General features: G+C 56.5%; 55 protein-coding genes and 2 pseudogenes (2 of these 57 only partly in view). 36 read left to right on the top strand and 21 right to left on the bottom strand.

Translation table 11 applies throughout. The features are described 5' to 3' along the window. A protein-coding gene (locus N5J69_RS00830; protein WP_279767438.1) for a GNAT family N-acetyltransferase crosses the window boundary here: on the top strand, nt 1-362 show its 3' portion. Its footprint begins 106 nt before the window's first position; only the last 362 of its 468 coding nucleotides appear in the window; the start codon falls outside the window, past its left edge; the stop codon is at nt 360-362. A 43-nt stretch (nt 363-405) separates the two neighbouring features. Here N5J69_RS00830 and yjfF read toward each other — a convergent pair whose 3' ends face one another. From yjfF to ytfQ, 4 genes are all read right to left on the bottom strand, one after another. After that, complete coding sequence (gene yjfF, locus N5J69_RS00825; protein WP_279767435.1) at nt 406-1,392, bottom strand: galactofuranose ABC transporter, permease protein YjfF; 987 nt, start codon at nt 1,390-1,392, stop codon at nt 406-408. Next, nucleotides 1,389-2,405, bottom strand: coding sequence for a galactofuranose ABC transporter, ATP-binding protein YtfT (gene ytfT, locus N5J69_RS00820; protein ID WP_279767433.1), 1,017 nt, complete (start codon nt 2,403-2,405; stop codon nt 1,389-1,391). The genes yjfF and ytfT overlap by 4 nt, the downstream gene beginning before the upstream one ends. Then, nucleotides 2,398-3,918: a sugar ABC transporter ATP-binding protein gene (locus tag N5J69_RS00815; protein ID WP_279767431.1), complete on the bottom strand. Its 1,521-nt coding sequence runs from the start codon at nt 3,916-3,918 to the stop codon at nt 2,398-2,400. The genes ytfT and N5J69_RS00815 overlap by 8 nt, the downstream gene beginning before the upstream one ends. A 76-nt stretch (nt 3,919-3,994) precedes the next feature. Beyond that, nucleotides 3,995-4,951 (bottom strand): galactofuranose ABC transporter, galactofuranose-binding protein YtfQ, encoded by a 957-nt coding sequence (gene ytfQ, locus N5J69_RS00810; RefSeq protein ID WP_279767429.1) that lies wholly within the window; start codon nt 4,949-4,951, stop codon nt 3,995-3,997. Between the two features lie 684 nt (nt 4,952-5,635). Between ytfQ and ydgT the strand changes: the two genes are divergently transcribed. The 12 genes and pseudogenes from ydgT (at nt 5,636) to N5J69_RS00745 (ending at nt 17,291) form a co-directional block, all read left to right on the top strand. Beyond that, a complete protein-coding gene (gene ydgT, locus N5J69_RS00805; RefSeq protein ID WP_033782999.1) occupies nt 5,636-5,851 on the top strand; it encodes a transcription modulator YdgT in 216 nt (71 codons plus the stop codon). Between the two features lie 107 nt (nt 5,852-5,958). Next, nucleotides 5,959-6,402 carry a DUF2569 domain-containing protein gene (locus N5J69_RS00800; protein WP_279767422.1) on the top strand — a complete coding sequence of 148 codons (444 nt, stop codon included), beginning with the start codon at nt 5,959-5,961 and terminating at the stop codon, nt 6,400-6,402. A gap of 123 nt (nt 6,403-6,525) precedes the next feature. Continuing rightward, nucleotides 6,526-7,107, top strand: a complete 582-nt coding sequence (gene rsxA, locus N5J69_RS00795) for an electron transport complex subunit RsxA (protein ID WP_150009952.1) — start codon at nt 6,526-6,528, stop codon at nt 7,105-7,107. Next, complete coding sequence (gene rsxB / locus N5J69_RS00790) at nt 7,107-7,685, top strand: electron transport complex subunit RsxB (RefSeq protein ID WP_010245386.1); 579 nt, start codon at nt 7,107-7,109, stop codon at nt 7,683-7,685. The genes rsxA and rsxB overlap by 1 nt, the downstream gene beginning before the upstream one ends. Beyond that, on the top strand, nt 7,678-10,446 hold the full coding sequence (gene rsxC / locus N5J69_RS00785; protein ID WP_279767417.1) for an electron transport complex subunit RsxC: 2,769 nt from the start codon (nt 7,678-7,680) through the stop codon (nt 10,444-10,446). Before rsxB ends, rsxC begins: the two co-directional genes overlap by 8 nt. Next, complete coding sequence (gene rsxD / locus N5J69_RS00780) at nt 10,447-11,505, top strand: electron transport complex subunit RsxD (protein ID WP_279767416.1); 1,059 nt, start codon at nt 10,447-10,449, stop codon at nt 11,503-11,505. 3 nt (nt 11,506-11,508) lie between these two features. Further along, the gene (gene rsxG, locus N5J69_RS00775; protein ID WP_279767414.1) at nt 11,509-12,141 is read left to right on the top strand and encodes an electron transport complex subunit RsxG; all 633 of its coding nucleotides are present in this window, start codon (nt 11,509-11,511) and stop codon (nt 12,139-12,141) included. Further along, on the top strand, nt 12,134-12,838 hold the full coding sequence (locus N5J69_RS00770) for an electron transport complex subunit E (protein ID WP_279767413.1): 705 nt from the start codon (nt 12,134-12,136) through the stop codon (nt 12,836-12,838). The genes rsxG and N5J69_RS00770 overlap by 8 nt, the downstream gene beginning before the upstream one ends. Further along, nucleotides 12,835-13,467: an endonuclease III gene (nth, locus tag N5J69_RS00765; RefSeq protein ID WP_279767411.1), complete on the top strand. Its 633-nt coding sequence runs from the start codon at nt 12,835-12,837 to the stop codon at nt 13,465-13,467. The genes N5J69_RS00770 and nth overlap by 4 nt, the downstream gene beginning before the upstream one ends. 197 nt (nt 13,468-13,664) lie before the next feature. After that, nucleotides 13,665-14,384 (top strand): HPP family protein, encoded by a 720-nt coding sequence (locus tag N5J69_RS00760; RefSeq protein WP_279767409.1) that lies wholly within the window; start codon nt 13,665-13,667, stop codon nt 14,382-14,384. Nucleotides 14,385-14,627: 243 nt separating this feature from the next. Then, nucleotides 14,628-15,970: pseudogene (locus N5J69_RS00755) on the top strand (MFS transporter). Next, nucleotides 15,948-17,291, top strand: a complete 1,344-nt coding sequence (locus N5J69_RS00745) for an enolase C-terminal domain-like protein (protein WP_279767401.1) — start codon at nt 15,948-15,950, stop codon at nt 17,289-17,291. The pseudogene N5J69_RS00755 and the gene N5J69_RS00745 overlap by 23 nt, the downstream one beginning before the upstream one ends. A 39-nt stretch (nt 17,292-17,330) precedes the next feature. Here N5J69_RS00745 and N5J69_RS00740 read toward each other — a convergent pair whose 3' ends face one another. Continuing rightward, nucleotides 17,331-18,026, bottom strand: coding sequence for a CTP synthase (locus N5J69_RS00740; RefSeq protein ID WP_279767400.1), 696 nt, complete (start codon nt 18,024-18,026; stop codon nt 17,331-17,333). A 690-nt stretch (nt 18,027-18,716) separates the two neighbouring features. Between N5J69_RS00740 and dtpA the strand changes: the two genes are divergently transcribed. Together dtpA and gstA are read left to right on the top strand one after the other, a co-directional pair. Next, nucleotides 18,717-20,198, top strand: coding sequence for a dipeptide/tripeptide permease DtpA (dtpA, locus tag N5J69_RS00735; protein WP_279767398.1), 1,482 nt, complete (start codon nt 18,717-18,719; stop codon nt 20,196-20,198). A gap of 160 nt (nt 20,199-20,358) precedes the next feature. Further along, nucleotides 20,359-20,964, top strand: a complete 606-nt coding sequence (gene gstA, locus N5J69_RS00730) for a glutathione transferase GstA (RefSeq protein WP_279767396.1) — start codon at nt 20,359-20,361, stop codon at nt 20,962-20,964. Between the two features lie 32 nt (nt 20,965-20,996). On the opposite strand, the gene pdxY is transcribed toward gstA, so the two are convergent. The 4 genes from pdxY to N5J69_RS00710 form a co-directional block, all read right to left on the bottom strand. After that, entirely contained in the window at nt 20,997-21,857 is an 861-nt protein-coding gene (gene pdxY / locus N5J69_RS00725; RefSeq protein ID WP_279767394.1) for a pyridoxal kinase PdxY, read from the bottom strand. Between the two features lie 56 nt (nt 21,858-21,913). After that, a complete protein-coding gene (gene tyrS / locus N5J69_RS00720; protein ID WP_279767392.1) occupies nt 21,914-23,188 on the bottom strand; it encodes a tyrosine--tRNA ligase in 1,275 nt (424 codons plus the stop codon). A 140-nt stretch (nt 23,189-23,328) separates the two neighbouring features. Further along, nucleotides 23,329-23,985, bottom strand: a complete 657-nt coding sequence (pdxH, locus tag N5J69_RS00715; protein WP_279767390.1) for a pyridoxamine 5'-phosphate oxidase — start codon at nt 23,983-23,985, stop codon at nt 23,329-23,331. Nucleotides 23,986-24,010: 25 nt separating this feature from the next. After that, entirely contained in the window at nt 24,011-24,325 is a 315-nt protein-coding gene (locus N5J69_RS00710; RefSeq protein WP_279767388.1) for an MliC family protein, read from the bottom strand. A gap of 189 nt (nt 24,326-24,514) precedes the next feature. Here N5J69_RS00710 and N5J69_RS00705 point away from each other — a divergent pair, with 189 nt between their 5' ends. From N5J69_RS00705 to N5J69_RS00690, 4 genes are all read left to right on the top strand, one after another. Further along, nucleotides 24,515-24,718 (top strand): hypothetical protein, encoded by a 204-nt coding sequence (locus N5J69_RS00705; protein ID WP_013357757.1) that lies wholly within the window; start codon nt 24,515-24,517, stop codon nt 24,716-24,718. A gap of 368 nt (nt 24,719-25,086) precedes the next feature. After that, on the top strand, nt 25,087-25,320 hold the full coding sequence (locus N5J69_RS00700) for a YgdI/YgdR family lipoprotein (protein WP_010245442.1): 234 nt from the start codon (nt 25,087-25,089) through the stop codon (nt 25,318-25,320). 15 nt (nt 25,321-25,335) lie between these two features. Beyond that, complete coding sequence (locus N5J69_RS00695) at nt 25,336-25,566, top strand: YgdI/YgdR family lipoprotein (RefSeq protein WP_010245445.1); 231 nt, start codon at nt 25,336-25,338, stop codon at nt 25,564-25,566. A gap of 415 nt (nt 25,567-25,981) precedes the next feature. Further along, nucleotides 25,982-26,254, top strand: coding sequence for a hypothetical protein (locus tag N5J69_RS00690; protein WP_279767382.1), 273 nt, complete (start codon nt 25,982-25,984; stop codon nt 26,252-26,254). A 295-nt stretch (nt 26,255-26,549) separates the two neighbouring features. Here N5J69_RS00690 and N5J69_RS00685 read toward each other — a convergent pair whose 3' ends face one another. The 4 genes and pseudogenes from N5J69_RS00685 to umuD form a co-directional block, all read right to left on the bottom strand. Continuing rightward, nucleotides 26,550-27,164 (bottom strand): TetR/AcrR family transcriptional regulator, encoded by a 615-nt coding sequence (locus N5J69_RS00685; protein WP_279767379.1) that lies wholly within the window; start codon nt 27,162-27,164, stop codon nt 26,550-26,552. Between the two features lie 199 nt (nt 27,165-27,363). Then, complete coding sequence (locus N5J69_RS00680; protein WP_279767378.1) at nt 27,364-27,615, bottom strand: hypothetical protein; 252 nt, start codon at nt 27,613-27,615, stop codon at nt 27,364-27,366. Between the two features lie 150 nt (nt 27,616-27,765). Continuing rightward, nucleotides 27,766-29,034, bottom strand: a pseudogene (umuC, locus tag N5J69_RS00675) (translesion error-prone DNA polymerase V subunit UmuC). A gap of 2 nt (nt 29,035-29,036) precedes the next feature. Next, nucleotides 29,037-29,456, bottom strand: a complete 420-nt coding sequence (gene umuD / locus N5J69_RS00670) for a translesion error-prone DNA polymerase V autoproteolytic subunit (RefSeq protein WP_279767376.1) — start codon at nt 29,454-29,456, stop codon at nt 29,037-29,039. A 336-nt stretch (nt 29,457-29,792) separates the two neighbouring features. On the opposite strand from umuD, the gene N5J69_RS00665 reads away from it, so the two are divergent. Then, nucleotides 29,793-30,044: a hypothetical protein gene (locus N5J69_RS00665; RefSeq protein ID WP_279767375.1), complete on the top strand. Its 252-nt coding sequence runs from the start codon at nt 29,793-29,795 to the stop codon at nt 30,042-30,044. A gap of 109 nt (nt 30,045-30,153) precedes the next feature. Here the strand turns inward: N5J69_RS00665 and N5J69_RS00660 are convergent, their stop codons facing one another. Then, the gene (locus N5J69_RS00660) at nt 30,154-30,378 is read right to left on the bottom strand and encodes a hypothetical protein (RefSeq protein WP_033732545.1); all 225 of its coding nucleotides are present in this window, start codon (nt 30,376-30,378) and stop codon (nt 30,154-30,156) included. Nucleotides 30,379-30,928: 550 nt separating this feature from the next. On the opposite strand from N5J69_RS00660, the gene N5J69_RS00655 reads away from it, so the two are divergent. The 3 genes from N5J69_RS00655 (at nt 30,929) to N5J69_RS00645 (ending at nt 33,247) form a co-directional block, all read left to right on the top strand. After that, nucleotides 30,929-31,186 carry a biofilm development regulator YmgB/AriR family protein gene (locus N5J69_RS00655; RefSeq protein WP_279767373.1) on the top strand — a complete coding sequence of 86 codons (258 nt, stop codon included), beginning with the start codon at nt 30,929-30,931 and terminating at the stop codon, nt 31,184-31,186. 286 nt (nt 31,187-31,472) lie between these two features. Continuing rightward, entirely contained in the window at nt 31,473-32,321 is an 849-nt protein-coding gene (locus N5J69_RS00650; RefSeq protein WP_279767371.1) for a manganese catalase family protein, read from the top strand. A 62-nt stretch (nt 32,322-32,383) separates the two neighbouring features. Continuing rightward, complete coding sequence (locus N5J69_RS00645; protein ID WP_279767369.1) at nt 32,384-33,247, top strand: glucose 1-dehydrogenase; 864 nt, start codon at nt 32,384-32,386, stop codon at nt 33,245-33,247. Here N5J69_RS00645 and N5J69_RS00640 read toward each other — a convergent pair. Then, on the bottom strand, nt 33,240-34,250 hold the full coding sequence (locus N5J69_RS00640; RefSeq protein ID WP_279767367.1) for a UV damage endonuclease UvsE: 1,011 nt from the start codon (nt 34,248-34,250) through the stop codon (nt 33,240-33,242). The two genes, N5J69_RS00645 and N5J69_RS00640, sit on opposite strands and share 8 nt — an antisense overlap. 101 nt (nt 34,251-34,351) lie before the next feature. Here N5J69_RS00640 and N5J69_RS00635 point away from each other — a divergent pair, with 101 nt between their 5' ends. After that, nucleotides 34,352-34,717 carry an MmcQ/YjbR family DNA-binding protein gene (locus N5J69_RS00635; protein ID WP_279767365.1) on the top strand — a complete coding sequence of 122 codons (366 nt, stop codon included), beginning with the start codon at nt 34,352-34,354 and terminating at the stop codon, nt 34,715-34,717. Nucleotides 34,718-34,802: 85 nt separating this feature from the next. Here the strand turns inward: N5J69_RS00635 and zinT are convergent, their stop codons facing one another. Continuing rightward, a complete protein-coding gene (gene zinT, locus N5J69_RS00630) occupies nt 34,803-35,450 on the bottom strand; it encodes a metal-binding protein ZinT (protein ID WP_279768085.1) in 648 nt (215 codons plus the stop codon). A 391-nt stretch (nt 35,451-35,841) separates the two neighbouring features. On the opposite strand from zinT, the gene katE reads away from it, so the two are divergent. Then, nucleotides 35,842-38,106 (top strand): catalase HPII, encoded by a 2,265-nt coding sequence (gene katE / locus N5J69_RS00625; RefSeq protein ID WP_279767363.1) that lies wholly within the window; start codon nt 35,842-35,844, stop codon nt 38,104-38,106. Between the two features lie 114 nt (nt 38,107-38,220). On the opposite strand, the gene N5J69_RS00620 is transcribed toward katE, so the two are convergent. Next, on the bottom strand, nt 38,221-39,879 hold the full coding sequence (locus tag N5J69_RS00620) for a methyl-accepting chemotaxis protein (protein WP_279767360.1): 1,659 nt from the start codon (nt 39,877-39,879) through the stop codon (nt 38,221-38,223). A 224-nt stretch (nt 39,880-40,103) separates the two neighbouring features. Between N5J69_RS00620 and N5J69_RS00615 the strand changes: the two genes are divergently transcribed. Continuing rightward, a complete protein-coding gene (locus tag N5J69_RS00615; RefSeq protein WP_279767358.1) occupies nt 40,104-41,357 on the top strand; it encodes a mechanosensitive ion channel domain-containing protein in 1,254 nt (417 codons plus the stop codon). Between the two features lie 63 nt (nt 41,358-41,420). On the opposite strand, the gene N5J69_RS00610 is transcribed toward N5J69_RS00615, so the two are convergent. Continuing rightward, nucleotides 41,421-41,717 carry a hypothetical protein gene (locus tag N5J69_RS00610; protein ID WP_279767357.1) on the bottom strand — a complete coding sequence of 99 codons (297 nt, stop codon included), beginning with the start codon at nt 41,715-41,717 and terminating at the stop codon, nt 41,421-41,423. A 427-nt stretch (nt 41,718-42,144) separates the two neighbouring features. Between N5J69_RS00610 and treZ the strand changes: the two genes are divergently transcribed. From treZ to N5J69_RS00590, 4 genes are all read left to right on the top strand, one after another. After that, nucleotides 42,145-43,929 (top strand): malto-oligosyltrehalose trehalohydrolase, encoded by a 1,785-nt coding sequence (gene treZ, locus N5J69_RS00605; RefSeq protein WP_279767356.1) that lies wholly within the window; start codon nt 42,145-42,147, stop codon nt 43,927-43,929. Next, nucleotides 43,926-46,454 (top strand): malto-oligosyltrehalose synthase, encoded by a 2,529-nt coding sequence (gene treY / locus N5J69_RS00600; RefSeq protein WP_279767355.1) that lies wholly within the window; start codon nt 43,926-43,928, stop codon nt 46,452-46,454. The genes treZ and treY overlap by 4 nt, the downstream gene beginning before the upstream one ends. 57 nt (nt 46,455-46,511) lie before the next feature. Further along, entirely contained in the window at nt 46,512-48,587 is a 2,076-nt protein-coding gene (glgX, locus tag N5J69_RS00595) for a glycogen debranching protein GlgX (RefSeq protein ID WP_279767353.1), read from the top strand. A 120-nt stretch (nt 48,588-48,707) separates the two neighbouring features. After that, nucleotides 48,708-49,472 (top strand): SDR family oxidoreductase, encoded by a 765-nt coding sequence (locus tag N5J69_RS00590; protein WP_279767352.1) that lies wholly within the window; start codon nt 48,708-48,710, stop codon nt 49,470-49,472. Between the two features lie 100 nt (nt 49,473-49,572). Here N5J69_RS00590 and N5J69_RS00585 read toward each other — a convergent pair whose 3' ends face one another. Beyond that, nucleotides 49,573-49,848 (bottom strand): hypothetical protein, encoded by a 276-nt coding sequence (locus N5J69_RS00585; protein ID WP_279768084.1) that lies wholly within the window; start codon nt 49,846-49,848, stop codon nt 49,573-49,575. A gap of 533 nt (nt 49,849-50,381) precedes the next feature. Between N5J69_RS00585 and N5J69_RS00580 the strand changes: the two genes are divergently transcribed. Together N5J69_RS00580 and N5J69_RS00575 are read left to right on the top strand one after the other, a co-directional pair. After that, nucleotides 50,382-50,921 (top strand): TetR/AcrR family transcriptional regulator, encoded by a 540-nt coding sequence (locus N5J69_RS00580; RefSeq protein ID WP_279767350.1) that lies wholly within the window; start codon nt 50,382-50,384, stop codon nt 50,919-50,921. Further along, nucleotides 50,918-52,066 carry an MFS transporter gene (locus N5J69_RS00575; protein WP_279767348.1) on the top strand — a complete coding sequence of 383 codons (1,149 nt, stop codon included), beginning with the start codon at nt 50,918-50,920 and terminating at the stop codon, nt 52,064-52,066. The genes N5J69_RS00580 and N5J69_RS00575 overlap by 4 nt, the downstream gene beginning before the upstream one ends. A 153-nt stretch (nt 52,067-52,219) precedes the next feature. Here the strand turns inward: N5J69_RS00575 and N5J69_RS00570 are convergent, their stop codons facing one another. Then, entirely contained in the window at nt 52,220-52,456 is a 237-nt protein-coding gene (locus tag N5J69_RS00570; RefSeq protein ID WP_279767347.1) for a hypothetical protein, read from the bottom strand. Between the two features lie 285 nt (nt 52,457-52,741). Between N5J69_RS00570 and N5J69_RS00565 the strand changes: the two genes are divergently transcribed. From N5J69_RS00565 to N5J69_RS00555, 3 genes are all read left to right on the top strand, one after another. Then, nucleotides 52,742-53,263, top strand: coding sequence for a GNAT family N-acetyltransferase (locus N5J69_RS00565; RefSeq protein ID WP_279768083.1), 522 nt, complete (start codon nt 52,742-52,744; stop codon nt 53,261-53,263). Between the two features lie 100 nt (nt 53,264-53,363). Further along, the gene (locus tag N5J69_RS00560; RefSeq protein WP_279767346.1) at nt 53,364-54,575 is read left to right on the top strand and encodes a diguanylate phosphodiesterase; all 1,212 of its coding nucleotides are present in this window, start codon (nt 53,364-53,366) and stop codon (nt 54,573-54,575) included. A gap of 228 nt (nt 54,576-54,803) precedes the next feature. After that, entirely contained in the window at nt 54,804-55,037 is a 234-nt protein-coding gene (locus tag N5J69_RS00555) for a DUF4060 family protein (protein WP_013357724.1), read from the top strand. Between the two features lie 45 nt (nt 55,038-55,082). Here the strand turns inward: N5J69_RS00555 and anmK are convergent, their stop codons facing one another. Then, nucleotides 55,083-56,204, bottom strand: a complete 1,122-nt coding sequence (anmK, locus tag N5J69_RS00550) for an anhydro-N-acetylmuramic acid kinase (protein WP_279768082.1) — start codon at nt 56,202-56,204, stop codon at nt 55,083-55,085. Nucleotides 56,205-56,486: 282 nt separating this feature from the next. Between anmK and slyB the strand changes: the two genes are divergently transcribed. Continuing rightward, nucleotides 56,487-56,702 carry the start of an outer membrane lipoprotein SlyB gene (gene slyB, locus N5J69_RS00545; protein ID WP_279767343.1) on the top strand. It continues 252 nt past the right edge of the window, so only the first 216 of its 468 coding nucleotides appear in the window; the start codon lies at nt 56,487-56,489; the stop codon falls past the right edge of the window.

Raw genomic sequence — 56,702 nt, 5'->3', positions numbered from 1 at the left:
TCCTCAATCGCTTAACACAGCGTAACAAGCCTGCCTCGGCAGAATTTACCCTTATCGCCTCGCCGGATGGCGAAACGGTGGTCGCTACCTGCAGCGTTATTCGTTATGAACTGGATGACATTGCGGCAAGGGAATACTGGTTAGGTGAAGTGGTAACGGATAAAAAATTCCGGGGTCAGGGCGTGGCAAACGCCCTGATTCAGCAGGCGATCCGCCAGGCGAAACAGCAGCAGATTAACGCACTCTGGCTCTACACCCCCGACAAGCAGGCGTACTATCAGCGTGCAGGATGGCAGGCGGCAGAACAGCGGCACATAGCGGGGGAAGACGTCACGGTGATGGTGCTGCATCTGGCGCAGTAAAAGGCGGCCCCTCAGCGCCGCCTTTGACCAGGACATTCACGACTCAGCCAGGGATTCGCTTAACCGGCGCGTTCTGCTGACGATCCCAGATCACCGTCAGTAACCGCTGCAGCGCGATAAACGCAAACAGCAGAATGCCGATGGCGATCTTGGTCCACCACGAACTCAGCGTGCCGTCGAAATTAATCCAGGTCTGGATCAGCCCCTGAATCAGCACACCAAACAGGGTGCCCAACACCGTACCGACACCTCCCGACAACAGCGTGCCGCCAATCACCACCGATGCAATCGCATCCAGCTCCACACCCAGCCCGGCCAGCGCATAACCTGCCGAGGTATAGATTGAAAAAACAATGCCAGCCAGCGTCGCCAGCGTTGTGGAAAGCATATAAATCTTAATGGTGGTCGCACGGGTTGAAACGCCCATCAGCTGCGCGGAGGTCAGATTGCCACCGATGGCGTAAACCTGGTTACCGAAGCGCGTGCGGTGCGCCAGAATAATCCCGCCCAGCACTACCACCAGCATAATCACCGCCAGCAGGCTAAGACGCCCTCCGCCCGGCACTTTCCACGCCAGGCTGGACAGCAGGGTATAAAACGGATGATCGATTGGGATTGAGTTCTCCGACACCAGATAACTGCAGCCGCGCAGGAAAAACATCCCTGCCAGCGTAATAATAAATGCCGGGATCTTCAGTGCATCAATCAGCCAGCCCATCATGGCACCGAACAACGCACCCAGTGACAGAATCAGCGCAAACGCCAGCAGCGGATCGACATGGAAATCACCAATCGCCCGCGCCAGGAACACACCGGTAAAGGCGATTACCGCGCCAACCGAAAGATCGATACCGCCCGATAAAATCACAAAAGTCATGCCGACGGCGATAATCCCGAGGAACGCGTTATCGGTCAGAATATTGCAGATCACCCGGGTAGAGGCGAAGCCCGGAAACTGACTCAGACAAAACAGGTAACCCGCCACAAACACCAGTAAGGTGATCATCAGCGGAAGATGACGTTTAATCATGTCGGGCGTCTCCGTTTTAACATCGCAATAAACCGCGGTGACTGCAGCAACAGCACGCACATCACCACCACCGCTTTCACAACCTGATTCAGCTCAGGCGGGAAGCCAGAAAGCAGAATCCCGGTATTCATCGACTGAATAATCAGCGCGCCAATCAGCGACAACACCAGATTAAAGCGGCCTCCCATCAGCGATGCCCCTCCGATCACCACGGCGAGAATCGCATCCAGCTCCAGCCATAAACCGGCGTTATTGGCGTCCGCGCCGCGAATATCCGCCGCGACGATCAGGCCCGCCACGGCGGCACAGACGCCACTGATCGCGTAGGTGGACATCACCACCAGCCAGCCGGTGACACCCGCATTGCGGGCCGCCCGCAGATTAATGCCCACCGCTTCGATAAACAGACCCAACGCGGTCTTGCGCGTCAGCAGCCAGACCGCCAGCGCAACCACCAGCGTGATCCAGACCGGAACCGGCAACATCCACAGCGAACCGTTACCAAACCAGCCAAGACTGTCACTGTCGAACGTCACAATCTGGCCCTGCGTAATCAGCTGAGCGATACCGCGCCCGGCGACCATCAGAATCAGCGTGGCAACAAACGGCTGAATACGCAGCAGCGCCACCAGCACCCCATTCCACACCCCACAGGCTAAACCGGTTCCCAGTGTGGCGAGAATAATAAACGGCACACCGTGTCCGGCGACGGTCAGCGTGGCCGCGGTCGCCCCGGCTATCGCCATCACTGCACCGACGGACAGATCGATGCCGCCGGTGGCGATCACCAGCGTCATCCCAATCGCCAGCAGCGCAACCGGGGCCGCACGGTTAAGAATATCGATCGGGCTGCCGAACAGACGGCCATCCTGCAAATGCACGGCAAAAAAATTACTGGCTACCAGACTGTCAATCAACAGCACCAGCAGCAGCGCAGCGATTTGCGGCATGCCTGGCGGAAACTTCAGCTTACGCCGTGGCGGTTTTTCAGATGTCATAGGCGACTCAAGCATGTTTTGCCCCTCCGTCTGCGATAGCATTCACGATCGACGCCACCGAAAGCTGCTCCAGTGGAATTTCTGCCACCTGCTTCAGATCGCGCATGATCAACACCCGATCGGCATAACCGACCAGCTCTTCGAGTTCAGAGGAGATCACCAGCAGCGCCAGACCATCGGCGCACAGGGATTCAATTAAACGGATAATCTCGGCGTGCGCGCCCACATCAATACCGCGCGTCGGTTCGTCGAGGATTAAAAACTGCGGTTTCGTGACCAGCCAGCGCGACAGCAGCACCTTCTGCTGGTTGCCGCCCGATAACAGCTCCACCGGCTGCTCAGCGTGCGGCGTGCGGATGCCGAGACGCTTAATAAAACGATCGGCAATGGCCTGCTGCTCGCGCTTTTTAATCGGCCGTAACCAGCCGCGCTGTGCCTGCAACGCCAGAATAATATTTTCCCGAACGGAGGCGGCACCGATAATGCCGTCAGTCTTGCGATCTTCCGGGCAAAATCCCATGCCCAGCTGTGAGGCTTTCGCCGGATTGGTAATCCGCTGCACTTTGCCTTTGATCTTCGCGGTCCCGCGATCGGCGCGGCGAATACCAAACAAAACCTCGGCGGTTTCGGTGCGCCCCGACCCCAGCAGACCGGCCAGTCCCACCACTTCGCCGGGCCGTACCGCCAGGTTAAAGGGTTCTATCGTGCCCTTCCTGCCGTAATCTTCAAACGACACCACCGGCTGATGACTGCGCAGCGTACTGCCCTGCCGCTGCAACGCCGTCTCCAGCAGTTCGCGACCCAGCATCAGCTTAATCAGCTCAATCTGCGGCAGCGTGGCAGTATCTCGGGTAGCGATAAACTGTCCGTTTCGCAGCACGGTGATGCGATCGGTAATGCGGTACACCTGGTCAAGAAAGTGGGTCACGAAAATCAGGCTCATCCCTTTGGCTTTTAACTGCGCCATCAGGGTAAACAGCATCTCAACTTCGCTGGCATCCAGACTGGCTGTCGGCTCATCGAGGATCAGCACCTGCGCTGAAAGATCCACCGCGCGGCAGATGGCAATAATCTGCTGCATCGCCACCGAGTAGTGGCCCAGCGGGCGTGTCACATCAAGCGAAAAACCGTAGTTACGCATCAGCGCATCGGCATCACGCACCATCCGGCGGCGATCGATCATGCCAAAGCGGCGCGGCTCACGGCCAATGTAGAGGTTATCCGCCACCGACATGTTCGGCAGCATATTCACTTCCTGATAGACGGTGCCGATGCCCATCTCCTGCGCCTGGGCGGTATTATGCGGTGTAATCGGCGCACCATTCAGAGTAATGGTGCCTGCGTCACGGCTGTAAACCCCGGTCAGCACCTTGATCAGCGTCGATTTCCCGGCACCGTTCTCCCCCAGCAGCGCCATGATCTCCCCTTTACGGATATCAAAGGAAACGTCGCTCAGCGCTTTGACGCCGGGAAAACCTTTGCTGACGCCGCTGATGGATAACAGCGGTGATTCAATTTGCGTGGTCATTCTGCTCACTCCGCCTTACGTCATGAAAAACCGCCCCGTAGGGCGGTCTGCGGCTGGTCTGTGGCGGGTCAGTGAATCAGTAACCCATACCATTTTTCTTATCCAGCTCCTTCTGCGCGTCGGCAGGCAGGAACAGCTTCGACTCGGTCTTGATCACTTTTGGCGGCAGCGTGCCATCTTTTTTGAATTTCTCCAGCGCATCAAACGCCGGGCCAGCCATGTTCGGCGTCAGCTCCACGTTGGCGTTAGCCTCACCTGCCAGCATCGCTTTGTAGATATCCGGTACGCCATCAATCGACCCCGTCAGAATGTCCTTGCCCGGTTTGAGACCGGCTTCTTTGATCGCCTGAATGGCACCGATGGCCATATCATCGTTGTGCGCGTAAACCATGCAGATGTTTTTGCCGTTGTTCTCTGCCTTGATAAAGCTCTCCATCACCTCTTTACCCTTACTGCGGGTAAAGTCACCGGACTGCGAACGGATCACTTTAATGTTTGGATGATTGCTAATCGCCTCAGCAAAGCCTTTCTTACGATCGATTGCGACGCTGGCACCGACCGTGCCCTGCAGTTCCACCACGTTACACTGCTTGTCGCCCACGGTTTTCACCAGCCAGTCGCCAATCAGCTTGCCTTCCAGAACGTTGTCAGCCGTCACCACCGCCTGATAAAGCGATTTGTCTTTCACCACGATGGCACGGTCCAGCAGGTAACCCGGGATTTTGGCCTCTTTCGCTTCTTCCAGAACAGGCTCCCAGCCGGTCTGCACGACTGGCGCGATGAAAATGGCATCAACGCCCTGAGCAATAAACGAACGGACCGCTTTGATCTGATTCTCCTGCTTCTGCTGTCCGTCGGCGATTTTCAGGGTGATGCCGCGTTTTTTGGCTTCGCTTTTCGCGACGTTGGTTTCCGCCGAACGCCAGCCAGATTCCGAACCTACCTGCGAGAAGCCAACCGTCATATCTGCAGCGAGCACCGGGCCGGTTAACGCGGCGCTGACCAGCGTGGTCAGAAGTAAACGTTTCCACATAGTTTTTAATCCTCTGAAAGGCGTTTGCTGTTTAGGGTAGAGAGCCTGCTTAGACTGGACTAAAAAAGCGTGCATAATGGCGACACACTTCACAAAACAGAGCAATTTAAAGGGGTTACGTGCGGCGTGGCGGGTTTTCCGGGCAGCGTGTTATGGATAAAACAGCTGAAAAATAAAACAATGACCGTTAAATAATTGTAATAAACAGAATCGCTTATGCTTAATGCCACTGGAAACGATTACAGGCAGGCGTACAAAACGGGTTATCCGGTTTGCGAAGAACAAAAAATGGGATTTGTGATTGCCCGCACAGTCGTTTGCGGCGGCCATTCTTTCGCGAAACGTTTCTCTGAGCGGGGTCGTTAAAGAGACATTTTATCCGGGCTGAAAATGCCAGAAAGAAGGCACTGACTCACCGGCTGGCCTGAAGGGATGATAAATAATATTTTAGATGCCTGTTTAACGCGCTGTTCCGGCTTGGGCGTCAATGGGTTAGCGTGCCATTTACGTTCATTTCATCCGCAGGCTGTCGCAAACAGCAATTAAAGTAGCACATTTGGACTTTTAATGGCTGGTAGGGTGTTTTAGTCTGATTTTCGCCTTTTTTAATCCGCCCGATCTGGACAGCCCTGGCTTGCACCCTATACTGAGCACTCCTTTGTACTTCTATCTGTTATGGCAATGATGACTGCGCACGATTACCTGCTTAAATTCCGCAAAGTAAATAATTCAGACAGTCTGGAAAAGCTTTTCGACCACCTTAACTACTCCCTTACGAATGATATGGAAATCATCAATATGTATCGGGCTGCCGATCACCGCCGTGCTGAACTGGTTTCTGGCGGACGGTTATATGATCTTGGCTGTGTCCCAAAAACGGTGTGGCGCTACGTGGTGTGATTTCCGGCTGAATAATGGCGTTTACCTCTGATCTTGTCCGGATGGGCGTGCCCCTCTGGACATGTTATTCTGCTGCGCTTCAACTCCCTGAGACAGGAATAACCACGATGAATGAACAGGTTGCTGCGCCGCGTATTGGTGGCTGGCTTTTGCTGCCGCTGGCCTGGCTGATAATGACCCTGTTAACCACCGTTCTGGTGCTGGCGATGTATCTGACCCCTCTCTTTAATGCAGAATGGCGTGTGGCGCTGTTTTCACACGGCAGCACTCTCCTCTCTTACTGGGCCATTTCGCTGCTTACCGCCGTGGCGGTCTGGGCCTACAGCCTCTGGATCAGCTGGCTTTTCTTCAAGCGCTCCCGTCGCTTACCGCGCCACTATCTGCTCTGGCTGCTGATAACTGTGCTGCTGGCGCTGAAAACCTTTGCTTTTACGCCGGTTGCCGACAGCCGTGCCCTTCAGACGTTACTGTTGTCGCTGCTGGCCGCTGCGGTGTTTGCGCCCTATTTCAAACGCTCAAAGCGGGTAAAATCGACCTTTATCGCGCCGTAATGCTGTGAGTGATGTCAGGAATTTAATTCTGAGTGCGGTCTGCCGCTCTGCGGCAGGTGCGGGTGTTGAGATACGCCGCGCTATCAATGATAATAAGCCGCTTTCTGGCTCCCAGGCGAAAAAATGACCGATTATCTCCTTCTCTTTATTGGCACCGTGCTGGTGAACAACTTCGTATTAGTGAAGTTTCTCGGCCTGTGTCCTTTTATGGGCGTTTCCAAAAAACTGGAAACGGCGATTGGCATGGGCCTTGCCACGACATTCGTGATTACGCTGGCCTCTATCTGCGCGTGGCTGGTCAACCATCTTATTCTGCTGCCGCTGGATCTGGTCTATCTGCGTACGATGGCCTATATCCTGGTGATCGCTGTCGTCGTGCAGTTCACCGAAATGGTGGTGCGTAAAACCAGCCCGTCGCTCTATCGCCTGCTGGGGATATTCCTGCCGCTGATCACCACCAACTGTGCGGTGCTGGGCGTGCCTCTGCTGAGCGTTAACCTCAACCACACCTTTATGCAGGCCGCTCTGTATGGTTTCAGCGCGTCTATCGGCTTCTCCCTGGTCATGGTGCTGTTCGCTGGCATGCGTGAGCGGCTGGTGCTGGCCAACGTGCCTGCCCCGTTTAAAGGCAATTCCATCGCCCTGATTACGGCGGGCCTGATGGCGCTGGCTTTTATGGGCTTCAGCGGTCTGGTGAAATTCTGATGACCGCGATCTGGATTGCTGTTGCCGTTTTAAGTGCACTGAGCCTGGTGTTCGGTGCCCTGCTGGGTTACGCCTCGCGCCGCTTTGAGGTCGAAGAAGACCCTATCGTTGAGCAGATAGATGCCATTCTGCCGCAGAGTCAGTGCGGGCAGTGCGGCTACCCTGGCTGCCGTCCCTACGCCGATGCGGTCGGCAACAACGGTGAAGCGATCAATAAATGCGCGCCGGGCGGTGAACAGACCATGCTCAAGCTGGCTGCGCTGCTTAACGTTGAACCGCAGCCGATTGATGGCGATGAAACGGCAAAAGAGCCGGTGCGCACCGTGGCGTTTATCGATGAGGCCAACTGCATTGGCTGCACCAAATGTATTCAGGCCTGTCCGGTGGATGCGATTGTCGGGGCCACCCGCGCCATGCACACCGTGCTGAGCGATGTCTGCACCGGCTGCGATCTCTGTGTCGCGCCCTGCCCGACTGACTGTATTGAAATGCGTCCGGTCGCGACCACGCCAGCTAACTGGAAGTGGGATTTGAATACCATTCCTGTACGGGTGATCCCGGTAGAAACTCATGCTTAATCTGTTTAACTTCCTGAAAAAAGAGAAGGTCTGGGATTTTCAGGGCGGCATTCATCCGCCGGAAATGAAAACCCAGTCTAACGGCACGCCGCTCAGCGAACTGCCGTTGCCGCACCGTTTTGTTATCCCGCTGAAACAGCATATCGGACACGAAGGCGAGATCTGCGTTGCGCCCGGCGACAGGGTGCTGCGCGGTCAGCCCCTGACCTTTGGCACGGGCCGGATGTTACCGGTGCATGCGCCCACCTCCGGTGTCATTGAGGATATCGGTCAGCATATGACCGCGCACCCTTCAGGTCTGTCAGAGCTTTGCCTCTTTCTGACGCCCGATGGCGATGACCGCTGGATGCCGCTCGATCCCCTGCCAGACTATCGTCAGCACCCACGCGCCGACATCGTGCAGCGCATTCACGATGCGGGCATCGCGGGTCTGGGCGGCGCGGGCTTCCCTACCGCCACCAAGCTGAAAGGCGGGTTGCGCGGGGTTAAAACCCTGATTATCAATGCAGCGGAGTGTGAACCTTACATCACCGCTGACGATCGCCTGATGCAGGATTACGCCGCCGAAGTGCTGGAAGGGAGCCGCATTCTCGCCTGGGTGCTCCAGGCAGAGCAGGTGTTGATTGGCATTGAAGATAATAAACCTGCCGCAATTGCCGCACTGAAACAGGCGCTGGGTAGCGAGCGCGATCTGCACATCCGGGTGATCCCCACCAAGTATCCCTCAGGGGGTGCCAAACAGCTGACCCGTATTCTGACCGGCATGGAAGTGCCACATGGCGGGCGTTCGACCGATATTGGCGTGCTGATGCAGAACGTCGGCACCGCCTGGGCGGTTAAACGGGCGATTATCAATGGTGAACCGATCACCGAACGCGTGGTGACGCTGACCGGCGAGGCGATTGCCCAGCCGCGTAATGTCTGGAGCCGCCTTGGTACGCCAATCAGCCATCTGCTGCATCACGTCGGTTTTACGCCTGCGCCGCGCCAGATGGTGATCATGGGCGGGCCGCTGATGGGCTTTACGCTGCCATCGCTGGATGTGCCGGTGGTGAAGATCACCAACTGTATTCTTGCGCCGTCTGCCAGTGAGATGGGCAACAACGACGAAGAGCAATCCTGCATTCGCTGTTCCGCCTGTGCCGATGCCTGTCCCGCCAAACTGCTGCCGCAGCAGCTTTTCTGGTACAGCCAGGGCGGCGATCACGATAAAGCGCGTGCCCATCATATTGATGACTGCATCGAATGCGGTGCCTGCGCCTATGTCTGCCCGAGTAATATCCCGCTGGTGCAATATTACCGCCAGGAAAAAGCGGAACTGCGTGCCATCGATCTGGAAGCGAAACGCACGCTGGAAGCCAAAGCCCGCTTTGAAGCGCGTCAGGCGCGACTGGAGCGTGAAAAGCAGGCGCGTGAAGCGCGTCATGAAGAGGCGAAACAGCGTGTAGCCCTGACGGATACCAGTGAGCTGGCGGCAGCCAAAGCGCGGGTGAAAACCCGTCAGGCCGCTGAGCCGGATGCGGCGACCCTTGAAGCCCAGCGTGAAGCCCGCCATGCGCAGGCGCGTCTGCGTCAGGCCGAAGCGCAGGCTGAAACGCAGCCGGTGACGCGTCAGTCAGTCGATCCCCGTAAAGCGGCGGTTGAAGCGGCCATTGCCCGCGCAAAAGCAAAGAAAGTCTCACCGGCTGAGGCGCCAGCAGACGCTGATGCAGCAACACCGGCCGCGCCGGAAAGCACTGCCGCCGCTGCGCCCGATGCTGCCGCAGAAACCGATCCGCGTAAAGCTGCGGTGCAGGCCGCTATCGCCCGCGCTAAAGCGAAAAAAGCCGCCCAGGCTGATGGTGCTGATACAGCAACACCGGCCGCACCGGAGAGCACAGCCACCGCTGCGCCCGACGCCGCTCCTGAAACCGACCCGCGTAAAGCTGCGGTGCAGGCGGCTATCGCCCGCGCCAAAGCGAAGAAAGCCGCCCAGGCTGACGGCGCTGACGCAGCAGTACAGGCCGCACCGGAAAGCACTGCCGACGTTGCGCCCGACGCCGCCGCAGAAACCGACCCGCGTAAAGCCGCGGTGCAGGCGGCTATCGCCCGCGCCAAAGCGAAAAAAGCCGCCCAGGCTGATGGCGCTGATGCAGCAACACCGGCCGCACCGGAGAGCACTGCCGACGTTGCGCCTGACGCTGCCGCTGAAACCGATCCGCGTAAAGCCGCAGTGCAGGCGGCTATCGCCCGCGCCAAAGCGAAGAAAGCCGCACCGGAAAGCACTGCCGCCGCTGCGCCCGACGCCGCCGCAGAAACCGACCCGCGTAAAGCTGCCGTGCAGGCGGCTATCGCCCGCGCCAAAGCGAAAAAAGCCGCCCAGGCTGACGGCGCTGATACGACGGCTCCGGCTGTATCGGAGAGCGTTAATAACGCCGTGCCGGACGCTGCTGCTGAAGCTGCACCGGACGCCGCCCCTGAAACCGACCCGCGTAAAGCCGCCGTTCAGGCCGCTATCGCCCGTGCCAAAGCGAAGAAAGCCGCCCAGGCTGAAAGTGAAGCCGATGCCGCTTCCCGTAACGCAGCAGCGCTCGCCACCGCCGCACACTTTGCAGTAGAGAGCGCGGAGCAGGCTCAGGAACAGGCCAACAATGCCAATGCTGAACCGGAACAGGCACCTGAACTGAATCAACCCGATGATGCGCGTAAGGCCGCTATTGCCGCAGCCATCGCCCGTGCCAAAGCGCGTAAAGCGCAGTCGTCTACGACGCTTGAGGATTAAATGGCTTTTCGTATCGCAAGTTCTCCTTATACTCATAATCGCCGCAGCACCGGCAACATCATGCTGCTGGTGGTGCTGGCGGCGGTGCCCGGTTTTGCTGCTCAGTGTTACTTCTTTGGCTACGGCACCGTTTTGCAGGTCATTCTGGCGACGCTGACGGCCTGGCTGACCGAAGCCGCGATTCTGCGGCTTCGCAAAGCACCGGTTGCCAGCACGCTGGCGGATAACTCCGCGTTGCTGACCGCCATACTGATCGGTATCAGCCTGCCCCCACTGGCACCGTGGTGGCTGGTGGTGATCGGAACCCTGTTTGCGGTGGTCATTGCTAAGCAGCTCTATGGCGGACTGGGCCAGAACCCGTTTAACCCGGCGATGGTCGGCTATGTTGTGCTGCTGATCTCCTTCCCGGTGCAGATGACCAGCTGGCTGCCACCTGACACGCTTCAGGCAATCAAACCGGGCCTGATGGACAGTCTGAGTATGGTATTCCGGGGGCATACGCTGGCGGGCGATACCATGCAGCAGTTGCAGATGGGGGTCGATGGCATCAGTCAGGCGACGCCGCTGGATACCTTCAAAACCGGCTTACGCGCCGGTCACAGTGCCGAACATCTGCTGGCGCAGCCGATTTACAGCGGCGTGCTGGCTGGCCTCGGCTGGCAGTGGGTTAACGTCGGTTATCTGGTGGGCGGCCTGTTCCTGCTGTGGAAAAATGCGATTCGCTGGCACATCCCTGCCGCCATGCTGCTGTCACTGGCATTCTGCGCCACGCTGGGCTGGTTCTTCTCACCAGCGTCGCTCAACAGCCCGCTGATTCATCTTTTCTCGGGTGCCACTATGCTAGGGGCCTTCTTTATTGCTACCGATCCGGTGACCGCGTCGACAACTAACCGTGGCCGACTCGTCTATGGCGCACTGATTGGACTGCTGGTCTGGCTGATACGCAGCTTTGGCGGCTATCCGGATGGCGTGGCGTTTGCTGTGCTGCTGGCGAACATTTGCGTACCGCTCATTGATTACTACACCCAGCCGCGTGTTTACGGCCATCAGAAGGATTAAGCGATGCTGGAGACGATTCGCAAAAATGGCGTCACGCTGGCGGTTTTCGCCGCGATCACCACGGCGGCTACGGCGGTTGTGAATACCGTGACGAAGCCGACGGTGGAACACCAGACGCAGTTGCAGCAGAAAAATCTGCTGGATCAGGTGGTGCCCACTGCGCTGTATGACAACAACATCCAACAGGATTGTTACGTTGTCACGGATGCAGCGCTGGGTAACAGTGCCCCGCATCATCTCTTTCTGGCGCGTAAAGGGGGTCAGCCGGTCGCGGCGGCACTGGAGACAACCGCCCCGGATGGCTATTCTGGTGCGATACAGATGCTGGTCGGTGCCGATTTCCAGGGTAAAGTACTGGGCGTGCGGGTGATTGAACACCATGAAACACCCGGCCTGGGTGATAAGATCGAACTGCGTATTTCTGACTGGATCAACAGCTTTAACGGCAAAGTGGTGCATGGCCCGGCGGATAAATCCTTTGCAGTGAAAAAAGATGGCGGCGACTTTGATCAGTTTACCGGTGCCACCATTACCCCACGCGCGGTGGTGAATGCAACCAAACGCACCGCGCTGTTGATGAAAACGCTTCCGGAGAAACTCTCTTCGTTACCGGCATGTGGAGACACAAATGAGTGAAGCTAAAAGTCTGCTGGTTGGTGGACTGTGGAAGAATAACTCGGCGCTGGTGCAGCTGCTGGGCCTCTGCCCGCTGCTGGCGGTCACCGCAACGGCCACCAATGCGCTCGGCCTGGGGCTGGCGACCACGCTGGTGCTGACGCTGACCAACAGTTTTATCTCCGCCTCGCGCCGCTGGGTGCCGTCGGAAATTCGTATCCCGATTTATGTAATGATCATCGCCTCGGTGGTGAGCTGCGTGCAGATGCTGATCAACGCCTATGCCTACGGTCTTTATCAGTCGCTAGGGATTTTTATCCCGCTGATCGTGACCAACTGCATCGTTGTGGGTCGTGCTGAAGCCGTCGCCTCTAAAAGCAGTATCCCGCTCGCGGCGCTGGATGGCTTTGCCATTGGCATGGGTGCGACCTGCGCCATGGTCGTGCTCGGATCGCTGCGCGAAATTATCGGCAGCGGCACGCTGTTTAACGGTGCCGACCAGCTGCTTGGCCCGTGGGCAAAATCGCTGCGGATTGAAGTGGTTCATTTCGACTCGCCGATGCTGCTGGCGATGCTGCCGCCGGGCGCGTTTATCGGCCTGGGCATGATGCTGGCGGGCAAATACCTGATCGATCAGAAGATGAAGCAGCGTGCAGCGCTGCGCGCGCAGGCGGCTGAAACCGCGGCCCCTCAGGGCGTAGCCGGGAAAGCCGTGTGAATCAGACAAAACGCACCGAAATTCTCCACCGGCTGCAGCAGAATAATCCGCATCCGACCACCGAGCTGAACTTCAGTTCGCCGTTTGAGCTGTTGATTGCGGTGCTGCTCTCCGCACAGGCGACCGATGTCAGCGTGAACAAAGCCACCGCAAAACTCTATCCGGTTGCCAATACGCCTGCCGCCATGCTGGCGCTGGGCGTAGAGGGCGTAAAGGAATACATCAAAACCATCGGCCTGTTTAACAGCAAAGCGGAAAACGTGATTAAGACCTGTCGCATTCTGCTTGAGCAGCACAACGGCGAGGTGCCGGAAGACCGCGCGGCGCTGGAAGCCCTGCCCGGCGTGGGCCGTAAAACTGCCAATGTGGTGCTTAACACCGCCTTTGGCTGGCCGACCATTGCCGTTGATACGCATATCTTTCGCGTCAGCAACCGGACAAAATTTGCGCCCGGTAAAAATGTGGAAGAGGTGGAGCAGAAGCTGCTTAAGGTGGTGCCAGCGGCCTATAAGGTTGACTGCCACCACTGGCTGATTCTCCACGGCCGTTACACCTGCGTGGCGCGTAAACCCCGCTGCGGCTCCTGCCTGATTGAAGATCTCTGCGAGTATCCCGACAAAGTCGAGTGATCACTGATGAAAGACCCGCTGCGGCGGGTTTTTTATTGTCGGGCCTAAACCGCTGCTTTCCCCCTTTCCTGCACTTTCTCCGGCCGCCACGGCCCGCCCGAATACCGGCACAGTTTGTCGGGTTGTTACATTGACGTTGATGATGGAAAATCGCCGCCCTGACGATAAGAAAATGTTATGACCCGGTGAGTAACGTAATGAACAAAAGCCCTTCTGCAGGAAGGCATCCTCTGCGCCTGTTTCTGGCGCGTCTCTGGCCGCATCCGCTGGCCGTGAGTAAAAAGCATGTGATGATCGCCGCACTGGGTGCGGGCACTGGCCTGGTGCTGACCAGCCTGCTGAGCCACTGGGTGCTGGGCGAACTCAACCTGTGGTTTGTCGCCCCGGTTGGCGCATCGGCGGTGTTGCTCTTTGGTCTGCCTGCCAGTCCGCTGGCTCAGCCCTGGGCAATCGTCGGCGGCAATAGCCTGTCAGCGCTGGCGGGCGTCACGGTCAGCAATCTGATACCCGATCCGGCCATCGCCTGCGGTATTGCGGCCTGTGTGGCGATTCTGCTGATGTTCCAGCTGCGCTGCCTGCATCCGCCCGGCGGCGCGGTGGCCCTGACCGCGATTCTGGGCGGGCCTTCAGTACAACAGCTGGGCTATCACTTTGTTCTGACGCCGATCCTGCTGAATTCGCTGACGCTGGCGCTGCTGGCCCTGCTGTTAAACAATCTGGCCGGTCGCCGCTATCCACATCCGCTGGCTCCCGCAGAGGTTAAACCTGAGCCCGTCGCCATGCCGGTTCCGCTGACGCGTGCCGATCTGCATCAGGCGTTACAGGATGGTGAACTGCTGGATATTGACGAGGATGATTTGCAGGCGCTGCTGCTGCGTGCCGAAGAGATTGCCCTGCGTCGTCAGTTAAGCGGCTGACACCGGCGCACCTTTCCGTGCCGTTTCTGCACGCTATGCTGTTATCTCAGCGAAGGAGCGGCTTTGTGATGTTGATCGCCGCCACAGTTTTGCTCAGCCGCTGCGCCTTGCTTTTCCAGTAACATATTGATAACACAACCGCCCAGGCCGGACGCCCATCCGGTCCTGGGCGGATGCCCATAGAGCCCGCCTTTTCAGCGCCCTACACTTTGCTCTTCTTTACGTTTCTCATGAGGAAGATCGATGGATAGCGCCCTGTCCCCGCAGCACGATGAGCTGATCGCCTCCGCCATCAAAAAATTCTTCACCCACATCATTCCGATGCTGGTGGTAATGCTGATCATCAATCAGATCGACCGCGCCAACATTGGTTTCATTAAAGCCGAGCTACGCACCGATGCCGGGATCAGCGCCGCCGCCTTCGGTCTGGGTGCGGGCCTCTTTTTCATCGGCTATGCGCTGTTTGAAGTGCCGAGCAATATGATGATGAAGCGCTTTGGCGCACGCGTCTGGCTGACCCGCATCATGATTACCTGGGGCACGGTGGTGGTCATGACCGGCTTTGTCACCTCGCCCATCCAGTTTTACCTGCTGCGCTTCTTGCTCGGCGTCGCCGAAGCGGGTTTCTTTCCTGGCGTGCTGTTCTATTTCCGTCAGTGGGTGCCGAATGCCTGGCGCGGCCGGGCCACCGCGATGGTGCTGAGCGCTACGGCGGGCGCGTTTCTCTTCTCCGGGCCGATTACCGGCGCAATCCTGATGATGCACAATTTTTCAGGGATAGCGGGCTGGAAATGGGTGATGTTTATTGAGGGTGGTGCCTCGGTGCTGGTCGGCATTCTCGCTGCCTGGGTACTGGTATCGCGTCCTGCTGATGCGCGCTGGCTGAGTGATGCGGAGAAACAGGCGCTGGTGCAACAGCTTAATCATGAGGAGGCACAGCGTGACGCGCTGAACCGCGAGCCGGGCAAAATGTCGCTGTTGCGCAATCGCAGCCTGCTGTTCTTCTGCGCCCTCTTCTTCACGATGACCATGACCGGCTATACGCTGGTGTTCTGGCTGCCGCAGATTATTCAGCGCATTCAGGGCTTCAGCAGCTTTGGCATCGGGATGCTTACCGCTGTGCCGTGGCTGTGCGCCTTATCGCCATCAATCTGCTGAGCCGCTTTTCAGACCGCCACCGCGACAGACTGGATAAAGCGCTGGGCGTCGCCATGCTGGTGGCAGCCTGCGGCACGTTTATGGCCACGCTGGGTTCTCCGTGGTTTGGCTTCCTGGCGATGATCGTGGCCTGTATCGGCTCGAAAGTCAGCGCGACCTTTTTCTGGCCGATGCCTCAGGGTGAGCTACCCGCCTCTATTGTCGCGCCGGGTATTGCGCTGGTGAATTCAGTGGGCAATCTTGGCGGCTTTTTCGCGCCGACGGTGTTTGGCTATCTGGAGATGAAGACCGGCTCCACCACCGGCGGCCTCTATGCCCTCACCAGCGTTTCGCTGCTGACCGGTCTGTGGCTGCTGCTGCGTCGCAGGCCGTCCCCGCCGTCCCTCGATCCTTTGGAGAATCAACATGTCAGACAGTCCAGTCATTAAAACAATGCGGGTCGTGCCGGTCGCCGGATATGACAGCATGCTGCTGAACATTGGCGGCGCGCACAACTGTTACTTTACCCGCATCCTGGTGATCCTGACTGACTCGGCAGGCCGCACAGGCGTTGGCGAAAGCCCCTGTCACGCGTCAACGCTGGCGCTGCTTGAACGTTTTCGCTCACAGATTGAGGGCAGCGAACTGCTGCGACTGAATGCGACCATCGCCACCCTTTTTGCCAGTGATGCACGACATCAGCAGACCGCGCATACCGATGACATCCACATTCCGCAGATGAACCCGGAAAAATTCTACAATGCCACTGCGGCGATTGAAGCCGCGCTGCTTGATCTGATGGGCCAGCACCTGAATCTGCCGGTTGCCGAGTTACTTGCCAGCGGCAAACAGCGCGATCGCGTGCCGGTGCTTGGCTATCTGTTCTATATCGCTGACCGCAACCTGACCAGCATGAACTATCAGCCAGGCCAGGCTGGCGGCGATGCCTGGCTGCAGCTGCGGCATGAAAAAGCGATGGACACCAAAAGCGTAGTGCGGCTGGCGGAGGCCGCAGCCGAACGTTATGGCTTCCGCGATTTCAAGCTCAAAGGGGGTGTACATCACGGCGACGTCGAGGTCGAAACCGTTAACGCCCTGCTCGAACGTTTTCCGCAGGCGCGGGTCACGGTCGATCCCAATGCCAGCTGGTCGCTGGACGAGGCGATTTATTATGGTAAACAGCTGGCGGGTCGCATTCCCTATCTGGAAGATCCGTGCGGCGCGGAGCAGGGTTATTCCGGCCGGGAAACCCTGGCCGAGTTTAAACGGGCCACCGGTATTCCGGTCGCCACGAATATGATCGCCAATGACTGGCGACAGTTGCAGCATGCGTTGCAGCTCAATGCTATCGATATTCCGCTGGCCGATCCGCACTTCTGGACGATGCGCAATGCGCATACGGTGGCTCAGCTCTGTCATGAGTGGGGTCTGACCACCGGCTGCCATTCTAATAACCACTTTGATGTGTCACTGGCGATGGTGGCGCACCTGGGCGCTGCTGCACCAGGCGATCGCCTGACGGCCTTTGATACGCACTGGATCTGGCAGGATGGACAACAGCTGACGCAGGATGCGCCACAGATTCGGGATGGACACCTGGAGCTGCCAGAGGGGCCGGGGCTGGGCATCACCCTGAATATGACGCGGGTTGAAGCGGCTCACGCGCTTTATCATTCGCTGCCGGATAAAAATCGTAACGATGCGCTGGGCATGCAGTTTCTGATCGATAACTGGTCTTATAACGCAAAACGCCCGGCGCTGCTGCGCTGACAGGCTGCAGCCTGTGACAGTGTCACAGGCTGACCCCATTTAGCGATGTGCCAGCGCCGCCTGCATCCAGGCGATCACCAGAGGCGATTCTTTTTCCTGCAGCGCAGCGCGTTCTGACTGGAACAGGGTCGCAACAAAGAAAGGATGATCCGGCAGCTCGACCCCGCGTACGTCACCCGCCTCATCCCAGGCGGTAATGCGCAGCGTGTTGTCGCCCAGCGCAGCACTGAATGCCGGGTTAACCCCAAAGTTACAATGATAGCCTTCATCGCTTTCCAGCGTGCCATAGGCCGTGGCAATACGCGAACCGGGTTCGAACCTTACCGCGCCGCGCTGCTCCACCAGCGAACAGCTCAGCGGCGCGATGACCATGCGCCCACCGGTGTCGGTTTCGGCATGACTGGCATCGTGCCAGCCCAGGACATTGCGCGCATATTCGATCACCGCATACTGGAATCCACCGCAGGAGCCCAGGAAAGGCTTTCCGCTTTCCCGTGCCCAGCGAATCGTGTCGAAAACGGCATCATCATCATGATAGGGGCTGCCGGGCACCACCCAGACGGCGTCACTGTGCCTGAGATCTGACTCACCGAGTTTTTCGGTGGCAATCCATTCAGCATTAACAGTGATGTTCAGCCAGCGGGCAGCACGTTCAATCGCAAGAGGTATGGCCTGGTGGGCAACCGCATCCGCGCGGTAGTCACCCACCAGAGATAAACGCAGGGGAGATAACATGTGGTGATCCTTTCCGGAGAAATTAAGAGGTTACAGGAATGTTAATTACCTGTCGAGCAGTCTGAAAGCCGTATCCTTTCACGGCCACTTCGCACAGGGAGACTCAGATGATGCATCCCTTTCTGGCAGCCCATTTCCCGTTTCTCCAGCGCCACTTTTTTCAGATTCAGGCTGCCAACAGGGCTTTTTCTGCCCCCCTGCGCCGCAACGCAATCGTTTTCTTGTTTTGCTTTCTGAATTAAATCCCCGGTTTGTGCTCTGGATCAGCCATTGTATGCTTTGCCGTCAAACGAGACGCATTAACGCTTACTTTTTCGACATATTGCCTGGATAATGGCCGGAAACTTCCTGTTAATGCTGCCATGAAAATCTGCGGCAACCGTTTCATCTGGATAATTCCCCATTAGCAGTTAATGTTAAAATCATCCAGTGCCTCGCTTGTATTCAGTTGATCTACACTGAGATCATCTTTGTCATCAATATTAAAATCTGAGCAACAGTTTGTTATAAGGTTTTTAACCCTGGATTATCAGCTCAGACAGGTTTCGAGAAAATTCTTGCCCTGCCGCCCGTAATCAGCCAAATTAGTCGCCGCTTTTCCCTTCTAATAACAATCTCGCGCATGAAAAACTCACATGACGCGGACTTAATTGCTGTCCCGAAACAGGGTATGAAAAAACTGAGGTACATGTGTCAACTGCAAACAAACACACTGATGAGGCTGTCAGTCTCAATGCGTTTAAACAGCCAAAGGCGTTCTACTTAATCTTCTCGATTGAGTTATGGGAACGTTTCGGCTTCTATGGCCTGCAGGCCATTATGGCGGTTTACCTGGTGAAGCAGCTGGGGTTGTCTGAATCAGACTCCATCACCCTGTTCTCTTCATTCAGCGCGCTGGTTTATGGACTGGTCGCCATTGGCGGCTGGCTTGGCGATAAAGTGCTGGGCACCAAGCGTGTCATTGTGCTGGGCGTGCTGGTGCTGGCGCTGGGTTATGCGCTGGTGGCGTTCTCCGGTCATAACGTCAGCATCGTCTATATCGGTATGGCGACTATCGCCGTGGGCAGCGGCCTGTTCAAAGCCAACCCCTCTTCGCTGCTCTCCACCTGCTACGAAAAAGACGACCCGCGTATCGACGGTGCCTTCACCATGTTCTACATGTCGATCAACATCGGTTCGCTGTTTTCGATGATGCTGACCCCGTGGTTAGCGGCTAAATATGGTTACAGCGTTGCCTTCTCGCTGTGCGTTATCGGTCTGATCATCACGCTGTTTAACTTCCTGTTCTGCAAACGCATGGTCAAGGATTACGGTTCTAAGCCGGACTTCGCACCCTTACAGGTCGGAAAACTGCTGATGACGCTGGTTGGCGTAGTGGTGTTAATCGCGCTGGCAAACTGGATGCTGCATCATCAGGCTATTGCCCGACTGGTGCTGGCGGTGATTGCGCTGGGTATCGTGCTGGTGTTCGCTAAAGAAGCCTTTGCACTGCACGGCGCAGCGCGTCGTAAGATGATTGTCGCCTTCCTGCTGATGGTGGAAGCGATTCTGTTCTTCGTGCTTTACATGCAGATGCCAACGTCACTTAACTTCTTTGCTATCCGCAACGTTGAACACAGCATTCTCGGCATTACCTTTGCGCCAGAGCAGTTCCAGGCACTGAACCCGTTCTGGATCATGCTGGCCAGTCCGCTGCTGGCGGCGCTCTATAACAAGCTGGGCGATAAGCTGCCTATGCCGCACAAATTTGCCTTTGGTATGGTGCTCTGCTCCGCTGCGTTCCTGGTGCTGCCGGTGGGCGCGAAGTTCGCCAGCGAGGCCGGTATCGTGTCTGTTAACTGGCTGATTCTGAGCTATGCCTTGCAGAGTATCGGTGAGCTGATGATCTCCGGCCTCGGCCTGGCGATGGTGGCACAGCTGGTGCCACAGCGTCTGATGGGCTTCATTATGGGGTCCTGGTTCCTGACCACCGCAGGCGCGGCGGTCATTGCCGGTAAAGTGGCTAACCTGATGGCAGTGCCTGAAAACGTGACTGACCCGCTGATTTCGCTGGCGACCTACAGCCGCGTCTTCCAGCAGATTGGTATTGCGACCGCCGTCATCGCCCTGTTGATGCTGATTACGGCGCCGTTACTGAACCGTATGGCGCAGGATCCTGACGCCAAAAAATAACGTGCAGGCAATCGCTGTTCTGACACGAATCAGCCGGGCTCTGCCCGGCTTTTTTTATCGCTGACCTTTTTCCCTCGCCAATCCCTGATCCTTATCACTGGTAATTCCATCCTGAGCCTTTACTATGCTGTGATCCCATTGCAACAAGGAGTACATGGTCATGAAACTGTTTTGCAAAGCAGGAGCCTGCTCTCTCTCCCCACACATTGTTATGCGCGAATGCGGTCTCGACTTCACTCAGGTGGGTGTTGACCTGGCAACAAAACTCACCGAACGGGGCGACGACTTCCGCCAGATCAATCCTAAAGGCCAGGTGCCCGCGCTGCAGCTCAACGACGGCTCCGTGCTGACAGAAGGGGTTGCCATTGTGCAGTATCTGGCGGATCTCAAGCCCGATCGCCATCTGCTGGCACCGGTCGGCAGCCTGACGCGTTATCACACCGTGGAGTGGCTCAGCTACATCAGCAGCGAGCTGCACAAAAGCTTTGGGCCGCTGTTTCGTCCCGGTTACTCTGATGAAGTGAAAGCGCAGACCCGCAGCCAGCTGGAGGCAAAATTCCGCTATGTCGATGAATCATTGCGCGACAGGCAGTGGCTGATGGGCCTGCATTTCAGCGTCGCCGATGCTTATCTGTTTGTGGTGACGCGCTGGGCAAAAGCACTGGGACTGGATTTGTCCGGCTTTACGGCGCTGCAGGCGTGGTTTGATCGGGTTGCGGAACGTCCTGCGGTGCAGGCGGCGCTTAAAGCGGAAGGCTTAGCCTGAGTGAACAGGGCCGGTTTACCGGCCCTGATGCGTTATAACTTTTCTGCCGCGAAGTGCTGCGTCGGACTGGCAATGGCATCCTGGGCCGCCACCAGCTGCAGCTCATACTCACCCATCTGATGGGTTTTCAGCATCACCTCATACACCGCTGCGGTAACGTGCTCCAGCGCATCCTGCAATGATTTCCCGTGCAGCAGATTAACCAGCAGCAGACCGCTGGTCAGATCGCCCACGCCAACCGGCTGACGAACACCGAAATCGACCAGCGGACGGCTGATGTGCCAGGCGTCTTCCGCCGTCACCAGCAGCATCTCAAAGCGATCGCTGCGACGACCGGCGCGTGCCAGGTGCTTCACCAGCACCACGCGTGGCCCCTGGGCAATCAGCGCCCGTGCAGCCTCTACGGCCGCGTCGACGTCGGTGACGGTGCGTTCGCTCAGCATCTCCAGCTCAAGCAGGTTCGGGGCAATAATGTCGCTGGCAGGCATCGCCATTTTGCAGTGAAACTCCGCCACACCCGGTGCCACGATGCAGCCTTTCTCCGGGTGACCCATCACCGGATCGCAGAAGTACCAGGCATTGGGGTTAGCCGCTTTAACCTGACGAACGATCTGCAGAATCTGCTCGCCCTGCTCTGCCGAGCCCAGATAACCGCTCAGCACCGCGTCACAGGTCTTCAGGCGGTCGATATCCGCAATGCCTTTAACAATGTCGGTTAAATGCGTTGCAGGCATCACCGTGCCGGTCCAGTGGCCATATTGCGTATGGTTGGAAAACTGCACGGTGTTCAACGGCCAGACGTTTGCCCCCAGGCGGCGCATCGGAAACTCAGCCGCTGCGTTACCGGCGTGACCAAAAACAACGTGCGACTGAATCGCTAAAATATTTTTCACTTGTTTGCCCTGTCCTGCCTTGCCATAAAAAAGGGCCGGAAACCGGCCCTGAAATCTTACTGCCAGTTAATCAGGCAGTAATGTTTCTTACCGCGACGCAGCAGCGTATAGCGGTTAAACAGTTTGTCGCTGTCACTGAAGCGGTATTCCGCATCAGACTGCTTTTCACCATTGAGTGAAACGGCATTGGAGCCGATCATGGTGCGGGCCTGACCGCGGGACGGCACCAGTTCGGCTTTTACCAACGCCTGCTGCAGATCATCGTCAGCGCCCAGCACGATGGTTGGCATCCCATCCTGCGCCAGCTGCTCGAAGTCAGCTTCGGTCATGTCGCTCACGGAGCCGGAGAAGAGACTGGCCGTGATGCGTTTTGCCGCCGACAGGCCCGCTTCGCCATGCACCAGACGCGTCACCTGCTCAGCCAGCACATACTGCGCACGTGGCGCGGTGCCGCTGTTTTTGTCTTCTTCTTCCAGCGCGTTGATCTCTTCCATGCTCAGGAAGGTGAAGAACTTCAGGAAGCGATAGACGTCCGCATCCGCCGTATTGATCCAGAACTGATAGAACTTGTACGGGCTGGTTTTCTTCGCATCCAGCCAGACTGCGCCGCCTTCGGTTTTACCGAATTTGGTGCCGTCAGACTTGGTGATCAGCGGAACGGTCAGGCCAAACACCTGGTTCTGATGCAGACGGCGGGTCAGATCGATACCGGAGGTGATGTTACCCCACTGATCAGAGCCACCAATTTGCAGCGACACGCCGTGACGCTCATTCAGGCAGGCGAAGTCATAACCCTGCAGCAGATTGTAGGAGAACTCGGTAAAGGAGATGCCCTGGTCATCACGGTTCAGACGCTGCTTCACCGCTTCTTTATTGATCATCTGGTTAACGGAGAAGTGTTTGCCGATGTCACGCAGGAAAGTCAGCACGTTCATGCTGCCAAACCAGTCGTAGTTATTGGCGGCGATTGCGCTGTTGCTGCCACAATCGAAATCCAGGAAGGGTGCCACCTGCTGGCGGATCTTCTCAACCCATTCGTTGACCGTGTCGCTGGTATTAAGTTTACGCTCTGCGGCTTTGAAGCTCGGGTCGCCAATCAGGCCGGTTGCACCCCCGACCAGCGCCACCGGCTGATGGCCGGCATCCTGAAAACGCTTCAGGCAGAGCAGCGGAACCAGATGGCCCAAATGCAAGCTGTCAGCAGTGGGGTCAAAGCCGCAATAGAGCGAAATTGGCCCCTGCGCCAGTTTCTCTGTTAACGCGTCTTCATCCGTCACCTGGGCGATAAGGCCCCTCTCCTGCAATTGTTGTATCAGGTTACTGCTGGTCATTACTGACTCCAAATTGATCAGACTGCACCTATGCTGGTACACAGCTTTCCGCTGAGTTGCGGAATCGAAAAAAATGAGGGCTATAGCATAAAGCGCTGACGCTTTCTGTGCCAGCGCTGATAGGGAAGAATCGTGCAGATTCAGGGTGCCAGACGGTCGATTTTCCAGCCGTCGTGATCGCGCTGATAGATGAAACGATCGTGCAGACGATGTTCGCCCCCCTGCCAGAACTCCAGCGTGTGAAATTTCACCCGGTAGCCACCCCAGAAGCTGGGCAGCGGCACGTCGCCCTGCTGGAACTTCTGCTTCAGCTCAAGGAATTTCCCTTCCAGAATGCCGCGTGCTGAAATCCGGCTCGACTGCTTAGAGACCCAGGCACCAATCTGACTGTCGCGCGGGCGGCTGTGGAAATATTTCAGCACCTCCAGCGGCGACAGTTTTTCCACTTCGCCCAGCACCATCACCTGACGCTCCAGGTAGTGCCACGGAAAGTGCAGGGAAATGCGCGGATTGTGCGCCAGCTGCAGCGCCTTGCGGCTGCCAAGGTTGGTGTAAAACACCATGCCCTGCGCATCAAAGTGTTTCAGCAGCACAATACGCTGCCACGGCTGGCCCTGCTCATCCACGGTTGCCACGGTCATTGCCGTGGGATCGGGCAGTTTTGCTTCACAGGCCTGGCTCAGCCACTGTTCAAACAGGGCTATGGGATCGTCCGGCAGATCCTTACGACGCAATCCGCCGCGGGTATATTCACGCCGCAGATGGGCAATGGTGTGTAGCGTTTCGCTGTCGCTCATAATGCTCGCCTATTCAGATAAAAAATCAGCTGGCAGGTTGCAGCTCACAATCATTCACAACGATTTTATCGTTTCGTTCGATAAATGCGCCGTTTCCTTTGGACCAGAACACATAGGTGTTGTCACTGTAGCGTGCGCCGGACGCGGATACGGTCTGCTTCAGCGTCAGGGGCTGGCCATCCATGATGAAACTCACCTGCTGCTGCGCCTCGTCCAGCGTCACGGTCAGGGGTAAGGTTCCGCAGCGATAGTGCAGGGTCTGCGGCGACGGCGGCTGTTTATGCATCAGGCTACAGCCCGACAACAGCAGCACCGCGGCAACGGTTAATCCTTTCAACATAAGCGGGTCTCCTTCATGAGTGAAGCTGGCATTATAAGAAGGATTTGACGCGAAGTAAGTGGGAATCCACGCCAAACGGGTGGATGCTGTCAGTCAACCTGAATTATTGCGCGTTTTCAGGCGGTTGTCTGAATGCACAGGCCGCATTCTCAGGCTACGCTCTATAGATCACAAGCGAGGGAAACAAACATGAAATTTGATAACGAAGATGCATTTAAGCTGGCAGTGGCATTTATGAACCACAAAGAGAACGCCACCGTCGCCAGCAGCTACTTTAAAACCTTTATCGACACCTACCAGAAATTTGACCGCTGGCTGAGCGCGTCCGACCCGGTCAGCGCCATGAAAGCGGAAAAAGCGGCAGCCAAAGCGGGTGAAGACTCCCTGCTTTGATTCCTTTTTTTACTGGCCCGATAGTCAGCGGAATATCGGGCCAGTAAATATCAGCCGCCGTTAACCCTGACGCAGACCCGTCCCCCTGAAAACAGGCTGGCTTTAACAAAGACTATCGCCCCGCCTGCTGTACCCGTTTTCTACGCTGTCATCACGTTTATTCCAGCCCGGTAATGCTTTCGCGGAAACGGTATAAACAGCCACGCACATTTGCAATAAATGCTATTGCCCGCCGTTATCTCCGCTAATCGGCGCGATCGCCCCTGTTTTTGTCTAAAAAAGCGGCAGCGAAGCGCGACAGGGCCAGCAAACTTTATAAAGCCGTCTATGCTCTAAACGTCTGGTTATACTTCATGGAGTTGAAAAAAATGAAAATGAAATCTCTGTCAGCTATTGCTTTGCTGGCGCTTTCTTTAGGTACGCTGGCAGGTTGCGCCTCGAATCAGTCGATTAAGACCACCGATGGCCGCACCATTGTCACTGATGGCAAACCGCAGATTGATTCCGACACGGGTCTGGTTTCTTATCGCGATGCTCAGACAGGAAAAACTGAGCAAATCAACCGCAATGAGATCAGTAATATGAGTGAACTCGACAACTAATATAAGGTGAATAAGATGAAAAAAGCGTTGATTTTACCTCTCGCCGCATTGATTGGTATGACCGTATTAACCGGCTGCACCCGTACCAGTTATGCGATTCAGACCAACGATGGACGCACCATTATTAGTGATGGCAAGCCTTCTGAGTCAGATGCCGGTCTGCTGGCCTATACCGACGCCAATGGCGTGAAGCAACAGATTAATAAAGCGGATGTTAAAGCGGTCTCTGAAGTACCGAAGAAATAACCCCGCGCTCAGCTAATTTAATAAAGCCGCCTGCGGGCGGCTTTATTTTTGCCTGCGTTTTGCGTGAAATATAGCTCGACAGGCCCCCTGCCCTCTGCGTCTGAAATCAGAAATATCTGTTATGCCCTGGCAATAATATTGCAGGTGGCATAATAACACGCGTGATTTACCTGTTTCTTACCTATCTGAATTTCAGGCAAGATTTACTGTTTTTAACCAGCATAATAGCTCAGCCTGATTCTGCCGAAAAAAGACCTGCTGTTTTTATTGTTTGTAATTAGCAGGTTATCGCTTCGCTTAAAGGTTCAGTTTATTTTTAAAAATTTCAACTGATTTCACCGGCGTTTTCCGTTCTTTTCGTCCAGCGCGCCTTTAACTAGAATATTTGTATCGCTATTTAATCAGGAGGTCGCTGATGGTTTATTATGACAAAGCAGTCGGTCATATCATTCTTGGTGAAGCCGCTATTAATCTGGCGTTCGAAGAGCAGGAGATCACGCTGGTGTCACTGATTCGGCAGCTGGGTGTAATGGCTGAAAACGAGCGCAGCGATGAGCGCGTCGCGCAGATTGGTGATGCGCGTAACTGGCTCAAAGGCTTTATTGAAGATGCAACGCGAGACCGCGCTGAACTGAACTGGCTGGTTGAGACCGGACAGGCTCCGGTTTTCCTTAAAGATTACCGCTAACGCTCTGACAGCGTACGCTGCCGGTTCAGGGTGCCAGGTTTCGCCTGGTGCCTTTCAGCTTAATCATCTGTTTTTCTGTTCACACCGCGAAGGCTTACAGATTGCACACATCCAGCGAGGGCAATGGCTGTCACGTGTGTCTGTACGATGGCGGTGTTCACCAGACAGGCCGTAACTTCACGCTACCGGGCAAAGCGTACAACCCGCCACATAAAAAAGCGCACGGCAGACGTTTTCTGTCCGAAAACGCCGGTCGGGGGGACATGCCTGTTTATTGATTGCCCCCCCGTAACGATTACCCCAGCACTTTCAAGGCCAGCGCCAGCGTCTGCTCTTCATGCGTCACATCACCGACCTTTCCTGTTACCCGCATACCAAAGGCGATGCAGAGGATCAGACCCGCTGCCGCTTCACGATTCAGCGTGTTGTCGATTGAGCCATCCTCTTGTCCCAGCTCCAGCAGCGAAACCAGGAAGCGTTGATTACGCCGAACCACCTCATCAATGCGCTGCGCCAGCGCCTGATCCATTGTCTGCAACGCAATGGCGCTGGCGACGACCAGACAGCCGCGCCGTCCTTCGGTCGCACGTGCCGAATCAAGGTAGAACTGCAATAGCTCGGTTATTTTTTCCCGCCCGCTGACGCAGGGTGCCAGACGACGACGCAGTTCGGTATTTCTCAGCAACAGATAACGTTCAAACACCTGCAGAAAGAGCGAGCGCTTATCTTTAAAGGCCTTATAGATGCTGCCTGCGGAGAGGTTCATCGCCTCACCCAGATCGCTTATTGATGTCGCGTGGTACCCTTTTTGTCGGAAAACGATCATGGCGAGATCCAGAGCCTGTTCGATATCGAACTCTCTGGGACGTCCCCGCTCTTTGTTTTTATGCGCTGTCGCTGTCGTGATCATTGTTACCGGTCTGGGAAGTCAGTTCCTGTCAGAATCAGCCGGGATTCTATCCCAGGCACAGGCAACAAGTATACACAGCGGAGATCAACCAGCAGCACGCCACTGACGGATGTCCGTTTCCGTCGCGGCATGCTCAGCGGTTATGGCCTCGCAACCCGGTACAGGTTACGGGCAATCCGGTCACAATTCATTCAGATTATCACGCTGTCTCCTGGCGGCGATCTGCCCGTTGCCGGGCATTTATTTTGATCAGCCATAACATAAATTGCTTGATAAGCTGGCTGGCGTGGTTGTCGTTGTCAGCAAAACATAAAAAGAGCCGGGTTTTTATCGTGCTGTTATCGTCGACCGCGTAAATCTCATAGTCGTCGTGATGGCGGGATTTTATGATTGCTGTGAAATGTATTGCGGGCCAGAGCATGACTCTGGCTTCAAATTCGCTGAAATTCATTATATTTACCTGGTTATTTTTTTAAAATACCCGACGAAAAACTACTCATCGGGCCAGGCAAAGCATAACTTCCTGCCTCTTTAATCACGTGATAAAAAAAGCTTTTAGCCTCTGCTGCTGACAGAGCAGCAGAGGAAGCCGGGCCAGCGCTTATTTCAGCGCAACCACCGGCAGATCCGTTATCCGTGTGGTATAGGCAGGTGACAGCATCTCGCGCTTCATCGCCCAGGCTTTGTTAATCCCCTGCCCGGCAAACCACAGTTTTCCGCTGCCGAGCGTATTCATTTTATCAATCAGCTGCATCAGCTCCTAGCTGTTGCGGCGCGGCTGATGCTCATCAAACAGATCAAGCTGGGCTACACCCTGACTGAAAAAATCCCCCAGCACGATACCCGCCTTGATGTAGCGATGGCCCTCAATCCAGATATTATCCAGACACGCCATCGCCACGCCGATAATGTCGCGCGTATCCTGCGTCGGGCTCAGCAGCTGGCCGGTGGACTGATTGCCATAAAAGGGTTCATCTGTAGCATGGGGGCTGGTACGCACAAAGACCCCGACCTGACGGCAATACTGGTTCCCGCGACGCAGCTTCTCTGCCGCACGCTCAGCATAGGCACAGACGGCTTCGCGCATCTGGTCATAATCGGAGATGCGGCTGCCAAACGAACGCGAACACATAATTTGCTGCTTATCCGGTGTCACTGACTCCAGTTCCAGACAGGATTCGCCACGCAGCTCTCTGACGGTGCGCTCCATCACCACGCTGAACTGTTTGCGAATGGACTCGGTACTTTGATCGGCCAGATCTTTCGCCGTCATGACGCCCATAGCGTTAAGCCGTTTGCCGATCCGGTGGCCCACGCCCCAGACGTCGGCCACATCAATCAGCGCCAGCAGTTTTTTCTGTCGTTCGGGGTCCGACAAATCAACAATGCCGCCGGTTTTGCTCCACTTTTTGGCCGCAAAATTCGCCAGCTTGGCCAGCGTTTTGGTCTGTGCAATGCCGACGCCGACGGTCAGGTGGGTCTCTTTGCGAATCCGCTCTTTGACCTGGCGGCCAAAGGTCTCCAGCGCCATGCAGTTCTGCACGCCGGTAAGATCCATAAACGCCTCGTCGATCGAGTAGATTTCTACCGAGGGGGCCAACTCTTCGAGGATGGTCATCACCCGATGGCTCATGTCAGCATAGAGCGCATAATTTGAGCTGAAGACCTGCACCGCATGACGCGTCAGCTCTTCACGCATTTTAAAATAGGGCGCGCCCATTTTGATACCGGCTTTCTTTGCCTCGGCGCTGCGCGCAATCACACAGCCGTCGTTATTCGACAGCACCACCACCGGTTTGCCTTTCAGATCGGGCCGGAAAACGGTTTCACACGACGCGTAAAAGCAGTTCACATCAACCAGCGCAAACATGGTCAGTGCGTCGATTTGATAACAAAGGTCACAACACCAAACACCTCCAGCGCATCTTCGGTCCGGATAGCGATCGGTTTAAATTTGGTGTTCATCGGCATCAGTTGCAGGCAGGGATGAAGCTGAAGACGTTTAACGGTAAATTCACCGTCGACGGCGGCTACCACGATATCGCCGTGTGAGGCGGTGAGCGAGCTGTCGACCACCAGCATGTCACCATCATTGATGCCCGCCTCAATCATCGACTCGCCGCTGACGCGAACAAAATAGGTGGCGCTGGGGTGCTGCACCATCAGTGCATTGAGATCGATACGTTGTTCAACATAATCCTGCGCCGGGGAGGGAAATCCGCACGGCACACGTTCGATATAAAGCGGTAAAGGCAGAACGGCGCGAATGTCCGCAGGTTTAATGAATTCCATAATGTCACTCCTTTCTCAGATTACTGTATATAAATACAGTAATGGCTAATCCCCCTTTTAATCAAGTGACACAGAAGGTTTTTAAGCAAAGGAGTTGATGGTAATACCTTTTTTTTAACCCTTTTTTTCTCCCTGCTGTGAGAGTAAGCGAAAACGGGTTACTTTCGCCGCAGCGCGGAAACTTCAGCGTTTTTTTCTTACAGTAACTAATCTTATAAATTCACCCGCTGATTATTTTTACTTAAGGAAAATCTGACAACGGCTCTGTGGCATTCGCTGAGGTTTGAATATTAAGAGCGGGCTGGTTATTCTGCCTTTTTTACGCCTGGAGGGGTTATGACAGACGACGATCGAATCAAACATCTGGAAGAGGCAGTCGCGCAGTTAACGGTTGAGACAACGGTATTAAAAGCGATACTCGGTCAGCAAATTGCGCTGAATAATCTCAACTACAAAGGAAAGTTTGATGATGTGCTGGCCGCGCTGGCGAAAGAATATGCCGAACGCGGTCTGGAGGAAGGGAATAATCAGGCAATCCATGACGCCCTGCGTCAGTATATTAAGTATGAGCCACCCGGCATGGAATAAACGGGCGTTCCGGCAGCGTCTGCCTGCCGGACGGTATCCGCTCCTGAACCCGGCCATTCCCCGGACCTGCCCCGTCCCGGCAGCAGCCTGAGACACAGCAGGTCAGTGATTAGGCCTGGCTATCACTCTCCAGCGCATCCTGAATCGCATCGGCCAGATTACCAATTTCATTCGCCACAGCCTGCAGGTCCCAGGAGGCTTTTGAGCCGGTTGCTGACGTTGAAGCGCTGACAGACTCCTTTGCCACTGACAGCGCAGCCGCCACAGCGACCGAACGTTTATGTTGTTCCTGCGTGACGCCCGCAGGCGGAATCGCAAAATAGTCGTGAACCATGATCATTTCCTTGTGATAAATAAGGGCTCAACCTTAGCCTTCTGCATCAGGCGTGGGAAGTGAATTATGTGGCATGACCTGCCGGACGGCCAGGATTGCAGCAATTGTGTTGCCGCATGCTTCTTTCCCGCGTAAAAACCTGTACAGGCTGTACAGGTTTTTACGGAAACCTTTTGCCTGAATGGCCCCTGTAACGTTTTTACCGGGCAACAGGCAAACAGCAGACACTCACCGCCAGACGTGACCACCGCCTCTGAATTCTGATTAACACACTGAATTTAATCAGATAACACCAAAAAACCCGCAGCACGCTTGTGATCTATCTTCCCGCCACCTCCTCTGACCAGTGACTTTTTATCAGATTTTATTGTACAACTTTGTCATTCTTGTATAACTTTGTCTCGTGATGTTAAATCACTTGTAACGAGCGTGCTTTGCACCGCATCTGAAGGTGTTGTGGATTTCCACCTTCAGATGCAATTTTTTTTGCGTCAGCCGGTCACCGGATCTGAATCAACCCATTCCACCCCCATTTTTTATGAGGCCTGACATGCAAACAACGATGAATACAGAGTCTCAGATTGCTGATTATTTCATGAACTCTGATGCCGCACTGACCACTGAAAAACAGGTGATCGCCGCAGTCCATGCTGAACTTGCCCATGCGAAAGCGCATGTCTCTGATAAAGACATCGTGCTGGGCCTGATTCACCGCCTGGAGAGCGAGCGCGACGTGGTTAAGCAGGATATTTACCGTCAGGCTCTTGAACATGTTCTGCAGCGTTCAGCGGCCACCAGCGAAAGCTAAACACCTGTGTCTGTTATGACGGAACGCGAATTAGCACGGATGTTTTCCGGTATGGAATTAGCCCCTTTTCAGGGGCTTTTTTATTTCTGCTGCGCCCCGCCACCTGCCTGTTTCTCACCTCCCGCATTGCCTGCCTGTCGGGCCAGATATAGCTCTACTATTTACCTTTTTTGCCGCTTATTTCACCTTAAATTCCGATTAATTGCTCTCGTTCCGCTTTATTTATCCGTTATCTGTGTCCAGGCTTTTTCTGCATCCACTGCAAACACAGACGAGGAAAATAACCATGTTTCATCATTCATCAAAACTTCAATTCCCGGTTCGTGTAGAGAAGCCCGATCCAGAGTTTGCCATGCTGTTACAGCAGGCCATCGGCGGCGTCGAAGGTGAGATTCGTGTAGCGATGCAATACTTTTTCCAGGCGATGGGCGCACGGGGTGATGCACGGATTCGGGATCTGCTGATCTCTACCGCCACCGAAGAGCTGAGCCATATCGAAATGCTGGGCTACGCCGTGGCGCTTAATCTTGAAGGTGCCCCGCTCTCTTATCAGGAAGCGTCAGCGAAAGATCCGGTCGTTAATGCGATTCTGGGCGGCATGAATCCGCGCCATATCCTCTCTTCCGGTCTGTCGGCGATGCCGGTTAACGCCAACGGCGTGCCGTTCGACATGAGCCATATTTACGCCTCCGGCAACGTGGCAGCCGATATGCTGGCTAACGTCACCGCAGAAGCCACGGGCCGCGTACTCGCTACCCGGCTCTACAACATGACCGAAGATAAAGGCATGAAGGATTTCCTCTCCTTCCTGATCGCCCGTGACACCATGCATCAGCAGCAGTGGCTGGCGGTGATTGAAGAGATGGGCGGGCTGAACGCGTCGCTGCCCATCCCGAACAGCTTCCCGCAGGAACTTGAGGCGCAGGAGCACTCTTACTACTGCCTGAATACCTCCCTGGATAAACCGCTGCCGGAAGGTCGCTGGAGCAATGGCCCGGCTTACGATGGTCATGGTCAGTTCAGCGCGAAACAGCAGCCCGACATTCTGGGTGATGAGCCTGTGCTCGGCAATGCCCGTCCCGGTTCCGGTGCGCAGTCAGAGCAGATTGACGGCATCACCCCGCCGAAACCTTAAGGTTCGCCTGTCAGGGCCCGCTGCCCTGACAGGTTTTTCCCATCTTTTTATGGAGGAATGTCATGTCATCCACGCAGCGTCCACACCCCCCTTTCGCGCCGCAGCAGCAGGCGTGGCCTGGCAGCACCGCCGCGATGCAGCCACAGCCCGATCACGGTGAAGAGAGTTATCAGGGTTCCGGCCGTCTGGCGGGTAAAAAAGCGATTGTGACCGGTGGCGATTCCGGTATTGGCCGGGCGGTCGCCATTGCGTTTGCCCGGGAAGGGGCCGATGTGCTGATCTCTTATCTTGATGAGCATGAGGATGCGCAGGATACCGCCCGCCTGGTCGAGGCCGCTGGATCGGTCGCACTGCTGGTGCCAGGCGACATTACCAATGCGGCACACTGCAACGCGCTGGTCGATAAAGCGGTTGAAGCCTTTGGTGAGATCAACATTGTGGTGAATAACGCGGCGTATCAGATGACGCGCGAATCGCTGGATGAGATCAGTGACGACGAGTTTGATCGGACCATGAAAACCAACCTGTACGCGATGTTTTACATCACCAAAGCGGCAACGAAGCATATGCCTGCAGGCGGGTCGATCATTAATACGGCGTCGATTAATGCTGACCAGCCGAAACCGAAGCTGCTCGCCTACTCTGCCACCAAAGCCGCGATCGTTAACTTCTCCGGCGGCCTGGCCGCCCTGCTGGCGGAGAAAGGCATCCGGGCCAATGCGGTCGCACCCGGTCCTATCTGGACACCGCTGATCCCGTCGACCATGCCGGTCGAGCAGGTGAAAAACTTTGGCAGTGAAGTGCCGCTGCAGCGTGCCGGTCAGCCTGCTGAGCTGGCACCCACCTACGTGATGCTGGCCAGCGATGAAGCCAGCTACATTTCCGGGGCCACTGTCGCCGTCACGGGCGGCGTCGCGATTATTTAACGCCCGCCGATTCCCTGGCCTCTTCGGTCAGGGGATCCTTTATCAGCTTCTGTGCCACTCCCCACCGCCAGAGCGGCTCCCGCGCCAGATTTTTCATTTTCACTTCGCACATGATGTCGAAAGCCTGAAACGACAGCGCCCATCCGTTCAGCGTCGGATTAAAGAAGTAGTCGGCGTGCGCCCGCAGTTTGCTTTTACTCACGCCCAGCTGCTGCTGATCGGGCCAGCCCTGCTGCGGAATAAGGCCCTCCTGCGAAATCGAGTAGTGCAGCACCGGGCGCACACCGCGCCACGAATCGATAACCCTGGCAACACGCGCGTCATCCGGCTGAATAAATTCACTCTCTTTGACCCAGTGATGGTGAATATCCAGTACGACCGGGCAGAGCGGTGCCGCCTGTAGCACGTCATCCAGCGAGCAGGAGATCTCATCATTCTCAACCGTCAGCATCAGCCGCGCCTCCGGGCTGAGCTGATTAAACGACCGCTTAAAGCCGTCGAACCCCGCCTTGCCGTTCATATGAATGTTGATTTTAAAATCCTGGAAGGTCTTGCCGTAGCCCATCAGACAGGCGCAAAGCGTGTGGTACTCCACATCCTCCAGCGCCCGCATCACTACATCAGGATTATCAGACGCCAGCACGGTATATTGTCCCGGATGGAATGAGAGCCGGATGTTGTGCGCCCGCGCCAGCTCACCACAGCGGGCAAACAGCGGATAGAGCTCAGGCAGAAATTCCGCAAACAGCGGTGTCGCTTCGGGCACCGTGTAAAGTGGCAGCAGATCGCTGCCGATACGCATCATCCTGAGCGACACCGGTAACGTGGCCAGCTGCTCAAGCGTCAGGTAGAGGTTATTAAGGTTGGTAACGGTGATCTCATGGACCAGCTGATAACGTTCAGCGTGCGGTAAACTCAGAAATCGTTTACGGGTGGTCGCGCGAAACGGGAAAAACTGTTTGCCGTCGCTATTGAGATACTTACATGCAAAGCCTAATTTCATGTCTGCTCCTGATTTATGCTTATCAGAAGTGTAACAGGCCTCTGGCGACCAGCCAGTCGCGGGCCACAGAGGCAGGCTGAATAATGACAGGGAGAAAGACTATGCAAGGTCACGCGATCCAGCGCATCGCTATTGACGCGGCTGAACGGCTGCCCGCCGCCGAGTCGGGCTACCCTTTCGGGCCGGAACATCAGGTCTATAAAGTGTGTGGAAAAGTGTTTTTACTGCTGACCGAACTGCGGGGTGTGCCGATTATCACCCTGAAATGTGAACCGCAGCAGGCGGAGCTGCACCGGGTGATCTACCCCTCGATCACCGCCGGTTACCATATGAATAAACGCCACTGGATCACGGTTTATCCCGGCGACGGCCTCTCGCCAGGCCTGATTCAGCAGCTGGTTGAAGAGTCATATCAGCAGGTAGTGCGCGGCATCCCCGTTTCACGCCGCCCGGTCTGGGTAGGCTGACAGGGCGGCCGCTGGCCGGGGGAAAGACGGCGACTATCAACCTGACCCGTTGTTACCCGCAGGTTGTGCGCTCTTCGCCCTGCTCTTAGTGGTGCAGCATCTCCTCTAATACCTCTGCATTCATCATCTGGTAGGGATAATAGGTCGGCCAGTTGTCCATCTCTGCCAGCAGCGCCTGCTGAGACTCGCTACCCATAAAGATGTGGAAATGAGCAGACTTACGCGGCCCGATAGTATGGTCGCTGAACTGCACATATTTCGGGGCTTTACTGCTGGCGTCCTGACACTCAAACAGATAGCGCACCCCTTTTTTGCCCGAGCTGTAGGTCAGGATCTTATGGCCTGCATAGCGATAGTGGCAGGCGCTGACCTGTTCGCCGACGTGAAACTCCATCACCCCATTTTCGATACCAATGGTATCGACGTTAGTGGCGTAACCTTTGCGATAATAGGCTTTGTACTGCTCTGCCGTTTTGCTGTTGTCCTGCTGCGCTTTCTTCTGCCAGACCGGGTCCAGCTCCCCGCTTTGCAGCAGCGGATAGACCGACTGCCACAGTCCGTCCCAGTCAGAGAGCGAACGGTCTTTCACATCACTGTCAGCAAAGACCCCAGCCGCTGCTTTCTCTTCCATCGCTGACAGCGGTTTTCCGTGAGAGTGACCGCCATGTGCCTGCGCCTGCTGACCGATCAACAACGCCGCTATGACCCCTAACCACTTACCTGCATGATTCACCACAACCTGACTCCTCAGTAAACGTTACAAAATGAAATGTTATGATATAACATTTCTACATTCAACCCGTAATCGTCTTTACCAACATTAAATTTGTTTATGATTAAATCGGCTTTTCAGCATCCTTACAGGGTGGCGTGGCGGGCAAACAAGGCGAAGGGAAATACCCTACTGTTCGTATAGCGGGCGCGGCCTGACGCACAGCTAAGCCAGACGGCACAAGGCATGGATAAGCGAAGCGACACTGCGTGCCCACTGGTTAGCGCACATTTCCAGCCGCATGAAAAAGGCGCAGTCAGCGGCATTAAATCCCCTGTTTATACTCATCATTGTTCAGGTTGTTCTATATTTAGTGTCGCCGAACGTAAAATAACAGCTGGAGCATGGATTAATGTCGAAAGAAACCGAGAAGAAACCCCTGAGCGAACGCGCACCCACCACCGGCCCGGAATCATCAGCGCCGGGTCTGGGATCGCTGGCACCGAAAGATGGTTCGCATCAGCCCTCAGCCGAACCGACCCCGCCAGGCAAGCAGCCTACCGCCCCAGGCAGCCTGAAAGCGCCACAGACCCGCAACGCCAAACTTGACCAGCTTGAAGCCAGCCGCAAAAACGGCACCGACCGCGCCCTTACAACCAACCAGGGCACACGCATCGCCAACGATCAGAATTCACTGCGTGCCGGTTCGCGTGGTCCGACGCTGCTGGAAGACTTTATTATGCGTGAGAAGATCACGCATTTTGACCATGAGCGTATCCCGGAGCGTATCGTGCACGCCCGTGGCTCTGCCGCACACGGCTATTTCCAGCCGTATCGCTCCCTGAAAGATCTGACCAAAGCGCAGTTCCTCAGCGATCCGGAGCAGACGACCCCGGTCTTCGTGCGCTTCTCCACGGTTCAGGGCGGTGCAGGTTCTGCGGATACCGTGCGTGACATTCGCGGTTTCGCCGCCAAGTTCTACACCGAAGAGGGTGTGTTTGACCTGGTGGGCAACAACACGCCGGTATTCTTTATTCAGGATGCCCATAAATTCCCTGACTTTGTGCACGCCGTGAAGCCGGAGCCGCACAATGAAATCCCGCAGGGCCAGAGCGCCCATGACACCTTCTGGGATTACGTCTCCCTGCAGCCGGAAACCATGCACAACGTGATCTGGGCGATGTCTGACCGCGGTATCCCGCGCAGCTATCGCACCATGGAAGGCTTTGGTATTCATACGTTCCGTCTGATTAACGCCGAAGGCAAAGCGACCTTTGTCCGTTTCCACTGGAAGCCAGTGGCCGGTAAAGCCTCGCTACTGTGGGATGAGTCGCAGAAACTGACCGGTCGCGATCCCGATTTCCATCGCCGTGACCTGTGGGAAGCGATCGAAGCCGGTGATTTCCCGGAATATGAGCTGGGTCTGCAGCTGATCCCGGAAGAAGACGAGTTCAAATTCGACTTTGATATTCTTGATGCCACCAAGCTGATCCCGGAAGCGCTGGTGCCGGTTGAGATTGTAGGCAAGATGGTTCTTAACCGTAACCCGGACAACTTCTTTGCCGAAACCGAGCAGGTAGCGTTCCACCCAGGCCATATCGTGCCGGGCCTCGACTTCTCCAACGATCCACTGCTGCAGGGCCGCCTCTTCTCCTATACCGACACGCAGATCAGTCGTCTGGGCGGACCGAACTTCCATGAAATCCCGATCAACCGTCCGACCTGCCCTTACCATAACTTCCAGCGCCAGGGCATGCATCGTCAGGATATCGACACGAATCCGGCGAACTACGAGCCGAACTCGATCAACGACAACTGGCCACGCGAAACGCCCCCGGCGGCGAAGGGCGGCGGCTTCGAGAGCTACCAGGAGCGAATTGAGGGCCATAAAGTACGCGAACGCAGCCCGTCATTCGGTGAGTATTATGCGCAGCCGCGCCTGTTCTGGCTCAGCCAGACGGAGGTGGAGCAGCAGCATATCATCGGTGCTTATTCGTTTGAGCTGAGTAAAGTGGGACGCGCCTACATCCGTGAGCGTGTAGTCGATCATCTGGCACGCATCGATCTCAAACTGGCGCAGGGCGTGGCGGATAACCTCGGCATCGCCCTGACCGATGAGCAGCGCAACATCCAGCCACCGGCTGCGGTGAATGGCCTGACCAAAGATGACAGCCTGAGCCTTTACGCCATCCCGGATGGTGAGATCAAAGGCCGTCAGGTGGCGCTGCTGCTGAGCGATGGCGTGAAAGCCGCTGATGTGCTGGCGATTTTGCAGGCGCTTAAAGCCGAAGGGGTACACGCCAAACTGCTGGCTCCGCATATGGGTCAGGTGCGTGCTGATGACGGTTCTGTACTGCCGGTCGATGCGACCTTTGCCGGTCTGCCGTCTCTGACCTTTGATGCGGTAATCGTACCGGATGGCAATATCGATGCCCTGCTGTTAAGCGGCGATGCCCGTTACTTCCTGCTGGAAGCCTATAAGCATCTCAAAGTGATTGGTCTGGTGGGCAACGCGCGTCGCTTTAAAGCGCAGTTCGGCCTGGAAGATGCCGATCAGGAAGAAGGCATTGTGCAGGGTGACTCGGCAGAGATCGCGCTGCTGTCTGAGTTTACTCAGGCCATGAAAGCGCACCGTGTCTGGTCCCGCAGCCAGAAGGCACAGTCTGTCCCGGCCTGATGCAGCAGCATGATGCTGAGTGAATAAAGAACCGCCCCCGTGGCGGTTCTTTTGTTATGGCTGCCGGACTGGCAGGGTTGCGTTAAAGCGCCCCGCCAGTCCGGCATTCGGCAGTCAAAAAGTCTGCCAGTTCTCATTGTCCGACACTGCGGCAGGCTGACGTGCTGGCACGGTGGTCGCCTTCGCTGTCGGGGCGGCAGCGAAGGCCGCGTGCAGAGTGCCGGTTTTAAAGACCGAGACTGTTTTACGCAGGTAGCTCGCCTGCTCCTCCAGCGAGGCCGCCGCACTGGCGGACTCCTCCACCAGCGCGGCGTTCTGCTGCGTCACGCCATCCATTTCCGAGACCGCAATGCAGACCTGCTCAATACCACGCGTCTGTTCCGTCGAAGAAGCGGCGATCTCTTCGATCAGCTGCGTCACCCGGCTCACCGATTTGACAATGCTCTCCATTGCGATGCCCGCCTGAGAAGCATGACCGGCACCGGTTTTGATCCGCTCTGCTGAGCGGTCGATCAGGCCACGAATTTCCTGGGCGGCGCTGGCGCTGCGTCCGGCCAGCGAGCGGACTTCACCCGCCACCACCGCAAACCCACGGCCCTGTTCACCGGCACGTGCGGCTTCAACGGCGGCGTTAAGCGCCAGAATATTAGTCTGGAAGGCGATGCTGTCGATAATGGCGATAATCCCGGCGATCTGATTCGAGCTTTCGCTAATCTGGTCCATATTAGCGATAACACGGGCGACGGTCTCACCGCCCTGCCGCGCCGTGGCTGACGCCTCTTTTGATACCGTTGTCGCCTGCTGCGCATTATCTGCGTTGAGTTTCACCGTTGAGGTGAGCTGCTCCATACTGGCAGCGGTCTGTTCCAGCGCGGCGGCCTGCTGTTCGGTACGGGAGGAGAGATCGGTGCTGCCGGCAGAGATTTCCGCGGCACCGGTGAAGATAGAGCGGGTAGCGTCATCAACCGAGGTAATCGTCGTCACCAGCGCATCACGCATCTGCTGCAGCTCCTGAATCAGCTGGCCCATCTCATTGCGGCCTTCATGCTGAATCGCAGAGGTTAAATCCCCCGCCGAGATAGCGCGCATATGGCCGGTCAGCCTGCCCAGCGGGTTAATCAGCAGCTTCTGCAGTCCAATCCAGACCGCCACGCCAATCACGCCGGTGATCAGCCCGATGGTCAGCAGCGCCCAGAGTGCATCCGTCAGGCTGCGCTGGTTGTGCAACGAAGTGTCTTTCATCAGCTGGATGTTCACCGCACGCCAGGCCTCATAGGCCGTGTCGAGCTGGTCCTGCGCCGCCTGGGCTTCGAGGTTGCCATAAGCCGGGTAATTACCCTGCTTCAGAAAGGTAATGGAAGCCAGCATGGTGTCGCGCATCTGCTGATAAGCGGTCTGAACCTGGGCCGACTGGGCTTCGCTCTGTCCCGCTTTACGCGGCATTGCCTGCCACGCTTTGAAGTCTGCATTCGCTCTTTCCGCTGACTGACCCGCCTGCGCCAGCAGCGCCGCCATCGCTGCCAGGGATTTTGGGTCCTGCTGGTTTTTCAGAAAGCGGATCGCTACGCGGTTGATGGTGACGCGGGTTTTGATCAGGGTTTTCACGGCATCACTCAGGTGCTGCTGTTGCAGCGTCAGCTGCTCTGCGGCCACGAAGTTTTTGTCGGCTTTTGAAACGCCGTTGTAAAACAGAAATCCGGTCAGGGTCAGTAACGTGATGAAGACGGCAAGCACCGCCAGAATACCGTGGGTAATTTTAAGATTTTTAAGCATGTCCGCAGACTCATATCAGAGAAGATAAAACTGTTATCGGCCAGCGTGGGGTTTATCTGAGTGCCGCACCCGAGAAGGTGATCAGCCGTACAGCGCCGGGCGCAGCCAGCAGGGCGTTCACGGCAGAAAAAACGGGGCGACGCAGTCTGAACGCATTCGGCGCTTAACAAGCATACCCGTGCTGTGGTTGAATTCGCCCCTTACATTTTTCGCACGTGGTTAACATGCATTACATTCAGAGCCTGATGAGTTTTATTGAGGGAAACCGGGTGCTGTCGATCGGCTTCAGCCTGCTGCTGCTGATTATGGCCGGGATGGTCACTCACCTGATCTGCAAATTTTTCATCGTCAAAGTGATCAGAAAGGTCTTTTTCAGCGGCCATAAAAAGGACGTTCCGCTGGATAAAGATGTCCGCCTCTCTCAGAAGCTGTCAAATTTTGTGCCGGTGATTGTGGTCTACAATTTCCTGCAATTCATGCCCGGCCTGCCCGAAAACCTGAAAGTGGCGATTCAGACTATCTGCGGCATCCTGTTTTTTGTCTATCTGTCGATCTTCTTCAACGAAGTGCTGGAGATTGTTAACAACTCCTACTCGCGCAAATCGAAGCGCAAGAATCACTCGATCAAGGGCTATATCCAGATTGGCAAAATCCTGGTGCATATTATCGCCGCGATCATGATTCTGGCGATTATGTCCAACAAGTCACCCGCGATTATCATCTCCTCGCTGGGTGCGGTCGCCGCGGTGCTGATGCTGATCTTCCAGCATACGCTGCTGTCGCTGGTGGCGAATATTCAGCTCTCTTCCAACGATGTCCTGCAACTGGGCGACTGGATTGAGATGCCGGACAGAAATATCAGCGGCGAGGTGATCGATATTGCGCTGCACACCATCACCATTCGCAACTGGGATAACACCCTTTCGCGCATCCCGACCAAGAACTTCCTGACCGAAACCTACACCAACTGGCAGGCGATGTTCTCCTCCGGCGCGCGCCGCATCATGCGCAGCTTCTATCTTGATCAGAAGTCGATCACCTTTGTGAATCAGGAGATGCTGCAGTCGATGAGCCAGATCCGCATTGCCAGCGAATCGATCACTGAGCTGCTGGATGGACGGGATATCAGCGCCGTCGGCGATCGCTGGTTTATGGAGAACGGCATCACCAACCTGATGGTGTTCCGCAAATTCCTGACCGCCTGGCTGATGCAGCGTGATGATATTAAGAAAGAGATGTACATCGTGGTGCGGCCGCTGAAACCGTCACCGGATGGCTTGCCGGTGGAGATCTACTGTTTCACCTCCTCCATCTTCTGGGCCGATTATGAAAATACCCAGGCGGCGATTTTTGAGTACATCTATGCCATGGCGCGACTGTTTGAACTGCAGATTTACCAGCATCCGGCAGGATCTGATTTCGCCCGTCTGGCTCTGCGTCCCGACAGCCGCGATGCAGGGCCAGACGGCACGCCATAACCGGTGATGCGTGGCGGCGGTCAGGTCAGACGCCGCCACGACACTGCCCTCTGGCTCAGGTCATTAACTTTTACTCAGCGCATAATTCAGCACTTTGTCATTCTTCATCTGTACGGTCAGCGTCTGCCCCTCGGTGGTGTTCAGGGTGCGCGCCTCGCTGTAGGTCCACTTCAGCAACCGCTGCCCGTCCGGGTAGGGTGTTTCACTGTCAGGCTGACCAAACAGCGCGATAAGCTGGGCCTTGGTGGTCTGACCGGCATGAATATGCTGCAGATTCGCGCTGTCCAGACGGTGTCCGACCCGGTTAGAGCAGGCGGAAACCAGTAGCAGCAGCGTGACTAACAGAACGCGTTTCCTCACGTAATATCCTTTTGAAATGTTCAGCGCCGCCGGTCCGCCGTAAGGCCCTGTGCGGTCGCGCTTAAGCTTATAGTGAATCCGCGCCATCCGGCAGGGTTTTCTGGACCTGCCCCCCTGATTCCCCCCCGGCAGAGGCCAATTCAGAGCAATTAACGCAAATTAATGCGCCGGAACCGCCTGCTGCCCTGCGACTGCAACATCTTAGTCTATGATTACTCTCTGTATGCCGCGTGGAAGCGGTCTCACGTTGCCCTTTCCGCCGCATCACGCTGAATACCAGTCCAGCTTCCTGGCTGAAGAGACGCGCCAGCCCACCTGGCATCCGGGTCTCGCTGATAGCTTTATGATTTTTTGACGCTTGCGTCATCGACATTCTATTCGCGCGGTGGTCGCCATCGCGTATTTCAAGGCTAAATGAGGCAACTGAATGGAATCCAAATCTTTTTCTAAAAGTTGGGGCGCTGAACGGGTTGCCAGTGACGAGGTGCGTTTCCGCCTCTGGGCAACCGGTCAGCAACGCGTGACGCTGCGTCTCGCTGGCAAAGACATTGAGATGACCCCGCAGGCTGACGGCTGGTTTGAAGCGCAGGTTGCCGGGGTGGCCGCGAATGCCGCCTATGATTTTGTGCTGGCGGATGGAACGGCAGTGCCCGATCCCGCCGCCCGTGCCCAGAAAGCGGAGGTTAATGGTCCCTCGCTGGTCATCGATCCTGACGCGTATCAGTGGCAGAACACGGACTGGCGCGGACGTCCGTGGCAGGAGTCGGTGGTGTATGAACTGCACATCGGCACCTTTACGCCTGAGGGCACCTTCCGGGCGGCGATTGAGAAGCTGCCGATGCTGGCCGACACCGGCATCACCATGATTGAAGTGCTCCCGGTGTCGCAGTTTGGCGGCCATCGCGGCTGGGGCTACGATGGCGTCCTGCTCTATGCCCCCCACGCCGCCTACGGTTCACCCGATGACTTCAAAGCCTTTATCGACGCAGCGCACGGCCACGGTCTGTCGGTGGTGCTGGATATTGTGCTGAACCACTTCGGCCCGGAAGGCAACTATCTGCCGCTGCTCTCGCCTGACTTCTTCCACCAGGCGCGCAAAACGCCGTGGGGTGCAGGCATCGCCTATGACGTTGACGCCGTGCGTCGCTACATTGTGGAAGCGCCGCTCTACTGGCTGCAGGAGTTTAATCTGGATGGCCTGCGTTTTGATGCGATCGATCAGATTGACGATCCCAGCGACAAGCATGTGCTGATTGAGATTGCCGAACGCATCCGCTCGGCGATTACCGATCGCCCCATTCATCTCACCACCGAAGATTGCCGTAATGTGACCTTCCTTCATCCGCGTGATGAAAACGGTCACGCTCCGCTGTTTACCGGCGAATGGAACGATGACTTCCACAACGCCGTGCATGTGCTGGCGACCGGGGAAGATCACGCCTACTACCAGGATTTTGCCGATCATCCGGCGCAGCAGGTGGCGCGGGCGCTGGCAGAGGGCTTTGTCTATCAGGGGGAGGTGTCGAAGCAGTCGGGTGAGCCGCGCGGCGTGAAAAGCAGCAGCCAGCCGCCGGTGGCCTTTGTCGACTTTATCCAGAACCATGACCAGACGGGCAACCGGGCGCAGGGCGAAAGGCTGATCAGCCTGGCAGGCACAGCACGCACCCAGGTGCTGCTGGCTACCCTGCTGGTCTCCCCGCATATTCCGCTGCTGTTTATGGGCGAAGAGTATGGCGAAACCAAGCCGTTCCTGTTCTTTACCGATTTCCACGGCGATCTGGCGAAAGCGGTGCGCGAAGGCCGCGCCAGAGAATTTGAAGGCCATGCCGGTCATGGTGAAACCGTGCCGGACCCGAACGCTGTCACCACCTTTGAGCAGTCGAAACTTAACTGGCAGCACACAGAAACGCCGGAAGGCCAGCAGTGGCTGGCATTGACGCGCCAGCTGCTGAGCCTGCGTCAGCAGCATATTGTGCCGCTGCTGCAGACCGCCGGTGGCGACGCCGGTCAGGTGATTGCCACAGCTGAGGGCTTCCTTGCCGTGCGCTGGGACTTCCCGGCAGGGACGCTCTCCCTGGCACTGAACGTCAGCAACAGCACACAGCCGATCCCCGACCTGCCGGGCGAGACCCTGTTTGCCTGGCCGCAGGCCGCGAGCGACCTCGCGCCTGACTCTATCGTGGTGCGTCTGGCTAAGAGAGAAGCAGAATGAATATTCCAACCGCAACCTATCGCATCCAGTTCCGCAACGGCATGACCTTTGATCGTGCGGCGGCGCTGGTCCCCTACCTGAAATCGCTGGGTATCAGCCATCTTTACGCCTCGCCGATCTTCAGCGCCACCGCGGAATCAACCCACGGTTATGACGTGACCGACGTTAACCAGATCGAGCCGTCGATTGGTGGCCGGGAAGGCTTTGACCGCATGGTGGCCGCGCTGAAAGCGGCCGGGCTGGGACTGATCCTTGATATCGTGCCAAACCATATGGCCGCCTCGCTGGAGAACCCGTGGTGGCGCGACGTGATTGAGCATGGCGAACAGAGCCGCTACGCGCACTATTTCGATATCGACTGGTCACGCCGCCTGACGCTGCCATTCCTCGGCGACACCTTTGAGGCGGTGCTGGAAAACGGGGACATCAGCGTGCAGCGCGATCCGCAGACCGGCAAACCGGCGCTGGCCTATTTCGACAATTTCTATCCGCTGGCACCTGAAACCTGGCAGGACCGGGAAGAGGCCGTGCTCGCCCTGCGCGATGCCGCACAGATTGCCGGGCTGCATGACCAGCAGCCGTGGCGACTGATGTCCTGGCGCGATGCGCCTAACGACCTCTCCTACCGCCGCTTCTTCGAAGTGACCGGGCTGGTGGGCGTGCGCGTGGAAGACAGGGAGGTTTTTGAGGCCGCCCATCAGCTGATCCTCGACCTGGTTCACAGCGGTGCGGTACAGGGATTACGCGTCGACCACGTGGATGGCCTGGCCGATCCACGCGGCTATCTGGAACAGTTACGCCAGGCTGCCGGTCCCGACTGCTATCTTACCATGGAAAAAATCCTTGGTGACAATGAGCAGTTGCCTGACGAGTGGCCGGTTTCCGGCACCACCGGCTATGAGTTTATGGCCGCACTCGCCAACCTGCTGGTCGACAGCGATCGCCTGAGCGGATTGCGTAAAGCCTACCAGGCCGTCATTGGCAAAACCGTCGATATGAAAGCGGAGCTGCGCGCCGCCAAACTGCTGATGGCGAACCGCAACTTTGCCGGTGAATTTAACCGGTTACTGCAGCTGGCACTGAAAATTGCTGACGCAGAAGGCACGACTCAGCCAGAACCGGCCCTGAAAAATGCGCTGCGTGAACTGCTGGTCGCTTTCCCGGTTTACCGCACCTACGGCACGCCGGAAGGCCTGACGCCTGCGGACACCACGCTGCTGGAACAGGTGGTCAGCGAGGTCAAAGCCAGTGACCATGCGCCCGACAGTCAGGCGCTCGACTTCCTGACCCATATTCTGCGTGCTGAGACTGCCGACGCTGCTCGCGATGATGCCACGCAGTTCCGCACCCGCTTCCAGCAGCTGACCGGACCGCTGATGGCGAAATCGGTAGAGGACACGCTTTTCTTCCGTCAGCACATGGCGCTGGCGCTGAATGAAGTCGGCGCTGAACCGCTGGCACGCCACTTCTCGCTGGATCAGTTCCATGCGGAGATGCAGGCGCGGCGCGAACATCAGCCCGATGCGCTGTCGGGCACCTCAACGCACGACACCAAGCGCGGCGAAGATGCCCGTGCGCGGCTTTATACCCTGACCGAAGCGCCAGAGCGCTGGGCAGCGTGTGTGAGCCGCTGGCGGGAGATGAACCAGGATCACGTCGTTCGCCTGAAAGATGGCGCGGCACCGGAACCGGCCGTGGAGTGGATGCTGTATGAAGCCCTGGCGGGCGTCTGGCCAACCACCCTGCAGCCGCAGGATGCGGAAGGTCTGGCGGCGCTGGAAGCCCGCTTTGTGGTTTATGTTGAGAAAGCGATGCGTGAAGCCAAACTGCGCACCGACTGGGCTGACAACAACGATGCCTATGAAGAGGCGGTGCTGAGCTATGCCCGTCATCTGCTTGCGCCCGCCAACAGCGCCTTCCTGAATGATTTCTGTCAGTCGCTGCACCCCTTCCTGCGTGCCGGACTGGTCAACAGCCTGACCCAGACCGTAGTGAAGCTTACCGCCCCTGGTGTGCCCGATATTTACCAGGGCAGCGAGGCGCTGGACTTCAGCCTGGTCGATCCCGATAACCGCCGTGAACCCGACTTCGATGCGCTGGCGGCGATGCTTAACGCGCCACAGCAGGACGGCAGTGAGGCGCACTGGCTGCGGGGTCAGGTCAATCAGCAGGCAATTGTCAAACTGCTGGCGCTGCGTCAGCAGCAGCCTGAACTGTTCCGCCAGGGGGGCTATCTGGCGCTGTCGGCTGCGGGGGAGCAGCAGGATAAGGTGCTCGCCTTTGCCCGCACCCGCCAGGATCAGGCGGTGATTGTCATTGTCTCACGCCGGGTGTTTAACGCGCTGCCTGAGAACCTCGATCATCCTCCCGCGTCACGCTGGGCTGATACGCATATCGCCCTGCCCGCCGCACTCGGCCAGCGCCGCTATCGGGATGTGCTGAGCGGTAAAACCCTTGATGCAGGTGAGACGTTGTCGCTTTCAGCGCTGGCGTCTCAGTGGTGCGCCGTGCTGGTGGCACAGTGACATCCGAAGGCATCTTTTTATTACGCGTCAATCTGTACATTGAATAACGAGGCATAAATGTCAAACAGTCAGCGTTTTGAAATTACGGCGGGTTACAGTCATTTGCTGGGGGCCAATTTTGATGGTCAGGGCGTGAACTTTGCCCTGTTCAGCGCCCACGCCGAGCGGGTTGAACTCTGTCTGTACGATCCCAGCGGCAAAACGGAAATTGCCCGGCTGGACCTGCCGGAATATACCCATGAAGTGTGGCACGGCTATATTCCGGGCCTGAAGCCCGGCGCGCTCTATGGCTATCGCGTCTATGGCGCGTATGACCCGGAAAATGGTCATCGCTTTAACCCCAACAAGTTGCTGCTCGACCCGTACGCCCGTGAACTGGCGGGCGATATCGCCTGGAACGAGGCGCACTTCGCGTACGATCTCTATCACGACGATAAAGATCTGACGTTTGACACCCGCGACAGCGCCCCGTTTACGCCAAAGTGCCGGGTGATCGATCCCAACGAATTCGACTGGCAGGACAACAACCGTCCACATGTGCCGTGGCCGAAAACCGTCATTTATGAAACGCACGTGAAAGGGTTTACGCAGCTCAATACCGCACTGCCGCCAGCGCTGCGCGGCACCTTTGACGGTATGGGTCACAAAGCGACCGTCGACTACATCAAAAGTCTGGGCATTACCTCTGTTGAGCTGCTGCCGGTACACTGGTTCCCGGACGATCAGCACCTGCTGGATAAGGGGCTGAAAAACTTCTGGGGCTACAACACGCTGGGCTTTTTTGCGCCCGCCACCCGCTACTTCGGGCCGCGCGGCATTCAGGGCTTCCGCGATATGGTGCGCGCCTTCCACGATGCCGGGATTGAGGTGATTCTGGACGTGGTTTACAACCACACCGCCGAGGGCAATGAGCTGGGTCCGACGCTGTCATTTAAAGGCATCGATAACTTCTCCTATTACCGCACGATGCCAGACCAGCATCGTTATTACATCAACGACACCGGCACCGGCAACACCGTGAACACCTCGCATCCGCGTGTGCTGCAGATGGTGCTCGACTCACTGCGCTACTGGTCTGAGTCGATGCATATCGACGGTTTCCGTTTCGACCTCGGCACTATTCTGGGTCGCGAACCCGACGGCTTCGATCCCCGTGGCGGCTTCTTTGATGCTGTGATGCAGGACCCGATCCTGTCGCAGAAAAAGCTGATTGGCGAGCCCTGGGATATTGGTCCTGGCGGCTATCAGGTGGGCAGTTTCCCGCCAGGCTGGGCAGAATGGAACGACCAGTACCGCGACACGGTGCGTGACTACTGGAAAGGCAACAACGTCTCCACCGACTTCGCCGCCCGCCTGCTGGGCTCCGGCGACCTTTACGACCAGCACGGTCGTCGTCCGTGGGCCAGCGTCAACTTCATTACCGCACACGACGGCTTCACCCTCAACGATCTGGTGTCGTACAACGACAAACATAACGATGAGAATGGAGAAGATAACAACGATGGCCACAACGATAACCGCTCTTACAACTACGGCGTCGAAGGCCCGACCGATGACGAGGGCATTAATGCCGTGCGCGAACGTCAGAAGCGTAACTTCCTCGCTACGCTGATCTTCTCCCACGGCACGCCAATGCTGCTGGCGGGTGACGAGTTTGGCCGCAGCCAGATGGGCAACAACAATGGCTACTGTCAGGACAGTGAAATCTCCTGGGTACACTGGGATAACCTGCCGGAATCCGCTGAAGCGCTGCGCGCGTTCACCCGTCAGATCCTGACACTGCGTGCTGAGCAGCCGTTACTGCGCCGTGAAAACTGGCGTGACGGCATGGATATTAAGTGGTTCAACGCCGGTGGCGGCTTCCAGCAGAGTGAGCAGTGGGATGAAGGCTCAACGCTGGGCGTCTATATCGGCCGGCCGGATCTTCAGACGGAGGAAGGTATCTGGCATGACGTCCTGATGCTGCTTAACCCGTTTGAAGGCAATGTGCCCTTCCGTATCCCGCAGTTCGGCGAGGGTGGATGGGTGCTGGAGCTGACCACCAGCGATGTGGCAAAGCGGGGTCTGGTGATCACCAAAGAGAAGGACTTCGAGCTGGAAGGACGCAGCTTCGCGCTGTTCAGACGCCCCTGATCACCGCATACGGCTACACATCAGGCGCAGCGCATTTCGCGCTGCGCTTGTCTTTTTGAGGATCGCTGCCAGGCTTAAGCGGTTGTTAACAGTGAGAATTGATGCTGATAAGGAGGCATAATGTCCAGATTTACACAGAAGGTTGTGGTTGTGACAGGTGCCGGGTCCGGCATCGGCGAAGCCAGCGCGAAACGTTTCGCTGAAGAAGGGGCATCGGTAGTGCTGGTGGGACGCACCCGACAGAAACTGGAAGCGACGCTGGCTGAAATGACCTCAGGCGATCATCTGGTGGCGGCCTGCGATGTCTCAGACGCTGAGCAGGTTAAACAGCTGTCAGAAACGGTGCTGCAGAAGTATGGCCGTGTTGACGTGCTGGTGAATAACGCGGGCGTTATCGTGCAGGGCCGCATCCATGAAGTTGATCTCGATGCATGGAAAACCCTGATGAAAACTGACCTTGACGGCGTTTTCCACGGCGTACACTACTTCATGCCAGCGCTGCTGAAGAGCAAAGGCAACGTCGTTAACATTTCGTCCGTTTCCGGCTTAGGCGGTGACTGGGGTATGAGCATTTACAACGCAGCTAAAGGGGCGATTACCAACTTCACCCGTGCGCTGGCGATGGACTACGGCGCGGATGGCGTGCGGGTCAATGCGATCTGTCCCGGCTTTACCTTTACCGATCTGACCGAAGATACCAAACAGGATCAGGCGCTGCTGGAACGTTTTTACGATCGAATCCCGCTGCGCCGTGCCGGTGAAGCAGATGATATCGCCCGTGCAATTGTTTTTATTGCCAGCGATGAAGCCAGCTATATTACCGGCGTCAATTTGCCGGTTGATGGCGGAATTACCGCCTCAAACGGTCAGCCGAAACAGGCATAAATATCAGGGCAGCGCCGTTACGCTGCCCTTTTTATTCTGAATGCCTCGCCCTGGTCATTCTCTTTATTTCCTTTTCCCGCCGCCCGTTAATATCAGCGAATTAATGCTTTGGCGTATGGCGGGTAGGCGTTGCCGAACGGGTCGGTTTAATTGCCGTGCTGATACTGGTCGGGCAAATAAAGGTGCTCAGGCAGGCATTACAGAGTATGGCATTCGCGTGGTGTATTTTCGCCACCGCCAGCGCCTGCTGCCGGGTATAAAGCGAACCAATAAAAACGCGTTTATCGTTCTTTGACAGATTAACGCAACCTTCTTTGTGTAAAATCCATCCACCCATGGGACGCGGGCACAGATAATAATAGCTGGCTTTGAGCATGGTAGTCATCCTGATAGTTGCTGTATGTGTCGTAAAAAAACGAACCAAAATTGGTAAGAGGTTTTATTTGTAATCTGAAGCTTTATTAAACTAACTGAGAATTATCCCTAAAACCACTTTATTGCGTCAGTCAAACCGACTTTGAGAATATGCCCTTTTCAGCCACGCCTGTCGCTTCAGCCATTCGGCGTACCCGTGGGCTCCGGCCCGCTTTGTCGCCCTGCTTTCATTTACAGTGCTTATGCATCGATAAAACATAATAATCCATAAAAAACAAAAATATAGGTGACATAACGCTCTGGCAGACCTCATGTAACACCGCATTATGATTAGCACGGCAGCAGGCGCTATTACCCGCCGCAGGGGTACGTATGAGTATTGATAAACTGAAGCTGAAAAAGGGTGAAGCCGGCATAGCGCGTCTCTTTTAGCGAAGCGCTGACGCACGCGGAGTCGGGGGTTTATCAATACCGGCGCAAGCAATCAATAGCGGCTGGCTTGAAAAAGTAAAACGATCGGTTTACTTTTAAACAATGAAAAAGAGAGACGATATCCTTCAGGCCGCCGAGCGGCTCTTCTATACCCATGGCTTCCACGCCACCAGTACCGATCAACTCTGTCGCGAGGCGGGGGTCTCTACCCGTACGCTTTATCATCACTTCGCCTCCCGCGAAGCCCTTACCGCCGCAGTGCTTAATGCCCGCGAGCAGCGCTTTATGGCTGACCTGCTGCCAGCACAACAGCCTGAGGCCATAGCGCATCTGTTTGCCGTGCTGGGCGAGTGGACGATGAATAACGGCGCACGTGGCTGCTTTTTTCTGAAAGCCTGGGGAGAGTATGCCGAGCGGGATGCTGAGCTGGCATCGCAGGCACTGGCCTTTCGCGCCGCGATGCGTGATTACATCACCCAGTGTGTGACGCATCGGCGCGGCGAAGTCCATCAGCAGCTGAGTGATGCCATCTGGATACTCTTTGAGGGTGCGATTACCACGGCGCTGATAACCGGTCCTGCTGCTGCCCGGCAGGCGTCGCTGGTCGCCGACCAGTTGCTGCAGAGTGAAGCGGCCAGATGAAGTCACCCACCGCGCTGGCGCTGACCGGCTTTAGCCTGATTGCTGTGACGTACGGCATGGCGCGCTTCTCGTGGGGATTGATGCTGCCCGCTATCGTAAAAGATATCCCGTTCAGCCCGCAGCAGGCGGGCTTGCTGTCAGCCTGCAGCTTTGTGGCGTACTGCCTCACTATTCTCACCGCAGCCGTCCTGGCCGAGCGTTACGGTGCCCGGCTGACTGCACTGCTGGCTACCCTCAGTGCAGCGTCAGGTCTGCTGCTGCTCGCCTGTGCCTCCTCACCGCTGCTGCTGGCGACCGGCCTGTTTATTGCCGGATTGAGCTCAGGCCTGGCTTCACCCGCTCTGGCCGCGGCAGTCAGCAGCCGAATCCCGGTTGCCGATCAGCCGCGCATCAATACCCTGATCAACGCGGGCACCAGTGCAGGCATTATTCTGACCGTGGTGATCCTGAGCGTGCTGCCCGGCGGCTGGCGGGCCGCCTGCCTGCTGTTCGCCCTGCTGTCACTGACCTGCCTGCTGCCGGTGATGCGCGTGCTGTCGGCTCAGGCCACCGGTCGCGCCGCCAGCGTGCGCCACTGGCACCAGCGTCTGTATCGTCGCGCTGTGCGTCGGCTGATGGGCATCGCGTTGATTTCAGGCCTGGTGAGTGCGGCCTGGTGGAGCTTTGGATCGGCCCTGCTGCGCCAGCATGTCGGCGTTGATGAAGAGACCGCCCGTTTACTCTGGCTGATTGCCGGCGGGGCAGGCATTGCAGGTGCAGCAACCGGCCCGGTCGCAGCCCGTATCGGACTGAACGCCGTTTACCGGCTGTCGCTGTGCGGGATGGCATTGCCGCTACTGGTTCTGGCCTTCAGCCGGGGTGAATCCACCGGTTTGCTGATCGCGGTGGCCTGCTGCGGCGCAGGTTATGTCACGCTGTCGGGCGTGCTGCTGGTATGGGGCGCACACGCGACGGCTGAAGATCCGGCGACCGGCGTCGGTATCCTGTTTTTTATGCTGGCGATGGGTCAGGCTGCGGGATCGCTGCTGTTTGGTCAGCTCTCTGCCCTGTCAGGTGCCAGTACGGCATTGACGCTGTTTGCAGCCACCGCCCTGCTCCTGCTGTTTATTACACCGTCGCACAGCATTAATGCATCCGGCCAATAAGCCATCATTACCGGATGGCATAATAACGCGCGTGGAGTGAAACAAATAATCGCTGAAGTTCTTTGCCAGACAGCGTGAAATAAACGGCCCGGCTGAGGAGGAGTGATTATGTCAGCACGCTTTCTCTGCCGATAAAAGCAGCGCCGGAATATTTCAGATGGCGCGAATATTCTTAATGCGCGGATTAACTTTTTGCTGAAGTAAATCTTCATCGGGTCCCAGATAATAAGGCACCGCACACTGCTTACCGTCTTTGGTAAATATGATCTGATTATCCTGCAGGAATAACGCCGTAAAATGGCCCAGTACCACACCATTTAATTCGAAGCAGTGATTTCGTGCGGCACGCAGCCCCTGCTTACTCGTGAGAAAATCAACAAATCGCATCATACTGCGCCTCCCGTCTATGCGTTAATTCTACCGAAGCGGCAGAGATAATAGCCTTAACCCCGGTGCGAATCATCCGGCTGATGCTGTTTTCAGAATAGGCTTAATCGCCATTCAGTAGCGGCATTACAGTGGCAAATCGTCGTCTCCTTTTCCTGCCAGGAATAGTCCTGGATAAAGCAGCAGTAATAAAATGACTGAAGCAGATGAAATTTATATTGCGCACGCTGACTGTCCGCTATACCGTTGATTTTTCGACAACTGCAGACACTCAGGAAGAAACCCATGATGGAAATTTTTGAGACAGATGAGCGCCACATTCCGGCGATTCAGCAGATTTACGCCTGGCATGTCCTTAATGGCACCGGCTCCTTTGAGACCGTGCCGCCTGACGCGGCAGAGATGGGTGAGCGGATGCGTAAGATTCAGCAGGCGGGCCTGCCGTGGTTCATCGTCGTCAGCGAGGGCGACGTGCGTGGTTTTTGTTATCTGGCACCTTATCGCCCGCGCCACGCCTACCGGCATACGCTGGAAGATTCGATTTATATTGACCCCGGCTTTCAGAAACGCGGTGCCGGTTCACGTCTGTTAGACCATGCCATTACCTGGGCTGAGCAGGCCGGGTTTCGCCAGCTGATCGCCAACGTTGGCGACAGCGAGAACCGGGGGTCGATTGCCGTGCACCGTGCTGCGGGCTTTGAGATAACGGGCACCCTGCGCTCGGTAGGTTTCAAACAGGGCCGCTGGCTGGATACCGTTTTTATGCAACGTTCTCTGGGAACAGGTGATACTACGCCGCCGGTTGACTAAAATAGAGTCAGAATAAGAAAGACGCACTGGCCCTCGTTTTCCCCAGGAGAAGCTTCTGGTAAGGTGCCTTAACAAAAAATAAAAAATTCCGGAAACCTTTATGTTGTCGACAATCATCTATCGCAGCCACATCACTGAACATGTGCAGCTCGAGACCCTGAATGATTTGGCGCGGAAAGCGAATAAAATCAATAAATCGTCCAGCGTCACCGGAATTTTACTGTTCAATGGCACGCATTTTTTCCAGCTGCTGGAAGGTCCCGAGACGGCGGTAAAGGCGGTCTACAGCCGGATTTGCCAGGATCCGCGCCACCACAATCTGGTTGAACTGTTGCGCGATTTCGCACCGGCGCGGCGTTTTGGTCACGTCGGTATGGAGCTGTTCGATCTGCGATTGCACGATCAGGAAACCGTGCTGGAATCAGTGCTGGCAAAATGCACCACGAAATACCAGATGACCTATGCCGATCGCGCACTGCAGTTCCTGCGCACCTTTGTTGAAGCGCGTGAAAAAGAGAACTATTTTGAAATTCCTGCCGCCAGCGGCTGGACGTTTATTCGTAACACGTCAGAGCAGCGTGAAGGCGATGCAGCACTGCTGGCGTCCGACGAGGTCAGCTTTGCGTTTCAGCCCATCGTTGATCCGTTCGCCTGCGAAATCGTTTCGCTGGAGGCGCTGCTGCGTGGCCCGCAGGGCGAATCGCCGCTCGACTATTTTGCCCGCCTGACACGCGATCAGCTTTATCAGATCGATCTGAGGTCGAAAAAGATCGCTTTCGCCCAGGCGAAGCAACTGGGCATTGAGGGAATGACGCTGTCGATCAATCTGCTGCCGATGACGCTGGTGGAAGTGCCCGACGCTGTCCCTTTTTTGCTGGATGAGATTGCTGCACAGGGGCTGGTGCCAGAGCAGATCATGGTTGAGTTCACCGAAAATGAAATTATCTCGCAGCCTGAGGCGTTTGAAGCCGCTATCCGGCAGCTGAAAGCGGCCGGCATCAGCCTGGCGCTGGATGATTTCGGTGCCGGTTTTGCCGGGCTGTCGCTGCTGACCCGCATTCAGCCCGACAAGATCAAGATTGACCGTGCCATCATCTCTGATGTGCATAAAAGTGGACCGAAGCAGGCGATCATTCATGCCATTCTGAAATGCTGCGCCTCACTGGAGATTGGCGTTATCGCCGAAGGTATTGAACAACCGGAAGAGTGGATGTGGCTGGAAGCCGCAGGCGTGACCCAGTTTCAGGGCTTCCTGTTCTCAAAACCGGAACTGAATGGCGTTGCCGCTGTGGCCTGGCCGGAGCTGATTTAACCCTTTGCGATTTGGATGAATTTACGATCCCCTGCCTTGCTGGATCCCCCGGCTGCTGCTAAATAATTAACAGCGCCGGAGGATCATCTTTCTGTCATCTTCCCGCGTCACAGTCAGTCATGACCCCCATCAGTGATTAAATGTTTAGCAGTCAGATGTTCAGTGTTTAGGCCAGCGCTACGCGCCATGCGTGCGACGTGACTCCAGGGACAGCATTTGAGGAACTGAATGAAGCAAATCATCCGCGGTGATAAAGAACCCTCCCATATCCTGGCAGCGACCCGTGCCCTCGAAGCGCACTACGCCCGCTACGGAGAAGGTAATAAGTACCATCCCATCATCTACTCCATCGCCTACCGCAGCCGGTTTTACCAGGTTGAGGTGATCACCCGACGTGAAACGATGGTCGCGACGGTCATCACCGGGGTGCGTAATCTGACGCATCTCTCCGGTGCCGCCTGACGGTCGCCGGTCACCTCCGGGGGCAGTATTGCCCCCGGATCCCGCTTAGCGTCGGTAGAGTGCGTTGGCCGGATAGATTGCGCCAATCACGCTTTTCTCCCGTGCCCCCGTCACCGCAGGCAGATTACCCGGCAGGCCGGAAAGCGTGCGGAACGCCAGCCAGGCAAACGCCAGCGCCTCCATATCATCACCACTGATACCCGCCGCATCGGTGGTAGCCACTTCCGTTCCGGGCAGGTGCGCCGCCAGCCGCGCCATCAGCAGCGGATTGCGACTGCCACCACCACAGACCAGCAGACGATCGCAGCCATCATTGAGCAACACCTGCTGTGTGATAGTGATGGCGGTCAGCTCCACCAGCGTGGCCTGTACATCCTGCGGGGCCAGACCCGGAAAATAGCGCAGATGCTGCTCCAGCCAGCCCAGATTGAAGTGCTCGCGCCCGGTGCTTTTCGGTGGCGGCAACGCAAACCAGGGTTCACGCAACAGCGCCTCCAGCAGCGCCGGGATCACCGATCCGCTGCGCGCCCACTGTGCATCTTTGTCATAAGCCTGACCCTGATTACGCCAGATCCACGCGTCCAGCAACATGTTGCCGGGGCCGGTATCAAAACCGCGCACCGGCTGACCGGGGATCAGCAGCGAAAGATTAGCGATACCGCCAATATTCAGCACCATGCGGCGTTCAGTGGCATCCATAAGCAGCGCCTGATGAAAAGCAGGCACCAGCGGCGCGCCCTGCCCGCCCAGCGCCATGTCACGACGGCGGAAATCGCCGACCACAGTGACGCCGGTTGCCGCAACAATCTGGTTATTGTCACCAATCTGCAGCGTATTAGGTGCGTCACTCTGGGGCTCATGCCAGACGGTCTGACCATGACAGCCAATTGCCGTAATATCGCTGGCGTTCAGCGATTCGCGCTTCATCAATGTCATGACCGCATCCGCAAACAGCTGGCCGAGGCGGGTATCAAGCTGGCCGAGCTGTGACAGCGTCAGGGATTGCCCCTGGCAAACCCCCAGAATTGCCTGACGCAGCGCGGGAGGCATCGGATGGCAGTAACTCGCCTGCTGCGCCACCATATTCTCATCAATGGCGGCCAGCACCACATCCACTCCATCCAGGCTGGTGCCTGACATTACCCCGATATAGCGTCCTGATTTCATAGCCATTCCTTACTTCCGGCGGGAAGTGCGATTCATCTGCGGCTAGCCTGACAAATAATGATCGCTAATTCTATGATTAAATTCTTTTTATCCGATTGTGCGGACCCGTACCGTTACGTGACTATTTTTAAACTGCGATTGAATTATTGTTGATCTTACATAGTCTATGCTTCGTCCAACCGTGTTTTGTTCGGACAGGGATTAATTTGCCAGTTTTGTGTCTTATACTGTGTGCAGGATACAGCGATAAACGTGGCGCCTTCTCGACTAAAGGAGTTTCAAATGATTAAGCGTGTAATTGTGGTCGCTCTGGCCGGTGTGATGCTGGCAGGTTGTAGCAATACCAGTACGCTGTCGGGTGACACCTACAGTGCCAGTGAAGCTAAGCAGGTGCAGAGCGTGTCATACGGTACGTTAGTCTCTGTACGTCCGGTTAAAATCCAGGGCGGAGATGAGAGCAATGTCATCGGTGCAATCGGGGGTGCCGTGCTGGGTGGT

The sequence above is a fragment of the Pantoea sp. GD03673 genome, assembly GCF_029844725.1.
In the GTDB taxonomy this organism is placed as follows: Bacteria; Pseudomonadota; Gammaproteobacteria; order Enterobacterales; family Enterobacteriaceae; genus Pantoea.
This window is presented reverse-complemented; position numbering and strand designations above follow the sequence as displayed.

Bases quoted from the DNA above. Each gene is read 5' to 3' on its own strand.
- N5J69_RS00560 (WP_279767346.1), top strand. From the start codon at position 53,364: ATGTTGTCGACAATCATCTATCGCAGCCACATCACTGAACATGTGCAG.
- tyrS (WP_279767392.1), bottom strand. From the start codon at position 23,188: ATGACCAGCAGTAACCTGATACAACAATTGCAGGAGAGGGGCCTTATC.
- N5J69_RS00800 (WP_279767422.1), top strand. From the start codon at position 5,959: ATGAATGAACAGGTTGCTGCGCCGCGTATTGGTGGCTGGCTTTTGCTG.
- N5J69_RS00615 (WP_279767358.1), top strand. From the start codon at position 40,104: ATGCATTACATTCAGAGCCTGATGAGTTTTATTGAGGGAAACCGGGTG.
- rsxB (WP_010245386.1), top strand. From the start codon at position 7,107: ATGACCGCGATCTGGATTGCTGTTGCCGTTTTAAGTGCACTGAGCCTG.
- N5J69_RS00815 (WP_279767431.1), bottom strand. From the start codon at position 3,918: ATGACCACGCAAATTGAATCACCGCTGTTATCCATCAGCGGCGTCAGC.
- N5J69_RS00565 (WP_279768083.1), top strand. From the start codon at position 52,742: ATGGAAATTTTTGAGACAGATGAGCGCCACATTCCGGCGATTCAGCAG.
- N5J69_RS00665 (WP_279767375.1), top strand. From the start codon at position 29,793: ATGACAGACGACGATCGAATCAAACATCTGGAAGAGGCAGTCGCGCAG.
- N5J69_RS00635 (WP_279767365.1), top strand. From the start codon at position 34,352: ATGCAAGGTCACGCGATCCAGCGCATCGCTATTGACGCGGCTGAACGG.
- anmK (WP_279768082.1), bottom strand. From the start codon at position 56,204: ATGAAATCAGGACGCTATATCGGGGTAATGTCAGGCACCAGCCTGGAT.
- N5J69_RS00570 (WP_279767347.1), bottom strand. From the start codon at position 52,456: ATGATGCGATTTGTTGATTTTCTCACGAGTAAGCAGGGGCTGCGTGCC.
- N5J69_RS00575 (WP_279767348.1), top strand. From the start codon at position 50,918: ATGAAGTCACCCACCGCGCTGGCGCTGACCGGCTTTAGCCTGATTGCT.
- N5J69_RS00710 (WP_279767388.1), bottom strand. From the start codon at position 24,325: ATGTTGAAAGGATTAACCGTTGCCGCGGTGCTGCTGTTGTCGGGCTGT.
- N5J69_RS00700 (WP_010245442.1), top strand. From the start codon at position 25,087: ATGAAAATGAAATCTCTGTCAGCTATTGCTTTGCTGGCGCTTTCTTTA.
- N5J69_RS00580 (WP_279767350.1), top strand. From the start codon at position 50,382: ATGAAAAAGAGAGACGATATCCTTCAGGCCGCCGAGCGGCTCTTCTAT.
- N5J69_RS00680 (WP_279767378.1), bottom strand. From the start codon at position 27,615: ATGAATTTCAGCGAATTTGAAGCCAGAGTCATGCTCTGGCCCGCAATA.
- N5J69_RS00650 (WP_279767371.1), top strand. From the start codon at position 31,473: ATGTTTCATCATTCATCAAAACTTCAATTCCCGGTTCGTGTAGAGAAG.
- gstA (WP_279767396.1), top strand. From the start codon at position 20,359: ATGAAACTGTTTTGCAAAGCAGGAGCCTGCTCTCTCTCCCCACACATT.
- N5J69_RS00645 (WP_279767369.1), top strand. From the start codon at position 32,384: ATGTCATCCACGCAGCGTCCACACCCCCCTTTCGCGCCGCAGCAGCAG.
- katE (WP_279767363.1), top strand. From the start codon at position 35,842: ATGTCGAAAGAAACCGAGAAGAAACCCCTGAGCGAACGCGCACCCACC.
- rsxD (WP_279767416.1), top strand. From the start codon at position 10,447: ATGGCTTTTCGTATCGCAAGTTCTCCTTATACTCATAATCGCCGCAGC.
- N5J69_RS00660 (WP_033732545.1), bottom strand. From the start codon at position 30,378: ATGGTTCACGACTATTTTGCGATTCCGCCTGCGGGCGTCACGCAGGAA.
- N5J69_RS00555 (WP_013357724.1), top strand. From the start codon at position 54,804: ATGAAGCAAATCATCCGCGGTGATAAAGAACCCTCCCATATCCTGGCA.
- N5J69_RS00685 (WP_279767379.1), bottom strand. From the start codon at position 27,164: ATGATCACGACAGCGACAGCGCATAAAAACAAAGAGCGGGGACGTCCC.
- treZ (WP_279767356.1), top strand. From the start codon at position 42,145: ATGGAATCCAAATCTTTTTCTAAAAGTTGGGGCGCTGAACGGGTTGCC.
- rsxG (WP_279767414.1), top strand. From the start codon at position 11,509: ATGCTGGAGACGATTCGCAAAAATGGCGTCACGCTGGCGGTTTTCGCC.
- rsxC (WP_279767417.1), top strand. From the start codon at position 7,678: ATGCTTAATCTGTTTAACTTCCTGAAAAAAGAGAAGGTCTGGGATTTT.
- N5J69_RS00620 (WP_279767360.1), bottom strand. From the start codon at position 39,879: ATGCTTAAAAATCTTAAAATTACCCACGGTATTCTGGCGGTGCTTGCC.
- N5J69_RS00590 (WP_279767352.1), top strand. From the start codon at position 48,708: ATGTCCAGATTTACACAGAAGGTTGTGGTTGTGACAGGTGCCGGGTCC.
- N5J69_RS00740 (WP_279767400.1), bottom strand. From the start codon at position 18,026: ATGTTATCTCCCCTGCGTTTATCTCTGGTGGGTGACTACCGCGCGGAT.
- umuD (WP_279767376.1), bottom strand. From the start codon at position 29,456: ATGGAATTCATTAAACCTGCGGACATTCGCGCCGTTCTGCCTTTACCG.
- yjfF (WP_279767435.1), bottom strand. From the start codon at position 1,392: ATGATTAAACGTCATCTTCCGCTGATGATCACCTTACTGGTGTTTGTG.
- treY (WP_279767355.1), top strand. From the start codon at position 43,926: ATGAATATTCCAACCGCAACCTATCGCATCCAGTTCCGCAACGGCATG.
- N5J69_RS00655 (WP_279767373.1), top strand. From the start codon at position 30,929: ATGCAAACAACGATGAATACAGAGTCTCAGATTGCTGATTATTTCATG.
- ydgT (WP_033782999.1), top strand. From the start codon at position 5,636: ATGACTGCGCACGATTACCTGCTTAAATTCCGCAAAGTAAATAATTCA.
- pdxH (WP_279767390.1), bottom strand. From the start codon at position 23,985: ATGAGCGACAGCGAAACGCTACACACCATTGCCCATCTGCGGCGTGAA.
- ytfT (WP_279767433.1), bottom strand. From the start codon at position 2,405: ATGCTTGAGTCGCCTATGACATCTGAAAAACCGCCACGGCGTAAGCTG.
- N5J69_RS00640 (WP_279767367.1), bottom strand. From the start codon at position 34,250: ATGAAATTAGGCTTTGCATGTAAGTATCTCAATAGCGACGGCAAACAG.
- N5J69_RS00695 (WP_010245445.1), top strand. From the start codon at position 25,336: ATGAAAAAAGCGTTGATTTTACCTCTCGCCGCATTGATTGGTATGACC.
- N5J69_RS00705 (WP_013357757.1), top strand. From the start codon at position 24,515: ATGAAATTTGATAACGAAGATGCATTTAAGCTGGCAGTGGCATTTATG.
- ytfQ (WP_279767429.1), bottom strand. From the start codon at position 4,951: ATGTGGAAACGTTTACTTCTGACCACGCTGGTCAGCGCCGCGTTAACC.
- rsxA (WP_150009952.1), top strand. From the start codon at position 6,526: ATGACCGATTATCTCCTTCTCTTTATTGGCACCGTGCTGGTGAACAAC.
- N5J69_RS00760 (WP_279767409.1), top strand. From the start codon at position 13,665: ATGAACAAAAGCCCTTCTGCAGGAAGGCATCCTCTGCGCCTGTTTCTG.
- N5J69_RS00770 (WP_279767413.1), top strand. From the start codon at position 12,134: ATGAGTGAAGCTAAAAGTCTGCTGGTTGGTGGACTGTGGAAGAATAAC.
- N5J69_RS00585 (WP_279768084.1), bottom strand. From the start codon at position 49,848: ATGCTCAAAGCCAGCTATTATTATCTGTGCCCGCGTCCCATGGGTGGA.
- N5J69_RS00690 (WP_279767382.1), top strand. From the start codon at position 25,982: ATGGTTTATTATGACAAAGCAGTCGGTCATATCATTCTTGGTGAAGCC.
- glgX (WP_279767353.1), top strand. From the start codon at position 46,512: ATGTCAAACAGTCAGCGTTTTGAAATTACGGCGGGTTACAGTCATTTG.
- N5J69_RS00745 (WP_279767401.1), top strand. From the start codon at position 15,948: ATGTCAGACAGTCCAGTCATTAAAACAATGCGGGTCGTGCCGGTCGCC.